Source organism: Syntrophales bacterium (genome assembly GCA_035363115.1).
Classification (GTDB): domain Bacteria; phylum Desulfobacterota; class Syntrophia; order Syntrophales; family PHBD01; genus PHBD01.
The window spans coordinates 1-57,671 of the sequence record DAOSEM010000003.1 but is presented as its reverse complement, the minus strand read 5'-3'; the positions used below and the strand labels follow the sequence as shown (position 1 = coordinate 57,671).

Genomic DNA, 57,671 nt, shown 5'->3' with positions numbered 1-57,671 from the left:
AGAAGATGTAGGGAAACATCAGGCGGGTCAGGAAGACCGCCAGGTCGTACTGCTCGGGGACCCGCGAGAATCCGGGCGCCATGACGGTGACGATCAGGGGAGCGAACAGAACACCCAGGACCGAGACGATGACCAGGATGATCGACAGGGCCGTGAAGGCCACGTCGGCCAACTCGAAGGCCTCCTCCCGGGACTTCTTCTTGAGGTACTCCGTGAATACGGGAACGAAGGAGACCGTCAGGGACCCCTCCGCCAGAAGGCGCCGGAGCATGTTGGGGATCCGGAAGGCAACGAAGAAGGCGTCCGTGGCGATCCCCGCGCCGAAAAAGGCGGCGATGACGACATCCCGGACAAAGCCGAAGACCCGGGACAGCATCGTCGCCAGCCCGACCACACCCGCCGCCCGGGCCACCCGGGCGTTTTCCGACCGGACCGGCTGATCGGCGCTCACGGTTCCCTTTCTCCAATGAGGCCCGCCAGCCGGCTTTCGAGTTCCCGCCGGTCCAGGCCGGAAATGGCGAACGTCTTCGTTTTCGATGTCGGTCCCGCCACGAGGGTGACCTGGGATCTTCGAATCCCCAGCGCATCCGCGAGAAAGCGAAGACAGGCCTCGTTGGCCTGCCCCTCCACCGGGGGGGCCGTGATCTTGAGCTTCAGCGCCCCGTCCTGGACGCCCGAGGCCTCCGTTCGAGAGGACCGCGGAAGCACCCGGACTTTGAGCGCCAGACCGGTTTTCGTTTCGGTGAGGGGTATCGTCATGACGTCATCCGGCGCGGAGCGGCCGGGATCAGAAACGCACGGCCGCCTGGATCAGGGTCCGGACCAGAAATTCCTGGAGGAAGAAAATGATCAGGAGGACCAGGATGGGCGAGAGATCGAGGCCGCCGGTGCGGAACGGAATCAGCCTCCTGAGGGGCGCCAGGACCGGCTCGGTGGCCCGGTAGAGAAAGCGGACGATCGGGTTGTAGGGATCCGGGTTCACCCAGGAGACCAGGGCCCGGGCGATGATGATCCACATGTAGAGGGTCAGGATCAGGTTGATGACCTTGGCAACGGCCACGATCAGGTTTTCTGCGACAAACATGATGCCTCCTGGGATCGTCCCCACCGCCGGGGCCATCCGCTCCCGTCCCGCCGGCCGGGAGTGACGGCGGAAATCGGTCCGCCGGGAAGAAAGACAGGGTTGCCCCTACAGGGATTCCACGAAATCCGAAACGGCCTGGTTGAAGGCCTCCGGATTCTCCATCATGACGAAATGGCCAGCCCCGGGAATCCGGGCCATTTTCGCCCCGGGAATGGCGTCCCGGAGGAACTCCGAAAGGGCCGGGGGCGTCATCTTGTCGTCCTCCCCGCAGACGATCAGGGTGGGGACCGCGATGGAGCCGGCCGTCTCCGTCAGGTCCAGGCGGTCGCAGGCCGTCAGGTCGCCGTGGAAAATCATGGCATCCACCCGCGACAGGCTCTCGACCATGATTTTATCGAACCGTTCCCGGTTGGCTTTGGCGAAGGAAAACTTGACGACCATCTCGTAGATCGGCGCCGGATTTGTCTTCAGGCCTTCCAGGATGGCCGGATTCACCGGCATGCGGGCACCGCCGCCGACGGGAACGATTCCCGCAAGAAGGGATCCGTACTTGACGGCAAACGTGAGGCTGGTGGCCGCGCCGAGGGAATGGCCGATCAGGACCGGCCGGGCGATGCCCAGGGCGGCGATCGTTTTCCGGACCCATTCCACGTTGGCGTCCACCGACTGCTCACCGGGCCCTTCGGACCGGCCGTGTCCCGGGAGCTCGAGAACCGCGATCGGAAAGCGGTCTTTCAGGGCCGAATACTGGTAAATCCAGTTCGTGTGATCACCCGCGGAACCATGGATGAACACGAGTGTTTTCCGGGTCGGATCCAGGAACTCCCCGTTCACCCAGGCGGACAGTTTCCGGCCGTCAACATCCACCGTTCGCATCATGATCCATCCCCTCCTGTCTGGCAGTGGGGCATGGTGTAGCATATCCCGCGGGACTTGCGCAAATGAAAGCTTGACGCAAGACGAAAGGATCCCCTATGATTCCCGACGTTTCAGCACACCCGAAAAGGAGGGCACGGTGCGATGGACCAAAAGACGAGGATCGGTTTCATCGGTGGTGGGAAAATGGGCAGCGCCATCGTCGGGGGGCTTCTCGCCCGGGGCGTTGCTGACGCCGGCCGGATCTGGGTCTCCGACATGGAGACGGACAGGCTTAAGGAACTGAGAGATCTCCATGGAGTTCATACTTCGACGGACAACCGGGCGGTCGCGAAAAACGCCGACATCCTGATCCTCGCCGTCAAGCCCCAGGTCATGGGGCCGGTCCTCAAGGAGCTTTCCAGGGCCGTCGGCCGGACCAGGCTGGTCATCTCCATCGCGGCGGGGATTCCCCTGTCGTTTCTCGAGGGAAACCTCGGAAAGGGAGTACGGGTCATCCGTACCATGCCCAACACGCCGGCCCTCATCGGCGAGGGCGCCACGGCCCTGGCCCGGGGGACCCATGCCACGGATCAGGACCTGGAAACGGCCCGCCGGATCTTCGATGCCGTGGGAAAGACCGTGATCGTTCCGGAGAGCCAGATGGACGCTGTGACGGGCCTCAGCGGCAGCGGACCCGCGTACGGGTTCATCATCCTGGAGGCCCTCTCCGACGGCGGGGTCCGGATGGGGCTTCCCCGGGACACGGCGCTGCTCCTGGCGGCGCAGACGATGCTGGGGGCGGCGAAGCTGTTTCTTTCCGGGGACAGGCATCCCGGCCAGCTCAAGGACATGGTAACCTCCCCGGGCGGGACGACCATCGCGGGGATCCAGGCGCTGGAGGAGGGAGGGCTGCGGGCGGCCCTGATCCGGGCCGTGGAGGCGGCGACCCTGCGCTCCCAGGAGCTGGGAAAAACAAAATAGGGGGCGGATTTCAAATCCACCCCCCGGATCGGCCCAGGCCTTTGCGAATTCCGCAAAGGCCTTCACGTATTCATCAGCGCCGCATCGAGAAAAATCCCCCGAAGGAGTCGTCTTCGTCATCGAGGTCGAAGACCGATTCCCCGTCCAGCGGAATGCTTTCACCGGACATTTCCGCTCCGCCATCCAGAGGGGCTTCGGCATCGCCCTTCTTCTCGCCCCGGCTCCCCGATCTTCTCCGGCGGCGCGGCCGACGTCGGGATTTCTTTTTCGGCGGCTCCTGTCCCGGTAATGTCCCGGCGGCTTCGGCGGCATCCGGCGTCTCGGCCGGCGTCGCAGTCGGAGCCGGTTCTGCCGCTGTTTCCTGGCGAGCCTGCCCTTCTACGGCTCCGGAAATTTTCCGGGGCTCCTTCACCGGGGCACCCTTCGCCTGTTTTTTCGACTGCCTGCGCTGCTTTTTCGCCGCCGGTGCCGGCGCCGCTTCCGGGGCCTCGGCTTCCTCGGCCATCTCCTCGGGCTCGTCCACCCTTCCCTTATCCGATTCCGGTTCCTCATCCCGCGCCGGCGCCGACGGCCTGCCGACGGAGTCCAGGTGGACCAGGTCCCATGCCATGTCGGGATTTCCGGAGATATGGATGTCCATATCGAACTGGGTTTCCAGTTTCAGGAGTTCGGATCGTTTCTGGTTCTGCAGGTAGTCCGCAACCTCACTGGGGAGGGTGACCTTCAGCATCACCGACAGCCCCTTCACGGCCTGCGTCTGGATCCTCCGGTAGGCCGCCAGAGCCGTGGATTCCAGCGATGGCCGGACACCCCGGCCCTTGCAGAACGGGCACATGGAAAAGCTGATTTCCTGGATGGTCGGCTGCTTCTTCTGCCTGGACAGCTCCAGCATGCCGAACTTGGAGATCCGGGAGAGCTGGATCCGGGACCGGTCGAGGCTCAGGGCCTTCTTGAAGGCCTTTTCCACCTCCGCCCGATGCTTGCTGTCGGCCATGTCGATGAAATCGATGACGATGAGCCCGCCGAGGTCCCGGAGGCGCAACTGCCGTGCGATCTCCTCCGCCGCGTCGAGGTTGGTCCGAAACGCCGTCTCCTCGACGTTGCGCTTGTTGGACCCCCGGCCCGAGTTCACGTCGATGGTGATCATCGCCTCCGTCGGGTTGATGACGATATGGCCGCCCGACCTGAGATCGACCCGCTCCTGGTAGATCACGCGGATCTGGTCCTCCAGGTTGTGCTGGTCGAAGATGGGAGTGTCCGCCTTGTGGAGCTTGACAAACTTGGCCATCCGCGGTGACACGACCTTGCAGTAGTTCCGCATTTTCTTGAAGGTTTCCTGGTCGTCGACCAGAATCTCCTCGATGTCGGATGTGTAGTAGTCCCGGAGGGCCAGGACGCCGAAATCGCTTTCCTGGTAGATGAGAGCCGGCGAGGGGGACTCCTTCTCCGCCTTCTGGATCTCCTTCCAGAGACGGAGCTGGTTCTGGTAGTCCCGGGTCAGCTCCTGCTTGGTCCGGGTCATGCCGGCGGTCCGGACGATGAGCCCCATGCCTTCCCCGACCCGGATCTGCTCCACCAGTTCCTTCAGGCGCTTCCGGTCTTCCTCGTCCTCGATCTTCCGGGAAACGCCGCTGCCGGCCTTGTTGGGCAGGAGCACGAGGTAACGGCCGGGAAGGGAAAGGTAGGTCGTGAGGAGCGCCCCCTTGCGCTCGCTCATCTCGCGGAGAACCTGGACGAGCACTTCCTGACCCGTCTTGAGGACAGGACGCCCTCCTTCTCCGGCGGTGAAGTAGTCGTCGCTCACGTCCCGAAGCGGCAGGAAGCCGTCCCGCTTGCCCCCGTAATTCACGAAGGCCGCCTGGAGCCCCCGCTCGACCTTCAGGACCGTTCCCTTGTAGATGTTGCCCGTGATGGGTTCCCGCACGGACATCTGGATATAGAATTCCAGCAGCTTGCCCGCGTCGACGATGGCCATGCGCTTCTGCTCGACGTGCACGGCATTGATAAGCATTCGTTTCATGACGGTTCCTTTCTCAGAGAAAGGCCGAGACATCCCCCTTGCCGACCCGGATCACCTCCGCTTCGTCCTGCAGCAGGCTGATCACGCTGGATTCCTCGGGTATCAGGCTCCCCCCGTCGATGACCAGATCGACGCAGTGTCCGAACTTCTTCTCGATCTCCCGGGGGTCGTTCATGTAGCTTCCGTCTTCCAGCTTGACGGATGTGCTGATGATGGGCGAACCCAGTTCGGCCAGGAGAGCGTTGCAGATGGCATTGTCCGGTACGCGGATGCCCGTGGTCTGACGCTTGGGGAGGATGATCTTGGGAACCAGCCTGGAAGCCTCCAGGATGAAGGTGTACGGCCCGGGGAGAAGCCTTCTCATGATCTTGTAGGCATAATCGGTGACCCGGGCGTACTGGCTGATGTCTTTCAGGTCGGCGCAGATGAAGCTCAGGGGCTTGCTTCTGTCCCGCCTCTTGATCTGATAGATTCGTTCGATTCCTTTTTTATTGTACAGATCGCATCCCAGACCGTAAACCGTATCCGTCGGGTACACGACAAGGCCTCCGGCCTTGAGCACATCGACGGCCCTCCGGATCTGTCTCGGCTGAGGGTGCGAATTGTGGATTGCCAACAGCATACATACCGCTTCTCGAGGGGACCGTGCCGGCCCCCTTCCCCGCAAAACTACATGAGGTTATCAAATGGTGCCCGTATTGGCAATGAATTCTTACACCGGTGCGGTTTCCCGCCGCCTGTGATTCTTGTTGAGGCGATCCTTGCTGAGTTTGTACTGCATGCTGTCCACGAGGGCATACCAGCTGGCCTCGATGACGTTCTCCGAAACGCCGATGGTGCTCCAGGCCTCCTTTTCATCGGCCGACTCGATCATGACTTTGACCATCGCCGCCGTTCCCTCACTCCCTTCGACAATGCGGACCTTGAAGTCCGTCAGGTGCATCCCCCCGATCTCGGGATAGAATTTCACCAGGGCTTTCCGGAGAGCGTGATCCAGGGCGTTGATGGGACCGTTCCCCTCGGCGGCCGTCAGCTCTTCCTCGTCGCCCACGGAGATCTTGATCGTCGCCAGGGCGGTGGAGGGATGATGGGCGGTCTTCACCACGGCCACGTTGAAACACTCCAGGACAAAGGGCTCGGAGAACTCGCCGGTGGCCTTGCGGATCAGGAGCGAAAGGGAGCCGTCGGCGGCGTCGAACTGGTACCCCCTGTCTTCCATCTGTTTGATCTGCTTCACGATCCTTTTGCTCACCGTGCCGTCTTTCCCCAGGTCGATGCCCAGTTCCCGGGCCTTGTATTCGATGTTGCTCCGGCCGGCCATGTCGGAGACGAGAACACGCTGGTGGTTCCCCACCAGCTCCGGCCGGATGTGCTCGTAGGCCTCCGCGTTCTTCAGGATGGCGTTGACATGGACGCCCCCCTTGTGGGCGAAGGCGCTCCGGCCCGTGAAAGGCATGGAGTTCTGGGGCGGCACATTGGCCACGTCACTCACATAGAGGGACAGGTTTGTCATCTGCCGGAGGGCCGATTCGGAGAGGCAGCGCCGGCGCATCTTGAGCTGGAGATTGCAGACGGAGGCGACCAGGTCGGCATTGCCGCAGCGCTCGCCGAAGCCGTTGACCGTCCCCTGGATCATCTTCGCCCCGGCCTCCACGGCGGCAAGCGTGTTGGCCACCCCGACGCCCCCGTCATTATGGGCATGGATGCCCAGCCTGGCCTTGGGAAGGGACTTTCCGACGAACCGGACGATCTCCGAAACCTCGTGGGGCAGGGTGCCTCCGTTGGTGTCGCACAGGACGATCACGTCGGCCCCCGCTGCGAACGCCGCCTGCAGGGTCTGCATGGCGTAATCGCCGTTGCGCTTGAAGCCGTCGAAGAAATGCTCCGCGTCGTAGATGACCTCGCGCCCCCGTGACTTGAGAAAGGCAACGGAGTCTCCGATCATCGCCAGGTTTTCCTCGAGTGTCGTCGCCAGAACCTCCGTGACATGGAGGTCCCAGGACTTGCCGAAGATGGTCGCCACCGGCGTGGCCGCGTCGAGGATGGCCTCCAGGTTTTCCGATTTCTCGGGGCGGATCCCCGGCCTCCGGGTGCTGCCGAAGGCGGCCAGCCGGGCGTTCTTCAGGGTCGCCTTCTTGGCCAGCTCGAAGAACCGAACGTCTTTCGGATTCGAGCCGGGCCATCCGCCCTCGATGTAGTGGAATCCCATTTCATCGAGGCGATGCGCGATCCGGAGCTTGTCCTCCGCCGTAAAGTTGATCATCTCCCCCTGGGCCCCGTCCCGGAGGGTCGTGTCGTATACCAGGATGTCGGTTTTCGTCATGTGCGGGCTCCTTACAAAAAAAATCCGTTACCAGGGCTGGCCTGATAACGGATGGTTGTTGCGCTCTTCGATGTTGGGCGGGTCTATCCCCCGATCAGGCCTCCTATGTGAGGAGTCCTAATTATGCCGCTGATAATGATGATGGAGGAAATCCGGCCGGTCATCTCTCTCGTGTTCTCTCTTCCTTGCTGAAACCAGATGAAGTCGCTGTATATTTGCTTTACCCGTCCTTGTCAACGGGAAATTCGCCTTCCAGGAGCCCTCGCAAAAGCTTCTCCGCCTGCTGGAGCCCCTCCCGGTAGGCCTCGTCGAAAGCGGTATCCCCACAGCGGCAGGACAGGAACAGGGGGGTGTACAGGATGGACCGGAAATCCTCGACGGGTCGGCCGTTCTCCCCCCAGGCGACGGCGAGCAGTTGCTCCGTCGCGGCATGCCACTCCCGGAATGCGTCCGCATAGGGAGAAAAGGGCTGCAGGCCTTCGATCGCCCGGATCAGATCCGCAAGATTTCGGAGAAACGCTTCCTTCATGATGCCTGTTCTCCGGACGCGTCCGGGGTGCCGGGGGTCTCCGGAGCGCTCCCGGACGGTTCCTTCTCATCACCGGCCCGGCGGCGGCAGTCCTCCCACACGTCCGGCGGGATCATCTTCACGACCAGCCAGAGCCCGGCGGGCACCAGGATCAGATCGTCCAGCCACCCCAGGACAGGGATAAAATCGGGGATCAAATCCACGGGACTCAAGGCATATCCGGCCACCGCAGCCGCCAGAGCCTTGGCATACCAGGGCACCCGGGGATCCGCCGCAGCCAGGCGGAGGACCCGCAGTTCGGCTCTCAATATGGCAATCCTGTTGCGCCAGACGCCGGGCACAGGCGATTTGGTTTTCTTTCGGTTCATACAGTATCTGGTCCAGAAAGATCCAAGATCGGGAGACAATTGTGTAGGAAAAGCGGACCATGTGTCAACCGCAAGGTTCCCCATCACACGGTGCGCATTGCCGACGGCTGCGACTCATCGGGGAGGTGCTTCCCATTCAGAGAGAGGATCCTTCGGCGGCTCGTCGAGGACGGAGATCAGCCCCCGGATCGTTTCGGTCTGGCCTTCCGTTCGTGCCAGGATGCCCTCGATCGTGTCGATCTCCTCCCGGATGTAGCGGGACGCCTGCTTCCGCATGTCCTCGATGGTCCGATTGATCCGCTCCTCCCAGGAATTCGAGAGGCGCGAGACGTTCACCTCCACCTGGTGGGGAATCTGCTTCAGGAAATGGCGCTCGAAGACGCCCCGGAACAGGGCCATGGGGATCAGGAACCACAGGAGGTCGAAGTGGAACTGGAAGGTGTGGCCCAGCTGGATGTCCGGCCGGGAGGGCTCATCCACGTCGATGTTCCACGCAGCGGAGGCCATCCGCACACCCAGGATCCGCTCGATGTTCCCCTCCAGGACGGCCCGGAACGATTTCAGGTACCGGTCCAAGGTCGACTGGGCTTTCATGAGCGTGCCGAAGAAGTGCCGGTGCTCCCGCTGGGAGAGCTCCTCCAGCTCTTCCGTCATGACTTCCCGGATCCACTCTTCGTAGCGGCGCGACAGCTTCCAGAGGTTTCCCTTCCAGGAGGCCATATCCATTGCGAGGCGGGCGGAAAGCTTCTCCTTGAGGGGGTTTTTAAACCGGTTCAGGTACTTGTCTATATTGACCCGGGTGTGGCGGCAGGTCTCCCGGGTCATGATCATCAGTTCCTCGTTGATCCGGGTGATGTTGGACTTTTCACCGAGAATCTGTTCCCGGAGGGCCAGGCGATCTTCATCCGCACGGAGAGAGGTTTGAAGGGCGATGTCCAGGTAGCTCCGGCAGTTTTTTGCCAGGGACTGAACCTTGTAGCTGAGAATTCGACCGAACTCGACATCCCGGTTCCGGGTCAGGGGATTGATGATTTCCATCTCCAGGCGATGCTGAAACAGCTCCGTGTCCACGCGATTGGAGAAGAGATAGATCGGGAATTCCCGACGAAGCTCCCGCTTCAGGGTCTCCTGAAAAAAACGCACCACCTCGTCCTGTTGCCCCTGGGAGAGAAGATCCGCCTTGGTCAGGAGAAGGATGATCCGGGGGGTGTACCGGTCCAGTTCACGAATGAGGTTGAGATCGTTTTCCGAGAGAGGCCGGTCGGCGCTGATGGCCAGGAGCGCAGCCCCCACCTCGGGGAGCCAGTTCTCCGAAGTCTCCATGTGGTACTTGAAGACGCTTCCCAGGCCCGGCGTGTCCACCAGACGGAGCCCGGCGTACCCCTCCAGCGTCGGCAGCTCGATGTCCACAACGGAGACGTTCTTCTCGTTGTTCGGATTCCCGGCCTCCGAGGTGAACTCCTCCAGCCGGCCGAGGGGAATTTCCGTGATGTTCCCGTCAAAATGGGATGCGAAGGCCCGCTCCTCGGGGCCGTAGACGATGCGCGTGATGACCGTCGTAACGGGGATCACCCCTACGGGCAGCAGCCGCCGCCCGATGAGGGTATTGAGAAACGTGCTCTTCCCGGCCTTGAACTGACCCAGGATGGCCACGTCGATGAGGGGACTCTTCACGGCCAGCCCCTCGCAGACTTCCAGGGAGCGCTTCAGGGAAACGAGGCCGAAACGGGAGACGGCGTCGCGGACGGGAACAAGGGTTTCCCGGAACCGGGACAGGGAGGCGGAACCAGGTGTATCAACGGAAGGCATAAAAAAAGCTCCTCCAGGCTTCAGGTCCTGCAGGAGCTTTTCCCCTGCCCGGACGTATCGTTCAAGCAGGAGTCATCAGCCCCGGGGGCGGTTTTTGGTGAACTCCATCACCGCGTTCATCTTTAAGCGAAGGCGTGCCGCCTTGTCAAGAGGGACCTGGGGGCAGACAGGTTCATCAACAAAGGGAACAAATTTGTAATTATTCCCTTTTCCGCGTGATTTGGATACCGCAGACGGGCGAATCCGTTGCACTGGACGCGGCCTTTCTGATATGGAAGAACCCTGCTTCAGGAAGACCAACGGGAGAGATCATGCCCCACAGAATCGAGATCGGCTTCAAGGAAGGATTGCGAGACGCCCTGGGCGAAAAGATCCGGCGGCGAATCATTGAACACCTGAACCTGGACGTGGACACCGTCCGGACGGTGGAGGTCTACACCGTTGACGGGGACCTGGCCCCGGAAGCGCTGGAGGCGGCCGCCTCCGGTCCCCTCTCCGACCCGGTGATCCAGCATTATGCGGTCGACCGGGGCCTGGCGGACCGCTTCGACTGGCTCATCGAGGTGGGCTTCCGGCCCGGCGTCACAGACAACGTCGGCAAGACGGCCCGGGAGGCCCTGGCCCTTCTCTTCGGCTCGAAGACGGAGGCTTTTCCCCGGGTTTACACCTCCCGGCAGTATCTCCTCAGCGGCCCGCTCAACCGAGTCGACGCCGAACGGATCGCCTCGAGCCTCCTGGCGAACGACCTCATCGAGCGCTACGATATCACGGGCCGTGCGTCCTGGGATCCCGCCGCCGGCATGGCGGCCCATGTCCCCCGGGTCGCCGGGATCGACGACCCCCGGGTGGAGGAGATCGACCTGGACGTGGACGACGCAACCCTTCTTAAGATCAGCGCCGAGAGGGTCCTCGCCCTGACCCTGGAGGAGATGAAGATTCTCCGGGACTACCTGAAGGATCCAGCCATCCTGGAGGCCCGGCGACAAGTGGGCCTCGGGCCGTCCATGACCGACGCGGAGCTGGAATGCCTCGCCCAGACGTGGTCGGAGCACTGCAAGCACAAGATCTTCAACGCCGAGATCCGCTACATCGACGAGCAGGGACGGGAGAAAACCATCGTGTCCCTCTTCGACACTTTCATCAAGGGCTCCACGAAGGAAATCCGGAAACGCATGGGGGAGAGGGACTGGTGCCTCTCGGTCTTCTCCGACAACGCCGGCGTGATCCGCTTCAACGACGACCACAGCCTCGTCTTCAAGGTGGAGACCCACAACTCCCCCTCCGCACTGGACCCGTACGGCGGCGCCCTGACGGGCATCGTCGGCGTCAACCGGGACCCCTTCGGCACGGGCCGGGGCGCCCGGCTGATATTCAACACCGACGTCTTCTGCTTCGCCCCTCCCGGGTACGACAAGCCCCTGCCGGCGCGGATCCTCCATCCACGGCGGATCTACGAGGGCGTCCGGGAAGGCGTGGAGCACGGTGGCAACAAGAGCGGCATCCCGACGGTGAACGGGTCCCTCGTCTTCGACGACCGGTTTCTCGGGAAGCCCCTGGTGTACTGCGGAACGGCGGGGATCATGCCGGCCGAGCTCGGCGGCGAACCCACCCACACGAAAGAGATCCTCCCCGGCGACTGGATCGTCATGACCGGCGGCCGCATCGGCAAGGACGGCATCCACGGAGCCACGTTCTCTTCCGAGGAACTGCACGAGGACTCCCCCGTGACCGCCGTGCAGATCGGCGATCCCATCACCCAGAAGAAGATGACCGACTTCCTGCTCATCGCCCGGGACCGGGGGCTGTACCGCTGCATCACCGACAACGGTGCCGGTGGCCTGTCGTCCTCCGTGGGCGAGACGGCGCGCCTGGCGGGCGGCTGCGAGCTGGACCTGAAAAAGGCTCCCCTGAAATACGCCGGCCTCAATCCCTGGGAGATCCTTATCTCCGAGTCCCAGGAGCGTATGACCCTCGCGGTGGATCCCGACAAAATCGACGAATTCCTGGCCCTGGCCGCGAAGATGGACACGGAGGCCTCGGTCCTCGGCCGCTATACCGACTCGGGGATGTTCCACATTCTCTACGGCGGGAAGACCGTGGCCTTCCTGGACATGAATTTCCTCCACGAGGGGCTTCCCCGGATGCGCCTCACGGCCCGCTGGATCCCGCCGGTTCACCCGGATCCGGAGATCCCGGAGCCGGCCGACTACGGAGACGCCCTGAAGAGGATGCTCTCGCGCCTCAACATCTGCAGCAAGGAATCGGTGGTCCGCCAGTACGACCATGAGGTCCAGGGAGGAAGCGTCCTGAAGCCCCTCGTGGGCGCCGCCAACGACGGTCCCGGCGACGCCGCGGTGGTGCGCCCCCTGCTCGACTCCTTCGAGGGCATTGTCGTGGCCCACGGCATCTGTCCCCGCTACAGCGACCTCGACACGTACGACATGGCGGCCTGCGCCGTCGACGAGGGCGTCCGCAACGCCGTCGCCGTAGGGGCGTCCCTGGAGCACCTCGCGGGGCTCGACAACTTCTGCTGGTGCGACCCGGTCCAGTCGGAAAAGACGCCCGACGGGGAATACAAGCTGGCCCAGCTCGTCCGGGCCAACCAGGCCCTCTACGACTGCACCCTCGTCTACGGCGTCCCCTGCATTTCCGGCAAGGACAGCATGAAGAACGATTACCTCATCGGAGACACGAAAATCTCCATTCCGCCGACGCTCCTCTTCTCCACCATCGGGAAGATCGGGGACGTGCGGAAGGTCGTCACCATGGACGCGAAGCGGCCCGGCGACCTCGTGTACGTCCTCGGGGAGACGTATCCCGAACTGGGCGGCTCCGAGTGGTACGCCCTCCACCATGCCGTCGGGAGCAGTGTCCCGAAGGTGAACGCCCCGCGGGCCCGGGTCCTCTATGAGGCCCTGCACCGGGCCATCCTGGACGGCCGCGTGGCTTCCTGTCACGACTGCGCCGACGGCGGACTCGGGGTGGCCCTGGCGGAGACGGCCTTCGCCGGCGGGCTCGGCATGGAGATCGATCTGGGACTCGTCCCCGCGCGGGACGTGGTCCGGGACGATCACCTCCTGTTCTCGGAGACACCGAGCCGCTTCGTCGCCACGGTCTCCCCGGAGAACCGGCAGGCCTTCGAGGCGACCCTCCCGGGATGCGCCTTCGGCTGCGTCGGCGTCGTCCGGAGCGACGGCATCCTGAAGGTGAAGGGGAGGTCGGGAGGAACACTCCTGGAAGAGAATATCGGCGCATTGAAGGCGGCCTGGCAGGGACCGCTCCATTTCTGATCCCGGACAGAATCGGGACGCGACAAGAGTCATCTTTCGGCAAGGGGATTCAAGGCATGGCGAAACCGGTGAGATCCATCGTCATCACGGGAAACGGCACGAACTGCGAACGGGAAATGGCCCACGCCTGCCGGCTGGCGGGCTCGGACGTGACGGACATCGTCCACATCAGCGAACTGCTCTGCGGAGAGAAGAGACTGGACGACTATGACTTCCTGAACCTGCCGGGAGGTTTCCTCGACGGCGACGACCTGGGTTCCGCCAAGGCCGGGGCCAACCGGATCCTCCACGCCCCGGTCCGGGGGACGAAGGAAAAGCTCTTCGACCAGTTCGACCGCTTCATCCGCGCCGGCAAGCTCATCCTCGGGGTCTGCAACGGCTTCCAGCTCCAGGTGAAACTGGGCATGCTCCCGGGATTCGACGGCGATCAGCGTACCCAGACGGCCACGCTCACCTTCAACGATTCCGGGCGCTTCGAGGACCGATGGGTATCCCTGAAGGTCAACCCGGATTCTCCCTGCGTCTTCACCAGGGGCCTGGACGGCCTCTATCTTCCCGTCCGCCACGGCGAGGGGAAGTTCATCCCCGCCGGGGACGATGTCTGCGAGAGGCTGGAGAAACAGGGGCAGATCGTCGTCCGCTACTGCACACCGGACTATCGGGAAGCGACGATGGACTACCCGCTCAATCCCAACGGCTCCGTCGGGGCCGTCGCCGGCATCTGCAGTGAGACGGGCCGCATCTTCGGCCTGATGCCCCACCCGGAGGCCTACCTCCACCGGACAAATCACCCCCGCTGGACCCGGGAGGATCTCCCGGAGGAGGGGATGGGCCTCGCCCTGTTCCGCAACGCCGTGGAGTTCATCCGGTGCGAGTCGTTCTAACGATCGCAACACAAAAAACAGCGCTCCGGGTCGTGAAGGCCCTGGACCGGGCAGGCAATCCAGCCTCCCGGTACGACGGCAGACCCGGGCCTGGAACAAGAATAAAACCCTTTCTTTCCTGAAACCATTCGGCTAATTTTAACCAACTCTCGTCTGAACATTGCGCCTCCGCGCACAGGCCGCCCGGCAACTGGAATCATAACCCTCTTTCTCATCGACGGCATGCTGAAAGGAGCCCTGCCATGAGCCTCATCGCCGCCGAGAATCTGGCGAAGGACTACCGGACCGGGGAGGTCACCGTCCACGCCCTTCGGGGGGTGTCCTTCCGGATCGAACCCGCCTCCTTCGTCTCTTTCGTGGGTCCCTCCGGGAGCGGGAAGACCACCATCCTGAACATCCTCGGCTGCCTGGACAAGCCCACCGGGGGAAGCCTCTCCGTCGCCGGAACGGACGTCACGGCCCTCGACATGAAGGATAGCGCACGTTTCCGGGGAAGTCACATCGGCTTCATCTTCCAGGACTTCAACCTCATCCCCGTGCTGACGGTTCACGAAAACGTCGAGTATCCCCTGATGATGGTCCAGAACGTGCCGGAAGAGGAGCGGCGGGAGCGGATCGGAACCCTGCTGGAGGCCGTGGGGATGGCAGACCAGCGGGACAAGTATCCCGATCAGCTTTCGGGAGGGCAGAAGCAGAGGGTGGCCATCGCCCGCGCGCTGGTGACGAATCCCCGGCTCGTCCTGGCCGACGAGCCAACGGCCAACCTGGACTCGGCGACGGCCTACGCCGTCATCGACCTCATGAAGCGCATGCGGGACGAGCGGCAGACGACGTTCATCTTCTCCACACACGACCAGAAGATCGTCGGCGAGGCGGAGATCCTCTTTCAGCTGGAAGACGGAGCCCTTCGGGACGTCCAGGAGAAGGGAGGGCAGAACCATGGCTAACCTCCTCAAGATGGCCGTCCGGAACCTCCTGCGGTACCGCCGCCGCACCCTGCTGACGGCGTCCCTCATCACCGTGGGCGTCGTTTTCGTTCTCGTTTTCATCTCGGTATCCGGATCCTTCAAGGGGATGATGATCGGCCAGATCACCGATTCCATGCTGGGTCACATCCAGATCCACCATCGGGGCTACGTGGCCTCCATCGACAACCTCCCCCTGAACCTCAACCTCAAGCCGCCGGCGGTCCGGAAGGTTACGGACGTGCTCGATGGAATGCCGGAGGTGGCGACCTATTCCCCACGCATCAAGTTCGGCGGCATGTTCAGCAACTTCTCCGAGACGACGAACATCCGCCTGAACGGAATCGTCCCGGAGCGGGAGTTCAAAACGGTGCCCCTTCTCCTCTCCCGGATCAGCGAGGGGAAAAAGACCCTTGAAAAGGGGGAGATCCTCCTTCCGGCCCTCCTGGCCCGGGGAATGAACGTCAAGGTGGGGGACCCCGTGGTCGTCGTGGCGACAAACCAGGACGGTTCCGTCAACGGCAGGCAGTTCATCGTCTCGGGAATCCTGGAGGGCGTGACCGGACCGGGGGGGCGGGACGGCTACATCCACCTGGACGACGCCGTGGAGACGCTCCGGATGCGCGAGCCGGAGATCAGCGAGATCGCCGTGCGGCTGAAGGATTTCGGGAGACTGTCGGACGTTCACGGCAGGCTTTCGGGTCTCCTGGCCGGGGAAAAGAACCGGCAGGGGAAGCCCCTGTTCGAAGTCCACACCTGGGAGGCCCTTTCGCCCTTTTTCAACGTAGCCCGGATGATCGACGTCATGACCTTCTTCATCAGGCTGATGCTCATCGCCATCGTCCTGATCAGCATCATGAACGTCATGATCATGGCCGTCTACGAGCGCGTCCGGGAGATCGGCACGATGGCCGCCATCGGCACCCTCCCCGGCCGGATCCTCTCCCTGTTCCTCCTGGAAGGATTCTGCCTGGGAATCCTGGGAGCCGTCGTCGGCTGCATCACCGGGAGCCTGCTCCTGTGGATCCTGAATCTGTCCCGGGTCACCTTCGACTTCGGCCAGCAGAAGGACCTGGTTCTGGCGGTATCCCTCCACCCGGGGGATCTTCTGTCCATATCCGTCATCGTCATCCTCGTCTCCGTGGCGGCGAGCCTCCAGCCGGCCTGGAAGGCCTCGCGCATGGAACCAATCGAGGCACTGCGCCACGTCTGACCGGAAAAGAAAGGAGAAACCTTATGCTGCAGAAGCTGATGCTCACATCTCTGGTCCTTCTGTTCGCCCTGCCGGCCTTTGCCCTGGACGGTTCGGTTCTCCTGAAGCAGGTGGACAGGAACCTGAATCCCGAGTCCTACGAAATGTACCGGAAGCTGATCAACGTGGAACCCGATGGGAAGAAGAAGGAATTCACGCTCTTTTCCGTCAAGAAGGGAGCCGACCGGGTGGCGGCCCTGTTCCTTGCCCCGGCCAGTGAAAAAGGCCGCAGCACCCTCCGGCTGGGGGAAAACATGTGGCTCTATATCCCCAACGTGGGAAAGCCGATCCGGATCACGAGCCTCCAGTCCGTCGTGGGAGGGGTGTTCAACAATGCCGACATCCTGAATCTCGATTACAGCACCGAGTATGACGTGAAATCGGTGATGGAAAAGGATGGAGGGTACCTGCTTAATTTGAAGGCAAAGACCAGGGAGGTCGCCTATGACCAGCTCCGCATGCAGGTCGACCGGAACCGCAGGGTCCCGGTCCGGATCGAGTGCCTCACCGAAGCAGGAATGCTGATCAAGACCCTCTACTTCAAAGACACGAAGGATTTCGGCGGCGGGCTCGTGCGGCCCTCCGTGATCGAGACGGACAGCCCCCTCTACAAGGGGTACCGGTCCATCATGATCTTCGCAAAAATCCGGAAGCGGACCTTCAAGGACGAGGTCTTCACCCTTACCTACATGCCGAACCTGGATTCGCTCCGGTAGCGACCCGGGGACCGGCGGGATCTTCATTGCCGCTGCGATCCCTCCATCCGGTGCGGAACCGCTTCCCGAGGAAACAATGATGGCTTTGCGTCATAGGGCGGGCGGGAGACGCCGGGGGCCGGGCCCGCGGGAGCAATGCCGGCGGCTGGCCCTGGCGGCCGCAATCCTCCTGGCAGCGCTGCTCGTGCCCCAGACGGCACCCAGGGCCGCGGAGGAAACGTACTCGTTCGACTTGTCGGAAATCGAGAAGAAGCCATGGCACATCGGCGGATACGCGGAAGTCCGCCCCGTCCGCTACCGCCTCAACCCGGACGGCGCATTCTACAAGCTCCGTTTCTACAACCGGGACGAGGGGGATGCGGTAAACGAGTTCAACGGCCGATTGCAACTGGAGGGCAGTTACGAAAAAGGCGCCGGCCGCCTGTACGTGAGAACCAACACGGACTACCGGCGGTCGTATTCGGGAGAAACGGAAAAAACGAGCATCTATGAAGGGTACGGCACCCTCCGGCCCGGTGCCTCCTTCAAGCTGGACGCCGGCAAGAAGAACCTCAAGTGGGGAAAGGGTTATGCCTGGAATCCCGCCGCCTTTCTGGACCGGCCGAAGGATCCCGACGATCCGGAACTGCCGCTGGAAGGGTACATCGTCTTGGCCGCCGACTGGATCCGGAGCTTCGACGGCCCGCTGAAAACCCTCTCTTTCACCCCCGTTCTGCTCCCCGTATATGATCACGTCAACGACAACTTCGGAACTCCGAACCGGATCAATGCCGCGGCAAAACTCTACCTCCTCCTTTACGACACGGACATCGACCTGATGGTCCTGGTTGACGGAAGCCGAACCGCCCGCGCCGGCATCGACTTTTCCCGCAACGTGACGACCAATTTCGAAATTCACGGCGAATTCGCCTGGATCCACAGCTACGAGAAGTCCTGGATCGACACATCAGGAACCACCCGTTCCGACACGTACGAAGCCCTGAGCGCCCTGATCGGCATCCGTTATCTTACCGCCTGGGACACGACGATCATCGCGGAGTACTTTCACAGCGGTACGGGTTACTCCACGGAAGAAATGAAAGGGTTCTACGCACTAGTCGCCCGGGGCTGGCAGGCGTACATTACCGGGGGCGGCGACGCGCTGCTCCGGCGGGCCCTGCTCGTGGCGGACGGCACATACGGCCGGCTCAATCCGATGAGGGATTACCTGTATCTCAGGGTCGTCCAGAAGGAACCTTTCAATATTCTTTATTTTTCCCCCGCAGTCACCGTCATGGCCAACCTGAACGACGGGGGATACACCGTTTCACCGGAAGTCGTGTACACCCGGTTTACAAACCTGGAACTCAGGCTCAAGGCCAATTTCCTCTTCGGGGGTCCCGACAGCGAGTTCGGGGAGAAGCAGAACCGCTGGCGCGTCGAGCTCCGGGCGGGTTATTCGTTTTAAGAAAAATCTGTTCCGACCGAACTTCATGGAGATCGCAGGATCCCGACTCAGGCCCTTTTCTTGCGACCGCAGAATCCCCATCCCGGGACGTTTGAAGCGTTCATCGCGACCTTCTATCTATCCGACAATACAATAGAAAATTGTGATTCAATGCGTCCATAAATTCATTGAAAAAAAAACATTCCGATGTTAAGGGTATCGGCATTCCAGGCGAGAGAGAGAGCGGGAAACAATGGACCTCGGTCACATGCTGGAGGATAGTGCCCGGCGTCACTCCGGGCGGATCGCCCTTATTCATGACGCGAACCGTCTCACGTACCGGGACCTGAACCGGGCCGTCAGCGCCCTCGCCGGGCGGCTCCGGGACCTGGGAATCGTCAAGGGCGACAAGGTCGCCGTCCTGCTCCCCAATATTCCCGAATTCGTCATCGCCTACCTGGCCGCCCAGAAACTAGGCGCCGTCGCGGTCACGCTCAACATCATGTCCACCGCCTTCGAGTTGCGGCATCTTCTGGGCAACAGCGATTCCAAAGCCTTCATCACGACTGCCTCTGCGGCCAGGCGATTCGAGGAGATCCGGGACGAGCTGCCTCTCTGCCGGCATCTTCTGGTCACCGACAGCGCTGATTCACCCTATGCCTGGCGGAAGCTATCGATCGAGGGAGGGGATGAATTTTCGATTCCTCCCATCGAAGACAGCGATCCCGCGGTCATGATCTACACCTCGGGGCTGACCGGCAGGCCCGTGGGAGCGGTTCTTACCCACGGCAACCTGCAGAGCCAGACGGGCCTTCTCAAATCGGAGGTTGCAGGTACGGAGGAAGACCGCTGCCTGGCGATCATTCCGTTCTTCCACTCCTTCGGCGCCGTCGCCAACATGCTCGCACCGCTCAGAACCGGGGCCAGCATTGTTCTCATGGACCGCTTTACCCTGGACGGCATCTTCTCCGCCATCGACCGGGAAAAGGTCACATACATCACCGGCGTGCCGCGGCTTTTCCTGGGAATGATCTTTCACGACAAGGCGGACCAGCATGACGTAAGCTCGCTTCGCTTCTGCATTACCGGCGGAGCCGCCATCCCGCCGGACGTCTTCGCCGCTTTCGAGTCCAAGTTCAAGGTCAAGCTGGTCGAAGGATACGGCCTCACGGAGGCCTCCCCGATCTGCACCCTCAGCCGCATCGACCGGCCCCACCGGCCCGGCTCCATCGGGACGGTCATCCCCGGCGTGGAGGCGAAGATCGTCGACAGGGACGGACGCGAGGTCCCCCGGGGGCAGGAGGGGGAGTTGATCATCCGGGGCGCCAACGTCATGAAGGGATACTACAAGGACGAGGCCCGCACCGCCGAGGTGATCCGGGACGGCTGGCTGCACACGAGCGACCTGGGAACCATGGATGAGGACGGCTACATCTTCCTGACGGGCCACGCGAAGCGGATGGTCATCACCAGCGGCTTCAACGTCTACCCCCGGGAGATCGAGTTGATCCTGGAGATGCACCCGGCCGTCAAGCAGGCAAGGATAACGGGAAAGCAGGACCTGATGCGCGGCGAGATCGTGAAGGCCAGCATCGTGCTGAAACCGGGTGCGACGGCCGGCGAGAAGGACATCCTCCGCCACTGCCGGACCTACCTGTCCAACTACAAGCACCCCCGGGAGATCGAATTCGTCGATGCCATCGACGAGGCGTGAACGATACGGGGATTCATCCCCGCCGGAATATTTCACATCCTTGAGAGAGGAGGAAGGAGTAACATGAGAGATGCGGTAATCGTAAGTGGCGCCAGGACCGCCGTGGGCGAGTTTGGCGGATCCCTCAAGGGGGTCTCCGTGGTGGAACTGGGCAAGGTGGTCATGAAAGAAGCCATCAAGCGGGCGGGTCTCCGGCCGGCCGTCAGCGACTTCATCAAGTCCTGCCGCCCCGACGCCTTCGGTAACTTCGACATGACGGACATCCAGAAAAAGGGATATGACTACGACAGTTCCCTCACCCCCGTTTATATCGACGAAGTCATCATAGGGAACGTCCTGAATGCAGGCGTGGGCCAGAACCCGGCCCGCCAGTCGGCCATCTTCGCCGGCCTGCCGGAAGAATCGAATGTCTTCACCGTCCAGAAGGTCTGCGCCTCGGGGATGAAGGCCATCGCCCTGGCGGCCCAGTCCGTCATGACGGGTGATGCCGACGTCGTCCTTGCCGGCGGCATGGAGAACATGAGCAACGTCCCCTACGCTCTTGCCGACGCCCGCTGGGGCTTCCGGATGAACATGCCTTTCGGCAAGATCACGGACCTGATGGTCCATGACGGCCTCTGGGAGATCTTCAATGGATACCACATGGGCTTCACGGCGGAGAACATCGCTGCGAAGTACGGCATCTCCAGGGCCGAGCAGGATCAGCTGGCCTACGAGAGCCACCGGCGCGCCCGGGCGGCCATCGCCAGCGGCGCCGTGGCCGACGAGATCGTCCCCATCATCATCCCCCAGAAAAAGGGCGACCCGAAGGTCTTCCAGGTGGACGAGCGGCCCATGGACACGACCCTGGAGAAGATGGGCAAACTGGCGCCGGTCTTCAAGAAAGACGGATCCGTCACGGCGGGGAACGCCTCGGGCATCAACGACGGAGCCGCGGCCGTGCTGGTCATGAGCGCCGAAAAGGCCAAGGAACTGGGCCTGAAGCCCCTGGTCAAGATCAAGGGTTGGGCCTCCGGTGGTGTCGATCCGGCATACATGGGCCTCGGTCCCATTCCGGCGGTGCGGAAGCTCTTCAAGAAGCTGAACCTGACCATGAAGGACATCGGCCTCATCGAGCTCAACGAGGCCTTTGCCGTCCAGGCCCTGGGCTGCGTCAAGGAACTGGGCGTGGACCTCAACATCACCAATTTGAACGGCAGCGGGATCTCCATCGGCCATCCCATCGGATGCACCGGCGCCCGCATCACCTACACGCTGGCCATGCAGATGAAGAAGCGGAACGTTCCGCTCGGACTGGCGTCGCTGTGTATCGGCGGCGGTCAGGGCATGGCCATCGTCCTCGAAAGCGTCTAACCATCCGTCATTTCACCGGCACTCCCCGGCCGTACACGGGGAGTGCCGGCCTTCTACCGACCAGGAAAAAGCGAATCCAGAAAGGAGGCAGTCCGATGGAGTTCAAGAACCTCATTTTCCAGGTGGAGGAAGGGGTCGCGACGATTACCTTCAATCGGCCCAAGGCACTCAACGCCATGAACTCCGAGACCATGTCGGAGCTCTACCAGGCAGCGACTATCTGCAAGAACGACGACGCAGTCAAGGCTCTGATCCTGACGGGTTCCGGGGACCGGGCCTTCGTCGCCGGCGCGGACATCTCGGAGATGCAGAACCTCAGGCCCCAGCAGGCCCTGGCCTTCATGGAGCTCGGGCACGAAACGCTCCGCCTGATCGAGACGCTGCCCAAGCCGTCCATCGCCGCCATCAACGGATTCGCCCTCGGCGGCGGAACGGAAATCTCCATGGCCTGCGACATGCGCTTCGCCTCCGACAAGGCGCGCTTCGGCCAGCCGGAGATCCTCATCGGCCTCATCCCGGGATGGGGGGGAACCCAGCGGCTGGCCAGGCTGATCGGCCTCGGCCGCGCAAAGGAACTGGTGATGGGGGGAGACCAGATCGACGCCCAGCGGGCCTACGAACTCGGCCTTGTGAACCGCATTTATCCCGCTGAGGAACTCCTGCCGGCGGCGAAGAAGTTCGCGGCGAAAATGGCCCGCCTGCCGGGCTTCGCCCTGAAGATGGCCAAACACGCCATGAATTTCGGATACGACCTTTCTCTGGACAACGCGAACCGACTGGAGATGGAGTGTTGTGCCCAGTGCTTCAGCACCGACGATCAAAAGGAAGGAATGGGGGCCTTCCTGGAGAAGCGGAAACCCAACTTCAAGGGCTGCTGACAGGCAAACGCGGGCGGCGGCCAGGCGCGGTCCAGGGGGGGCCGTGAGCAACCGCGCGCTGCGGAACCGTATTTTTTACAAACACTTTTCTGAAAGGGGGGCATCATGAATTTCGGTCTGACGGAAGAACAACAAATGGTGAAGGACCAGGTAACCCGGTTTGCCGAGACGGAAATCAAGCCGATCGCCGCGGAGCTGGACCACACCCACCGGCATCCCGAGGAAATCTGCCGCAAGCTCGGTGCAATGGGCATCATGGGCGTAGCCATTCCCGTCGAGTACGGCGGGGCCGGCATGGACACGGTAACGTATGTCCACGCCATGATCGCTATTTCCAAAGCATGCGCGAGCTGCGGGGTTATCGTCTCCGTGAACAACTCGCTCTATGGTTTCCCCGTGAACACATTCGGCACGGAAGAGCAGAAGGTAAAGTATCTGACCCCCGTCGCCAGCGGAAAAGTCGAGGGCTGCTACGCCCTGACGGAAGCGGGTGCCGGATCCGATGCCGGTGCGCTTGCCTGCAAGGCCGAGCTGAAAGGCGACAAGTATGTCCTCAATGGCACCAAGCGATTCATCACCAACGGCAACGTCGCCCAGTACTGTGTCCTGGCCTGCACAACGGATGCGTCCATGGGCTACAAAGCGGTCATCAATCTGATCGTCGATCTGAAGAACACGAAGGGGTTCTCCCTCGGCAAGATCGAAGAGAAGATGGGGATCCTGGCCTCCGGCACGGCCGAACTGGTTTTTGAGGATGCAGAGGTTCCGGCTGAAAACCTGCTGGGCAAGGTCGGCCAGGGATTCAAGCAGATGCTGATGGGTCTTGACTGCGGTCGTATCGGCATCGGCTCCCAGGCCTGCGGCATCGGGAAGGCCGCCCTGGAAGACGCCCTGAACTATGCCAAGGAGAGGGTACAGTTCGGCAAGCCCATCTCCACCTTCCAGGCCATCCAGTTCAAGCTGGCCGACATGGCAACGGAGCTCGACGCGGCGGAACTCCTGCTCCTCCGGGCCGCCTGGATGGAAGACAACCACCTGGACTACGAGAAAGAATCCGCCATGGCCAAGATGTACGCCTCCGACGTGGCCATGAAAGCCGCCATCGAGGGCGTCCAGATCTTCGGCGGTTACGGATACTGCAAGGAGTACCCGGCGGAACGGCACATGCGCGACGCGAAGATCTGCCAGATCTACGAGGGTACGAATGAAATTCAGCGGGTGGTCATCTCCCGCAAGCTCTTGAGCATGCGGTAACAATCCGCGATCCGGATCGGACCGAAGGGGGTGGGCGGAAACGTCCGCCCCTTTTTTCGTGCCCCGTCGTGCCTGTCACGGCCGCATAGAAAAGGGGCCACGGCCTTGCGGCCGGGCCCCTTCCGGATCGAGATCAGACGGAAAGCCCGCCTGGTCCACAGTGATTATTTCGTAATGCCCAGCGACTTCTCCGTCTCCAGGATGTCCAGGGTTGTCTTGATAACCGTGTCGGAGTTAAGGGAAATGCTGGAAATCCCGCATTCGACGAGGAATTTGGCAAACTCGGGATAGTCACTCGGGGCCTGCCCGCAGATGCCGATCTTTTTCCCCATCTTCCGGGACTTGGTGATGGCGATTCGCACGAGGTCCATCACCGCCTGGTTACGCTCGTCGAAGATGTGGCTGACGAGAGCGGAATCGCGGTCCAGCCCGAGGGTCAACTGGGTCAGGTCGTTGGAGCCGATGGAGAAGCCGTCGAAGATCTTCCCGAACTCCTCGATGAGGATCACGTTGCTGGGAATCTCCACCATCATGTAGAGCTCCAGTCCGTTTTCACCCTGGACCAGTCCCTTGTCGGCCATCACCTGGATGACCCGCTTGCCCTCTTCCACGGTACGGCAGAAGGGGATCATCAACTTGACGTTCGTGATGCCCATGTCGTTGCGCACCTTTTTCATGGCCTCGCACTCCAGGGCAAAGGCGTCGCGATAGCGCTCGTCGTAATACCGGGATGCCCCGCGGAAGCCGATCATGGGGTTCTCCTCCTCGTTTTCAAAGAAGGAGCCGCCGATCAGGTTCGCGTACTCGTTGCTCTTGAAGTCGCTCATCCGGACGATGACGTCGTTGGGCCAGAAGGCCGCGCCGATCTTGGCAACGCCCTGCGCCAGCTTGTCGACGAAAAAGTCCGGCATGTTCGGATAGCCGTGGGTGAGGCTCGTTATCTCCTTGCGGAGATCCGGGTCCGTGACGCGGTCGAATTGAATCAGCGCCATGGGGTGGATGCGGATGAACTGGTTGATGATGAACTCCAGCCGGGCCAGCCCGATTCCATCGTTGGGGATGGCGGCAAGGCTGAATGCATCATCGGGATTGCCGACATTCATCATGATCTGGGTCTTGGGACGCTGCATGTTCTGGATGTTGACCCTCTGGACGTCGAATTTCAGCAGGCCTTCATAGACCCGGCCGACTTCGCCCTCGGCGCAGGAGACCGTCGCTTCCTTCACTCCATGGAGAGCCGCCGTACCGGTACCACTGCCGACGATACAGGGAACGCCGAGCTCGCGGCTGACGATGGCGGCATGGCAGGTCCGGCCTCCCTTGTTCGTGACAATGGCCGCGGCGATCTTCATGATGGGCTCCCAGTCGGGGTCCGTCATGTCCGTGACCAGCACCTCGCCCTTCTTGAACGTTTTGATGTCGCTCACATTCTCGATGATATGCACGGGGCCGGCCCCGATCTTGGACCCGACGGCCGTCCCGGTTACCAGCGGGGTCTTCGTCTCCTGGAGGAGGAAGGTCTCCAGGACCGCATCGTCTTTCTGTGACTGGACCGTCTCCGGCCTGGCCTGGAGGATGAACAGTCCGCCCGAGACGCCGTCCTTTCCCCATTCAATGTCCATGGGCTTGAAGAAGCCGGCCTTCTGGGAGTAATGGTCCTCGATGATGGCGGTCCAGCGGGCCAGCGTCAGGATCTCGTCGTCATTGAGACAGAAGCGCCGCCGGTCCTCCACGGGAACGGGCACCGTCTTGGTGCCTTCATCGCCCTTCCCGGTGGCGTAGATCATCTTGATTTCCTTGGCCCCCAGCTTCTTCTGGAGAATGGGACGCGCCCCCAGTTTCAGGGTGGGCTTGAAGACGTAAAATTCATCAGGATTGACGGTCCCCTGGACAACCGTTTCACCGAGCCCGTAGGAGCCCGTGATGAGAATCGCATTCCGGAATCCCGACTCGGTATCGATGGAGAAGATAACTCCAGAGGCCGCCATGTCCGAGCGGACCATTTTCTGCACGCCGATGGAGAGGGCGATGGACATGTGGTCGAATCCCTTGTCGACTCGGTAGCTGATGGCGCGGTCGGTAAAGAGGGATGCAAAGCAGCGCTTGCAGGCATCGATCAACTGGGTCTCGCCGCGGACATTCAGGAAGGTCTCCTGCTGGCCGGCGAAGCTCGCATCGGGAAGGTCTTCCGCCGTGGCAGAGCTGCGGACGGCTACGTCGGTGTTCTCTCCGTACTCATCGCAGAGTGTCTTATAGGCCTGGAGAATGGCGTCTTTCAAGTCGGCAGGCAGTTCCGCTGAATAGATCAGGTTGCGAAGTTTCTTGCCTCTCTCGGCAAGGTTCTGCATATCGTGGGTATCCAGATCGGCCAGGACTTCTCCCATTTTGTCTATAATTCCGGCTGACTGGAGGAGGTAGCGGTATGCGTGGGCGGTTATGGCATATCCGTCGGGGATACTTACGCCCTTGGAGATGAGTTCCCGGCGCATCTCGCCGAGGGAGGCGTTCTTCCCGCCTACCTGAGGAATATCGTCCAGTTCCAGTTCGTCGAACCACATGACCAATTTGTTCTCTTTCATGCAAAACCTCCTCTTGGTATTGTGAGACCTCGGCGGCGAAGGGCGATAGGAAGGCTGCCCCGTGCACCGACAAGCGTTGTGCTGGGAATTCTTCTGAAGAATGGCCGGGCCTGATAGGTCACTGTCTCGGTTCCTGCGAATTGCGCAATTTCCCTACCAATTTTAACGGACGGAGTCAAACAGAAAGATGAGAAAAGAGATTGAGAAAGTATCTATACAACATGTTGGATCGATAGGGATTCTATCCAGGAGAGGACATGAGTCGCCTGAAGATACGGAACCCGATTCCACCACAAAAAAAAGGCCGGCGATACGCCGGCCTTCTCTTTTCCAATGGACTTCTCCGGATCAGTCGTCGTCATCGTCAAACACGATGGACTCGGATCCTGCCGGAACCTCCGAGGCGATGGACCGGGAAATACCTCTCGTCAGCAGGGCCATGATAAGGAAGAGGAGAACGACGGAAACGATGATGATGATGACGATGGTCGTCGTCCAGGCTTTCGTCTCCGACTGAATCTTCTTGGCTGCTTCCGTTGCAAAGACATTGAACTTCCCGACATCGACGCCCATGCCGATCCACCCGAACCCGGCGGGCTTCGGATAGGACGAGGCAAAGTACTTGATTGGGGCATAGGCCACGAATTTTTCGTGACCGGCAAACTTGTACTGCTTCATGCCCGCATTCCCGGCCGCCGCGTCCTTGGCGATGGCCGGAAGATTGGGATCCATGAAGGCCAGTTGGTTCAGATCCAGAACTTCTTCGCCCTTCTTCGTCAGGGCGGCCTGATTTTCCGCCGTCAGCGGGACCACCGGTGTTCCGTCCGCATTCAGGCCGGCGATGTGGAAATCATTGGGATGCGAAATGATGAGTCCCCGGTTGTCCACCATGAAGGCGTAATTGCCCGTTGCGGCGTCCGCTTCAAGAACATATCCCGACTGAGTGGGAATGATGTTGTCCGTGAACTTCATCAGGTGACGCATGTCCAGCGCGAGTTCCACGACTCCGCTTGCACCCGACTTGTCAAAAACGGGCGTTGCAAAACGGATAACTCCCTCAAAGCGCTTGCCCTTGGCAAAATCCTGCTTGTTTACATACCAGCCGGCGGGGTGCGACACATGCACCTCACCGCGGGCCAGGGCCTTCGCCTTGGTGAAATAATCTTCGGATTTGTAGGTGGTTCCGGCCGGGTTTGACACATTGCCGAGGTTCGCCCTCGGTACAACCTTGCCCCCGGAGATCCGGATCGTCTCGTTGCCCGAATTGTCGATAAACGCCATCTCTGTGTACAGAGGCTCGAAGACCCGGACAATCTGCCCGTCCTTCTTCACCCAGAGGGCTCCCACGTTCTTCGCCATGAAGTCCCTGTAGGCTCCTTCCGTCGGCGGGATGATCGTGGCGACCAGAACGTCCTTCTCCCGTTCCTTCAGAAAACTGGCAACCTCCTCTGCAACGCTGATGGCCCGCGTCTTGATCTCCTCCTGCGCCTTCTGGTCAAGGACCGTCACCGCTCCTTGCCTCGCCATGTCCCCCACCTTGAAGATCCCGTTGGCAATGAGAATTGCCATGAGGGACAGAGGGATCACGACCAGCAGGAAGAAGATCTTACCGACAGAGAAGAACTGCTTGTCATTGTTCTTTTCTGACATCATCCTCTCCTGAGAAATGGATTTTTTGCAGAAGCAGCATTAATTCTTTACTTCATGATGAGCGCTGCAAAGGGGTTTGCGTACAGAATCACCAGTCCGATAACCAGAGCATAAATGACGCAGGACTCGGCCATGGCCATACCAACCAGCATGGTGGTCATGATCTTTCCCTGGACGCCGGGGTTCCGACCGACGGCCATACAAGCGCCGTTCGCCGCATTGCCAATGCCCGCACCGGCGCCGATGGCACCGAGACCGACACCGATACCCGCCGCCAGCATAGCCGCCGCGGCAAAGAGAACCTTCGTGTAGTTATCGCCCGATGGAATCGCTTCTGCGGCCCAGACAGCCGGAGATGACACAACAAGAGCTACCACCGTTGCGAAGAGTGTTAACAGTTTCTTCCCGAATTTCCCGAACATCTTGGTTTCTCCTTTCTTCCTTTGGTGAGTAATTTTGTACCTCTGCCCTTAACATGATCTTCCGCCAGGGGGAAGAGGTTTTTCGATCCGCCGTGTTGCAAGCAACGGGCGTACCACATCCCGCAGACATTCGACCTTCAGTTTGCAAGCATCCGGAATGACGTCCAGAAAAAATATTATCGGTTGGACCGTTTCCACCACTTCGGCGGGCCAACGGTTGAACGAACCGTTCAAAAGGGATCCCCGATGAAACGAAACGTTGAACGCCCGGTGACGCGTGTCCGGAGAACGGGGAGAGCGCCCGGAACCCGTTGACAGCACCGCGTCCGATTCGCTACGATGGCCGCCTCCCGGGAAAGCCGCCGTCCGGCGGGAAACAGCATCCCCGGCAGATGGAGAACGCCCGTGAGGGACTATGACATCATCGTGATCGGCGGCGGACACGCAGGCTGCGAAGCCGCCCTGGCGGCCGCCCGGATGGGATGCGACACCCTGCTGTTCAACATCAACCTGGATTCGGTGGCGCTGATGTCCTGCAATCCCGCCATCGGCGGGCTCGCAAAAGGCCAGCTTGTAAAGGAAATCGATGCCCTCGGGGGCGAGATGGGGCGCATCGCCGACCGGACAGCGGTGCACTTCCGGCTCCTGAACGCCTCCAAGGGGCCGGCCGTGCGATCCTCCCGGTTCCAGTGCGACAAGCAACTCTACCGCCTGGCCATGAAGGCGGTGGTGGAGCGGGAGAAACGGGTTCATCTCCTCCAGTCGCTGGTGACCGGCCTGTGCGTGGAAGAAAACCGCGTGACCGGCGTCATCGACCAGGCCGGCGTGACCTATGGCGGCCGCGCCGTCGTCATTGCCACGGGGACCTTCCTGAACGGCCTCATTCACATCGGCACCTCCCGGATCCCCGCCGGCAGGGCCGGGGAGATCGCCTCGCTGGATCTGGCGGAGTGCCTGAAGTCCCATGGCTTTGAAACGGGCCGGATGAAGACGGGAACGCCTCCCCGCCTCCGGGCCTCCTCCATCGACTTTTCCCGGCTGACCAGGCAGGACAGCGATCCGGAGCCGGAGGCCTTCTCCTATACGACGGAAGCGCTCAGGAAAGAGCGCCTGCCCTCCTATTTCACGGCCACGACAGAGGAAACACGCCGGATCATCGGCAATAACATCCGCCTGTCCCCCCTTTATTCGGGGACCATCCGGGGAATCAGCGCCCGCTACTGTCCGTCCCTCGAGGACAAGATCGTCCGCTTCGGGAGTCGGCAGAGCCATCCCGTGGTCCTCGAATTCGAAGGTCTCGACACGGAAGAGGTGTATGCCAAGGGGCTCGGCAATTCGATGCCGCCCCATCTCCAGGAGCGGATCGTCCGCAGCGTTCCCGGGCTGGAGGCGGCGGAGATCATGCGCTATGCCTATGCCATCGAATACGACTTCATCCAGCCCACACAGCTCCTGCCGACCCTGGAGACCAAGAGGCTCCGGGGGCTCTACCTGGCGGGCCAGATCAACGGGACCTCCGGGTATGAGGAGGCCGCCGCCCAGGGTCTGTGGGCCGGGATCAACGCCGCCTGCGCCGTCCAGGGACGGGAACCCTTCATCCTCCGCCGCTCCGAGGCTTACATGGGCGTGCTGATGGACGACCTGGTCACGAGGGGGGTGGACGAGCCCTACCGGATGTTCACCTCCCGGGCGGAATACCGGCTGCTCCTGCGGGAGGACAACGCCGCCATCCGCCTCATGGGCAAGGGACACGAACTCGGCCTGGTGCCGTCCGACGTTTACCGCGATCTTCAGGAAAAGGTCCGCCGGATCGAGTCCGGGATCAAGCGCCTGACTTCGACCAGAATCTACCCCGTGGAAGAAACCGCGAGCAAGCTTCAGGCACTCGGATCATCTCCCCTGCGCAATCCGGTCTCCCTCTTCGACCTCCTCAAGCGTGAAGAGATCCGGTACGACGACCTGGCCGCTTTCGACGGCTGGGAAGCCATTGCGGATCGAACGGTGAAGAGGCAGATCGAGATCGAGGCGAAGTACGAAGGCTACATCCGGCGCCAGCGTGAGGCCGTGGAAAAGATGAAGGCCCAGGAGGAGAAGTCCATCCCGCCGTCCATCGACTACGACCATGTCCCGGGCCTGTCCAATGAGCTCCGGGCAAAACTGAAAGCCATCACCCCGGCGACGATCGCCCAGGCGGGACGAATCCCCGGGATGACCCAGTCAGCCCTGGCCTCCATCCTGATCATCATGAAGAAGATGAAGGGGCCCCCCGCAGACCGCCGTGACGACCCGTCGCCCCGATCCTGACGGGACGGCCGTTGCCTCCCCCTGGTGAATACGCGCCGGAAGGGCCCGGCCCGACCTCTGTGCCGCGTGCAGCCCCGAGCGTGTCCTGTCGCGCCTCGTCATCGAGGACAAGAACAGCGGGCTCTGGATTATCAAGGAGATCACTCCCGCTTCCATTCCGCTGAAAGAGCGCCAGGCAAAGATCCTGTACCGCCTGGAACGGGACGGGCTCCCCGTCCACCCCTATTCCAGGGATAAGCACGACTCGCGGGTTTCCCGCAAGCATGGGCGCTGCCGGATACTCCGCCCGTTCGTGAACGGCGTTCCCCCGGAACATCCCGGTTACACACTGGAGGCATGGCGGGGAAGGTCCATGGAGATGGTGCGGCTGGAGGTAGACTACCTGGGCATGCTCCTGGCGGAAGAGCCGATCCTCCGGGAGGTATGGGAACTCCCGCGCTGAACCGGAGGCAGGACGGCCGTCCGGCTACAGAGAGCGAACCAGCGTGAAGATCCCCAGGAGACCAAGCATGGCAAATACAACGGAGCGATACGAGCGCTCGCCGAGTCTGCCGTAGAGGGTGTGTCCCAGCCAGGTGCCCGCCAGGATGGGAATGATGGAGTACACGAAAAGCTGGAGCACCTGCCCCGTCATCAACCCTTCCCTCGCCTGGAAGAAGATGACGACAATCCCCGAAAACAGAAAGAATCCCTGCAGGGTCGCCTTGAGGTCATCCTTGCTCCAGGGCTGGAGCGTGACATAAACGATGACAGGCGGTCCCGAGGCACTGATGGCCCCCCCGAACAGCCCCCCCAGAAAACCGAACCCGTAGGGCCACACCCCTCCGAGTTCCCGGGTACGCGGTGAGGCCAGGAAAAATCCCCAGAGGCTGTAAAGCAGAAGGACAAGCCCGACAAACCGCTGGATCCAGAGGGCATGCAGGTGGACAAGAAGCATGACGCCGAGGGGAATGCCGGGAAGGCTGCCAAGGAGGAGGGGCAGGAACTTCCGCCAGTCGAAGTGGCGCCAGAGGGGAATGACAAGTCCGACTGTCAGGAGCGCGCCGAAAAGACTGGTCACCGGCACCGCCGTCCGCACGTCCAGCCAGAGCATGACAAGCGGCAGCGACAGAAGGATTGAGCCGAAGCCGGTGAATCCTTGAACCAGTCCGGCGAAAAAGGCGATCAGGAGAATCCAGAAGACGGTCTCAGGCGGCATGATCCGGTTCCGCGTGGTGTTGCATGCGCCCGGTCACTTCAGCCGCGGCGACCAGGACGGCGAGGCCCCCCCCCCGTCCTGGAGTGTCCGGACATTTGTCCCGTTGACATTCATCACCAGGATTCTCCCTCCTCCCGAGCGGGAGCTGAAGACGATGTAGCGGCCGTCGGGCGACCAGGAGGGCGATTCGTTGTCGCCCCGGTCGAAGGTGAGCTGCAGGAGGTTGGACCCGTCCTCGTCGATGGTGAAGATCTGGAACCGGCCGCCGGCCATACCCTCGAAGGCGATGCGCTTTCCTTTGGGGGACCAGGACGGGGATGTGTTGTACCTTCCCTCGTAGGTGAGCCGGCGGACGTTGCTGCCGTCGGCATTCATCAGGTAGATCTGGGGGGAGCCGGCCCGGTTGGATACAAAGGCAATCCGCCCGCCGTCGGGAGACCAGGCGGGGGAGATGTCGATGGACGAACTGAAGGTGATCCGGCGGGACATATAGGTGGCCGTGTCGAGGATGTAAATCTCCTCGTTTCCGTCTTTGCTCAGGGTAACCAGCAGCCGGCGGCTGTCGGGGGACCAGGAGCCGGACAGGTTGATCCCCCGGTAGTCGAGAATCTTCCTGATTCTGCGGGTCACCACGTCAAGGATGTAAAGGTCCGGGTTGCTTTCCTTGTAAGACGTGAAGGCCAGCTTGCTGCCGTCGGGAGACCATCGCGGGGAATGGATGATGCTCTGATGGCTCGTCAGACGCTGCCGCTCGGTACCGTCGAAAAGGACCGAGTAGAGATCCGCCTTCCCCTTCGACTTCATGACGAAGGCGATTCTCGTATCGAACACACCCCCTTCCCCGGTGAGGGCGACCAGAATATCCGACGCGAGAAGCCTGAGCAGCACCTCGGGCTTGTCCTTGTTTCCCGTGTAGCCCTTGGCCACGATGACCTGCCCTTTTACGACATCAAAAAGACGGGCCTCGATGTCGAGGTCCGCTCCTGTGACCTTGAAGGACCCCTTGACCAGGAACTCGGTGCCGATGGCAGACCAGTCGTCATACCGGAATGTACCGGGGAGAAGACCCGCCTTCCGGGGATCCTCCAGAAAGGCCTTCCGGGAGATAACGTTGAAGAAACCCGTCACATCCAGGTAACGCCCCAGCCGGTCCGCCAGATCCTGCGACAATCGGTCCGATCCGGGACCGGCCGTCCCGGGCCTGAAATCGGCCACGGCGATCGGGTACTTATGGAAAGCGGGGGAATCGATGTCCAGGTAGACCAGCGCCTGGACCGGAGCGGGAGCAAGGAGCAGGAGGAAGAGTAGGAACGCCGATATCGTAATTTTTGCGCGGGGATGGACCGGTTCGTTCATGGGTCACCTTTTCAGCTCGGACGAATGAAATCGGATCCCGATCTCGACTACCCGGTCGGGAATCCACTCCGGCAGGGGGGGGAACGGGGATGCCTTTTGCACCGCCTTCATGGTTGAATCATCGAAATACCGGTTTCCGGAGCGCTTTTCAAAGTCCAGTTCGGCAATCTCCCCGCTGCGGAGAATGCGGACCAGGACCACCGCCTCCAGGGCCTTCCCTTTCGTCAGATCGGCCGGGAGCGCCCACTGGCTGCGGATCCGGTTCCAGAGAACGGCATAGTAGATCCCCATGCGGTTGTTCAGGTCGGCCTCGGACATCTGCCCGGAAGTTGAGAAGCGGGTCGACATGGCCGGGCGGGACGCCTCCGCACGCTCCGATTGCTCGACTTTTTTGCGAAGCTCTTCGATCCTGCGGTCCAGGGCCGCCTTCTGCTTCGCCGGCTCTGTCTTCTTCCTGGGAAGGATGACCGGTTCCTTCTGCAGGATTTTCGGTTGGGCGGGCGGAACCGTGCGCAGGACCTCCCGGGTGAGATCGGGCCCGGAGGACTTGGGCGTGATGTCCGCCATGCTGACCAGGGAAACGGAGTGGACCGGGCCGAAGGTGAGCCGCGTGGGGGAAGACAGGGGACCGAGGGCAATCATGAGAACAAAGACGAGAGAGTGCAGGAATCCGGACAGGAGGATCATGCGGTTCAGGCTGCTCCCCCCATGCTGCCGGAAGAGCCCTGTGGCTGTCATCGCTCCTCCTCCGGGGGTTCCGTGATCATGCCGAGTTTGTCGACGCCGCCCTTTCGCACCGCCGCCATGACCTGGACCACGAATCCATAGGGCACCGTCTTGTCCGCCCTCAGATAGAGGTCCCGGTCGATCCGGTTGGCAAAGATGGCCTCGAGCTTGTCACTGAGCTCCGGCAGGGGCACCCGGGTCCGGTTGATCACGATCTCCTGGTTGCTCCGGATGGTCAGGACGAGTTTTTCCTCCGTCACATCGACGCTCTTCGCCTTCACCTGGGGAAGGTTCACATCAATGCCCATCTGGAGCATCGGGGCCGTCACCATGAAGATGATGAGAAGCACCAGGACTACGTCCACCAGCGGCGTCACGTTGATCTCCGCCATGGGCTTGTGGTCCGATGCGGTCCTGCGGAAACGGTTCATCACGGATTCAGGATCTCCCGGAATGACGGTCCACCAGGTTCAGGAACTCCGAGGCGAAGTGCTCCATGTCCTGGGTCATGCCTCGAACGCGGTTCACGTAATAATTGTAGAAAATGACCGCCGGGATGGCCGCCGCCAGACCGGCCGCCGTAGCGATGAGGGCCTCCGAGATGCCCGGTGCGACGACGGCGAGTGTCGCCGATCCGCGGGCTCCGATTCCCTTGAAAGTGTCCATGATCCCCCAGACGGTGCCGAACAGTCCGATGAAGGGGCTGGCACTCCCGGTCGTGGCCAGGAATCCGATGGCACTCTCCAGCTTTGCGCCCTCCATGCCCAGGGCCTGCCCCAGGGCACGCTCCACGTGATCGACCCCGCGCCGTTCGATCGATACGGGAGAGGCTTCGGAACCCGACGAATCGGAACCCATCTTGCCAACCCGGCCCAACTCCTCGTATCCCGACAGAAAGACCCCCGCCAGGGTGGAATCGGTGTGCTTCTTCGCCAGGGGGTAAACCTCCGAGAGGCGGCGGCTGTTGCTGTAACTCTCCAGAAAAGCCTCATTATCCCTTTTAACTTTTCTGAACTGGCGGTACTTCATGAAAATGATGGCCCACGAAACAACGGAGAACAAAAGGAGAAGGACGAGGACAAATTGCACCATCAGTCCCGCGCCCAGGATCATTCCGAGAAGGGTACCATGAAATGTGCTTCCCGCGGCGGCGGCGGCAGGGGACATTGCTCACTCCTGAGAGGGTATTTGAAACTGGATGGACCGTAATGGAATTTCGCCCCCTTGTCAAGGGCAGTAGTCTCGGAAATCCATGTGGTTCAAAGGATTTCCGGAGGGAAGGCCACGACCTCGTCGATGGTCGCGGCATCACAGAAAACCATGGCCAGCCGGTCGACCCCGAGGGCGATTCCCGACGCCTCGGGCATCCTTTCCAGCGCCCGGAGAAACCGCTCCGGCTGGGGGGGAGCGGTTCCGACCCGGCGCTCCACCTCCGCCCGGGCCTCGTCGAAACGGCGCCGCTGCTCCACGGGATCCGTCAGCTCGGCAAATCCGTTGGCCAGTTCCATCCCCGCCATGTAGAGCTCAAAACGCTCCGCCACGGACGGATCGTCCCGGTCCGCTCTCGCCAGGGATGCATGCGCCATCGGGTAAGAGTGGAGAAACAGGGGGGTTTCACGGCCCAGGAGAGGCTCCACCTCGAAGGCCAGAACCTCTTCGAAGCGCTCCTGCCGGAGGGCCTCTTCGGGAGAAATCGAGGCATGAGCGGCAAAGGCATCCCGGACGGAAAGCCTCGGCCAGGGAGCCGAAAGCCTGAATGGTTTCCCCCGGCAGGAAAGAACGTCGCCCATCCCGAGGTCCTCCGCCACGGAGCGGACAAGGGCCTCGCACTCGTCCATCAGCTCCCGGGAATCGATGCCCCGCCGGTACCACTCCAGCATGGTGAATTCGGGCAGATGGCGGTCCCCCCTCTCGCCAGCGCGAAAGCATCGGCAGATCTGGAAGATCCGGGGATACCCGGCGGCCAGGAGCCGCTTCATGCAAAGTTCGGGAGAGGGGTGAAGGAACCAGTCCCCGCTCGGGACGGGTTCGATGTGGGTCTCCGGCGCGGGGGCCGGGATCCGGGCGGGAGTTTCCACTTCCAGATAGTCCCGTTCCAGAAAGAAACGGCGGAGAGCCTCGATCATCCGCGCCCGGATATCAAGGGCCCTCCGCCGTCCGGCCAGGAGCCAGGATTCTTCTTGCTCCACGGGAGATCAGTCTTTCACCCGGGTGAGGTACTCCCCCGAGCGCGTGTCGATGCGGATCTTTTCCCCTTCCTCGATGAAGGAGGGGACCAGGACCACGTAACCCGTCTCGACGGTGACGGGCTTCGCGTTTCCCGACACCGTGTCGCCCTTGATCCAGGGGTCCGCCTTGGTCACCACCAGGTCCACCGAGTTGGGCAGCGTCACCCCCAGGGGCCGGTCCTCGAAGAAAAGGACTTCCGCCTCCACGTTTTCCAGGAGGAAGTTCTTCGCCTCACCCACCTGGTCCTCCGTGACGAATACCTGCTCGAAGGTGGTCGTGTCCATGAAGCAGTACTTGCCCTCCTCCATGTAGAGGTACTGCATCGTCTTTACCTGGAGATCCGCCGGATCGAACATGTCCACCGACCGGAACGTCCGCTCGAACTGGCTTCCGGTGATCATGTTCTTGAGTTTGCACCGGTAGAGAGCCTGTCCCTTCCCGGGCTTCACGAAATTAAATTCAGTGATGACATAGGGATCGCCGTCGATCTTGATCCGGAGCCCCTTCCGCAGGTCGCTGGCCGTATACATTGCTGTCTCTCCTTGTGGAAATCCAAGGGGTTATTCACCGCTCGGGATTGGGATTCATAATGCATTTGACAGACCTTGTCAAAAGAAAACAAACCCTTGGGGGATTACGGCTCCGGGCGGAGGCCGGCCGTCGGCCGATGGAGGAGAACCTTGCCCCCCTCGCCGGGGAGGTCCTGCACGTATCGGGGCAGGCAGAGACCCGACAGGTCCCTCCAGAGCCGGTCCATGATCTCCATGCCTGCCGCCGTGGAGGTCCGGAAGTGGCCCGTTCCCTTCACTGCATCGCAGTGGAAGAGGTAATAGGGGCGAACGGAGATGCGCTGGAGACCCTCGAAAAGATCCCGGAGGACCTCGCAGCGGTCGTTGACTCCCTTGAGGAGAACCGACTGGCTGGAGACGGGGATGCCGCAGGTGAGGATCCTGTCGCATGCGGCTGCCGATTCTTCTGTGATTTCAAGTGGGTGGTTGAACTGGGTATTGAGCCAGAGAGGGCGGTGGCGCTGGAGGATCCGGCAGAGGTCCCCGGTGATCCGCATGGGCAGGACGACGGGCACACGACTGCCCAGGCGAAGGACCTCCACGTGCGGGATCGCCCGCAGCGAGCCCAGGAGCCAGTCCAGCTCTCCATCGTCACTGGTCAGGGGATCTCCTCCCGAGAGGATGACCTCCCGGATCGCCGGAGTCCGGGCGATCCACTCCAGAGCACGGCGCAGGCGGGACAACCGGCTCCCGGATGCAGGGCGGCCCCAGAGCCGCTTTCGGTTGCAGTGGCGGCAGTGCAGGGCGCAGCGCTCCGCCGCCAGGAGGAGGCAGCGGTTCCCGTAGCGGCGGATGAGCCCCGGCACGGGCATGTGTTTTTCCTCGTCCAGGGGATCCGGATCTTCCCCGGACCGGTCTTCCAGTTCCCGGGGGTCCGGAAAGGCCTGCCGGGCCAGGGGATCCCCGGCGTCGCCGAGACGCAGGAGAGACATATAATAAGGAGGGATCCGGCAGGGATAAAGTCGCAGCAGACGTTCCCATGCAGGTCCCGCCACGGTCTCCCTGCCCAGGATCCGGGCCAGCCCGTCCCGTTGAAGGGCCGACCGGGCCAGCTGCCAGCGCCAGTCCGACCAGTCCGAGACAGGAACATCCTCCCGGAATAATGCTGATTCCAAAGGTTTACTCCCCGTCGCCGGAGGTCGGGAACAGGGCGCCCCGGCGGGTGAATTTGCTTGACGAATCGGAAAAATCCATATAGTCCAACACCCCTCTATACGTCAACTGATCACGGGAACCCATGGAAGAAAGCGAACTTCTGAAGATACGACGGGAGAAGGTGGCCGAACTGGCCGCCCGGGGAATCGATCCGTACCCCAACGGGATCCGGGTGGGCGACACCGCCGCGGCGCTTACCGAACGATTCGGAGCCCTGGACAAGGATGCCTTTCAGGGAATCGAGGAAACATTCAGCCTGGGGGGCCGGATCATGGCCATCCGGGACTTCGGCAAGGGTGCCTTCGTGTCCCTCCAGGACCGGACCGGCAGGATCCAGGGGTTCATCCGCCGGGACGCCGTCGGGCCCGAGGCCTTCGACCTCTTCAAGTCGCTCGACGTCGGCGATATCGTCTCTCTCTCCGGCAGGATCATGAAGAGCCGGACGGGAGAACTGACCATCGAGGCGAGGGAGCTGCGGCTCCTTGCCAAGGCCGTGCGGCCCCTTCCGGAGAAATGGCACGGCCTGACGGACATCGAGACCCGCTACCGGCAGCGCCACCTGGACCTGATTGCCAATCCGGAATCGCGCGAGGTTTTCATCAAGAGGAGCCGGATCATCCGCCTGGTCCGCCGCTTCATGGACGACCACGATTTCCTGGAGGTAGAAACGCCCATGATGCAGCCCCGGGCCGGAGGAGCCGCCGCCCGCCCCTTCAAGACCTTCCACAACGCCCTGGGAATGGACCTGTTTCTCCGCATCGCCCCGGAGCTCTATCTCAAGCGGCTGGTTACGGGGGGACTGGAACGGGTTTACGAAATCAACCGGAACTTCCGCAACGAAGGCGTTTCCACCTTCCACAATCCCGAGTTCACCATGATGGAATTCTACCAGGCCTACGCCACCTTCGAAGACCTGATGGACTTCACGGAGGAGCTGTTTGTCTTCATCGCCGGGAACCTCTTCGGCGGAACCCGCTTCCCGTATCAGGGAACGGACGTGGACATGACCCCTCCCTGGCGCCGGGTGCGCGTCCGGGACGCCGTCATGGAGAGCCTCGGCGTGGATCGGGAAACCCTGGAGGATCCCTCCCGGATTGCTTCCTTCGCCCGGTCGCTTGGAATCGAGATCAAAGACGGCGATCCCGCCGGCAAGATTCTCATGGCCGTCTTCGAGGAAAAGGTGGAGGCAGGCCTGGTTCAGCCGACTTTCGTGACCCATTACCCCGTGGAGGTCTCTCCTTTGTCCCGCCGGAACAACGACGAGCCGTCGCTGGTGGACCGGTTTGAGCTGTACATCTGCGGGAAGGAGATCGCCAATGCCTTCTCCGAGCTCAACGATCCCGCCGACCAGCGGGAGCGGTTTCTCCAGCAGTTGCGGGAGCGGGAGGCCGGCGACGAAGAGGCCCACGAAATGGACGAAGACTATGTCCGGGTCCTGGAATACGGCATGCCCCCGACGGCGGGGGAGGGAATCGGGATCGACCGGCTCGTCATGCTCTTCACGGATTCGGCCTCCATCCGGGACGTGATCCTGTATCCCCAGATGCGCCAGAAAGACGCCTGATCCGTCGGGCACCCTTCTCTCCGGACCATCCATCATGCCATACGAATCGTATATCAGCCTCCGTTACCTAAGGGCCAAGCGCAAGCAGGTTTTTGTCTCGGTCATTACGCTGATTTCCATCACCGGGATCTTCCTGGGGGTGGCGGCCCTCATCGTGGTCCTGGCGGTCATGAACGGCTTCGAGACGGACCTGCGCAACAAGATCCTGGGCATCAATTCCCACGCCGTCATCATGCAGTATACAGGCCCGATGCAGAATTACCGGACCGTCCAGGAGGCCGTCAATTCCACTCCCGGCGTGGTGGCCTCGACGCCCTTCATCTACAGCCAGGCCATGCTGAAGAACGGGGACGGCATAAGCGGCGTGGTCCTCCGGGGGCTCTCCCCGGAAGACGCCTTCCGCGTCATCAGCCTCGGGAAGATGAAGGAGGGAAGCGTCGAGGCCCTCCTCCCGGACCGCCGGAATGCGGCCGCGATTCCCAGGGACCGGGCGGACCTGCCCGGCATCCTCGTCGGCAAGGAGCTGGCCAAGCACCTGGGGCTCTATCTCTACGAAACCGTCAGCGTCATCTCGCCCATGGGCACATCCACCCCCATGGGGATGGTCCCGCGGATGAAACGGTTCCTCGTGGTGGGCATTTTCGAATCCGGTTTTTACGAATACGACTCCACCCTGGCCTATCTCTCCCTCAAGGACTGCCAGGCCTTTCTGGGGATGGATGACCGCGTTACGGGGGTCGAGGTCAAGGTGAAGGACATTTACCGAGCGGCGGAGATCGCCAAGAACATCGAGAAAAAACTCGGTTTTCCATACTGGGCACGCAACTGGATGGAAATGAACAAGAACCTCTTCGCGGCGCTCCGGCTGGAGAAGAAGGTGATGTTCATCATCCTGAGCCTGATCGTTCTCGTGGCGACCTTCAACATCATCACGACGCTCATCATGGTCGTCATGGAAAAGAATAAGGATATCGCCATCCTGAAATCGATGGGGGCCACCTCACGGAGCATCATGAAGATCTTCATCCTCCAGGGGGTGACCATCGGCTTCATCGGCACGATTCTGGGGTGCGCCGGAGGGCTTCTCCTGGCATGGAACATCGAACCCGTGTCCTCCTTCATCGAGCGCTTATTCGGATTCAAGATACTGCCCGGCGAAGTCTACTATCTCAGCGAGCTTCCGTCCCGGGTCAATTATTCGGATGTGGGTATTATCGTAGTCGGGACGCTCCTGATCTCGTTCCTGTCCACCCTGTACCCCTCGTGGCGGGCATCCCGGCTGGATCCGGCAGAGGCCCTCCGTTACGACTGAGACGCGGGCGGACGTCCGCACATAGAAAACGGCTGCAATCTCCATGATCGAAGTCAGGAACCTGGAAAAGACATTCATCAAAAACGGGCAGAGGATCGAGGTCCTCAAGGAGATGGATCTGGTCATCCCCGGAGGGGAGTCCCTGGCCATCCTGGGGGTCTCCGGGGCGGGGAAGAGCACCCTGATGCACATCCTGGGAACCCTCGACCATCCGACGGCGGGCAAGGTCCTCTTCGACGGGGCGGACGTCTTCTCCTGGAACGAAAAGGAACTGGCGTCCTTCCGCAACCGGAGGATCGGCTTCGTGTTCCAGTTCCACAACCTGCTGCCGGAGTTCACAAGCCTCGAAAACACGATGATGCCTGCCCTCATCTCCGGCCTATCCCAAAAGGAGGCCCGGAAGCGGGCTGAATCAATCTTGATGGATGTGGGACTTGGTGATAGGATGGCGCACAAGCCGGGAGAGCTTTCGGGCGGCGAACAGCAGCGGGTGGCCGTGGCCCGAGCGGTCATCATGGAACCGGAGGTCATCCTGGCTGACGAACCCACCGGAAACCTCGACACGGAAACGGGACGGAAGGTCGAGGATCTGCTGATGAATCTGAATCGTCAACGAAACATAACCCTGGTCGTGGTGACCCATAACCGGTCCCTGGCGAAACGGATGTCCCGAAGCGTTGGCCTGAAGGACGGAAAGGTGCTCCAGCATGACGAAAACTCGATCTGACTTCGTCCGATGCATTCTCGGATTCTTCATCGCTGTCTCCCTCTTTTGCAATCCGCACCCTGTCGCCGCGCAGGAAACCAAAACCATCGCGCTGCTTCCCTTTGAGGTCTTCAGCGGAACACAGCGGGACCTCCTCCAGGAATCCATCTTCAGCGCCCTGTACGCCGATCTGGCCAGAACCAGGGGCATCCGGCCCGTGGACAGGGATACGATTCTCAAACGGGTGGCAGGCATGCCGCTGAACGAGGAAACGGCCCTGGCGGCCGCAAAAGATACGGGGGCACTGTACGCCATCCTGGGCAGCGTGTCCGAGTTCGGCGAGCTCATCAGCGTGGATGCGAAAATCATCGATGTGCAGAAAGGGCAGGCCTTTCCGGGTGTTTTCGCCCAGGGGCGGGGATTGGAGGGTATTCCCGCCATGGTCTCCCGGCTCAGGGGAGATCTCCTGCTCCGGATTGGAGAAGTACAGCGGATCGCCCGGGTAGACTTCAAGGGCAACCAGAAAATCGAAAGCAGCGCCATCGCCCAGGTCATGAAAAGCGCCAAGGGCAACGTCTACTCCGAGGCCGATCTGTCCGGAGACATCAAGGCGATTTACGGGATGGGGTATTTCGATGACGTGAAGGTCGAGGTCTCCTCGACTCCGGAAGGAACGGTCATCACGTTCCACATTGTGGAAAAGGCACTCATTTCGCAGATCCAGTTCACGGGGAACAAGGCCATCGATAAAGATGAACTCCTCTCGAACATGAGCGTAAAGACGAGGCAGGTCCTCAACGCGGAAAAGCTGGCCGCCGATATCGCCAAGATCAAAACCCTCTATGAGGGGAAAGGCTACTACAACGCCGAGATCACGTATAAAGTTGAAAAAGCGGGAGAAAAAGACACCCGCATTGTTGTGACCGTCCAGGAAAACAAGAAGATCTACGTGGAGAAGATTTCCTTCGAGGGGAACCGGACCTTCACGGACAAAGAACTCAAGAAACAGATGAAGACTACCGAGTGGGGCATCCTCCACGTCTTTACCGATTCGGGTCTTCTCAAGAAGGACGAACTCCGGCAGGACGTCGCCCGGATCAGTGCCTTCTACCTGAACAGCGGATTCATCCAGGCCCAGGTGGCGGACCCGGTTATCACCCATGACGCCAAGGGCATCTACATCAAGATCCCCATCAACGAGGGAAAGCGCTTTCGCGTGGGAACCGTCGCAATCGCGGGCGACCCCCTCGACGTCACCCGCCAGAAGCTGATGGATAGGCTGGAGATCAAAAAGAAAGAGTTCTACGACCGATCGGCCATCATCAGGGATATCGACACGCTGACCAAGGCCGCCAACGACGAGGGGTTCGCCTATGCTGACGTGCAACCCCAGACGGACATCCGGGAGAAAGATCTGTCCGTGGACGTGACCTACAGGATCCACAAGGGGATCCTGGTCTACTTCAACCGCATCACCTTCACGGGAAACACGAAGACCCGGGACAAGGTCATGCGCCGGCTCCTGTCCATCGTCGAGGGGGACCTCTACAACAGCACGAACCTGAAGAACAGCTATACCGCCCTGGAGCGGACCCGCTACTTCGAGGAAATCAATTTCCAGACAGAAAAAGGGCCCGCGGAGAATCTGACGGACGTCCGCATCCACGTGAAGGAGAAGGCAACGGGAATGTTCAGCATCGGAGCCGGCTACAGCGGCCAGGACCACCTGGCTTTCGTGGCGGAGATCTCCCAGCAGAACTTCCTCGGCCGGGGACAGACCCTGAAGTTAAAAACCAGCTTTTCCAGCACCAAGACCTGGTTCGAGCTGCAGTTCATCGAGCCCTGGCTCTTCGACCTGCCCCTCTTCAGCAACTGGAACGCCTGGCATTCTGAGAAGGAGTGGGATTACTACAACGTGAATTCAACGGGCGGGGGATTCACCCTGGGATATCCCCTCTGGGAATTCTTCAGCGGCAGTTTCGGCTTCACGTATTCGATCGATACCATAAAGGATATCAACGTGTACGCGCCCCAGTACATCCAGGCTTACGCGGGAGAATACCGGACAGGCATCGTCAGTGTCGGCCTCAACCGGGACACGTCGGATGACAACTTTTTCCCGACCCGGGGTTCCCGCAACGGTGTTTCCGTCGGCTACGCAAGCAAACTCCTGGGAGGAACGACAAGTTACGTCAAGGCCGTGGTACAGTCGCAGTGGTTTTTCGGCCTTCCCCTGGACACGGTCTTCAGCGTCCGGGGACGGGCCGGTTACCTGGCTCCGAGCGAAGGGGAGAGCATTCCCCTGTTCGAGCGGTTCACCCTGGGCGGGATGAACTCCCTGAGAGGTCTCAAGGACGTGGGACCAAAGGATGCGACGGGCTATTACGTCATCGGGGGAACAACGTTCCTCTGTTTCAATGTCGAGTACCTTTTCCCTCTCGTGAAGGAAGCCGGCATCAAGGGGGTCGTCTTCTACGACACCGGCAACGCCTGGGATACGTATTCCTTCGGGAGCGACTTCCGGCATACGACGGGAGCGGGAATCCGCTGGTATTCGCCGCTGGGTCCCCTGCGCCTTGAGTGGGGCTATGTGCTTGACGCCAAGGAAGGCGAATCCGCGTCGCGATGGGAGTTTGCCATCGGCATGTTCATGTAGCGAATAAAAAAGCTGAAAGAGAGGTATCACGAATGAAGAAAGCGGTGTTTGGTGTCATTGCGGGATTGCTTCTGCTGGCTCTGTCGTCCGGGGCGGCCTGGTCTGCGGAAAAGGTCGGCTTTGTCAACATCCAGGAGGCCATGCTGACCTCCAATGCGGGCAAACAGATGGGCGACGAGATGCGCAGGCTCATCGCCAAGGACAAGGCCGTCATCGAAGAAAAAGAAAAGGAGCTCAAGAAGCTTCGGGAGGATCTGGAAAAGCAGCGGACCGTCCTGACGGAATCGGCCCTGCGGGAGAAGGAGATGACCCTGCAGAAGAAATACCGGGACTACCAGGTCGTTGCCAAGGATTTCGAGGATGATCTCCGGGCCAAGGAACAGGATATCTTTAAAAAGCTGTTCCCGGAAGTCCTCAAGATCGTCCGGTCCATCGCCGAAAAAGAAAAATATACAATGGTTCTGGATCCATACGTTCTCCAGCTCCCGTACTTCAACGCGAAGGAAGACATCACGAAGCGCGTCGTGGAAGAGTTCAACAGGACCTTCAAGGACAAGAAGAAGTAAGGGAACCGGCGTCGACCGGAACACAGCGTGAATTGGACCGTTCAGGAGATCGCCGCCCGATTGGGCGGCGTTGTTCACGGGGATGCGGATGCCCTGATCGCGGGCGTGCGGGGTATCGAAGAAGCCGGAGACGGCGACCTGGCATTCATCGCCAACCGCAGGTACCGATCTCGACTGAAAACCACCCGGGCGACCGCCGTTCTTGTTGCACCGGGAACGGAAGAACCCGGCCGGACCCTGATCGTGGTCGCCGACCCCTACGTCGCCTTCGGCCAGGCGCTTGCCCTTTTCCATCCACGGGAACCGGAACGACCGGGCATCCACGAGCGGGCATTCGTCGACCGGGACGCCAGGGTTTCCCCGCAGTCCAGCATCCATGCCGGGGCAACGGTAAGCCGCGGTGCCGAGATCGCGGCGGGAGCCGTGCTCTACCCGGGGGCATATGTAGGTGTCGACGCGTCGATCGGCGAGGAATCGGTTCTGCACCCCAATGTGACGGTGTATGATCGGTGCCGGATCGGGAAGCGGGTCATCCTTCACGCGGGCGTCGTCGTGGGGGGCGACGGATTCGGCTTTGCGCGGCCCGGCTGGGAAAACATAAAGATTCCCCAGGTCGGAATCGTCCAGATCGACGACGATGTCGAAATCGGCGCCAATACGACCATCGACCGGGGAACCATGGGCCGCACCTGGATCCGGAAAGGCGCCAAGATCGACAACCTGGTCCAGATCGCCCACAACGTGGTCATCGGAGAATATGCCATCGTCGTCTCCCAGGCGGGCGTTTCCGGCAGCACAACCGTGGGCCGGGGCGTCATGATCGGCGGGCAGGCCGGCCTGGTGGGACACATCCAGGTCGGAGACCACGCCATGGTGGCTGCCCGCGCCGGGATTCACAAGAACGTCCCCGCCGCGACCATTGTGGCCGGAGCACCCCATATGCCCCACCGTGAATGGCTGCGGCTGGAGGCGACGATCCCGAAACTCCCGGCCATGAGGCAGCAGCTTCTCGACCTGGCCAAAAGGCTGGAAGCACTGGAAAAGAAACTGGAAGGACGGAATTCATGAGCATTCATCCCACGGCCGTGATCGCCCCCGACGCCCGGATTGCCGAGGATGTCGAAATCGGCCCCTACACCATCGTCGGACCCAGCGTCACCATCGGACGGAACACGGTCATCGGCCCCCATGTCGTGATCGAGAGCCACACGGATATCGGGGAGGGCAACCGGATCTTCCAGTTCGCCTCCATCGGCGGGATTCCCCAGGACCTGAAATACAGGGGGGAAGAGACCCGGGTGGTCATAGGAAATCACAACATCATCAAGGAATTCGTGACCATCAACCGCTCCACCGTGTCCGACATCGGCGTCACCATCATGGGGGATCGCAACCTGATCATGGCGTACTGCCACATCGCCCACAACTGCAAGCTGGGCAATCACGTCATCATGGCCAATGCGACGAACCTGGCGGGACATATTCATGTGGAGGACTGGGCCATCATCGGCGGGATGTCGGGGGTCCACCAGTTCATTCGCATCGGCGCCCACGCCTTCGTCGGAGGAGCCTCCGCCGTAGCCCAGGACGTGCCGCCGTTCATCACCGTCTCGGGCAACCGGGCCCGTCCCTATGGGCTGAACCTGGTGGGCCTCAAACGGCGGGGCTTTTCCGAGCCGTCGATCAAGGCACTTCGGGAATCCTATCGGCTGGTTTACCGATCCTCCCTGCGGCTGGTCGAAGCCATCGAGCGGATCCGGGCGGAGGTGGAGGACCTTCCGGAGGTGCGCCAGTTTGTTTCCTTTCTGGAAAACTCCCAGCGGGGCATCTGCAGATAGATTGCCGAACGGGAAGGAACATCGTTTCTCACTCGAAGGTGAGACGGACCTTCACGGGGATGGAAGCGCTCGACGCGGGCAGATGGATCCAATTCAGAGAGGCTTTCCTTCCGATCCGTTCCCCGGCAACCGCTGAAACCGGAGAGACGGCAGCGCCGATGGAACACTCCTCGAAAATTCTGATCCTGACGGGCGAGGCATCGGGAGATCTCTACGGAGCCCAGCTCGCCTCGGCCATGAGGGAGATCGATCCCACCCTCGCCTTTTACGGAGTGGGGGGCATGCATATGCAGGCGTCGTCGGTCACTCTCCTGGCCGACGTCTCCGAGCTGGGAGTGGTCGGGCTCACGGAGGTTCTCGGAAAACTCGGCCGGATCAGGACCCTGTTCTCCCGCCTTAGCCGGTTTCTCGAGACGGACCGTCCCGCCCTGGTGATCCTCATCGACTACCCGGGATTCAATCTTCGCTTCGCCCGGGTAGCGAAAAAAGCCGGAATCCCCGTCCTTTACTACATCAGCCCGAAGATCTGGGCCTGGGGAGCCGGCAGAATCCGGTCGATCCGGGAAACGGTAAGCAGAATGGCCGTCATCTTTCCTTTTGAAATGCCGCTGTACGAAAAGGCCGGGATCGATGCGGCCTATGTCGGGCATCCGCTCCTCGACACGGTCAGGGCGGATGGGTCCGTTTCGGAGATCCGGCGGCGGCTGGGACTGGCCCCGGAACGGAGAACCATTGCCCTGCTGCCGGGAAGCCGGCAGGGAGAAATCGACCGCCTGCTGGATCCCATGCTCCGGGCGGCGGATATTCTCAGGATGAAGCTGCCGGACCTGCAGTTCGTACTCCCCCTGGCGGACACGCTCCCGGAAGAGCTCCTCCGGAGCCTTACGGAAGCAAGCGCCGTCCCCGTTCACCTGATCCGCCGGGACACCTATGGAGTCATCGCCGCCTCCGACGCAGCCATTGTCGCCTCCGGCACGGCAACCCTGGAGACGGCGCTGTTGGGCATTCCCATGGTGATCGTATACAAAGTTTCCCCGCTGACCTACCCGTTCGCCCGCCTGGTCATCCGGATCGACCACATCGGGCTGCCCAACATCGTCGCCGGGCGGACAATCGTCCCCGAACTGATTCAGGGCGCGGCATCGCCCGAGCGGATTGCGGAGGAGGTCCTGCCTCTTCTGACGGACCATCGCCGGCGGGAAACGATGACGGACGCCTTCCGCGAGGTCCGGGAAAAACTCGGAACCGGAGGCGCCGCCAGGAATACAGCCCTCATCGCCTGTACCATGGCCCGGGGGGAAAAAGGAGCCCCATCGTGATCGTCTTCAAGCGTCTCTTCCGCCTTGCCAAACCTCACACGGCCAAGCTGATCCTGGCCATGTTCTTCATGCTCATCGTGGGAGGACTGACGTCCGTCCTGGCCTTCCTGGTCAAACCCGCCCTGGACGACATCTTCGTCGAGCGGAACGCCCGGATGCTCCAGTGGATCCCCCTGGCCGTCATCGGGATCTACCTGGTGAAGGGAGCGTGCACCTATGCCCAGGCGATCATCATGAACTGGATCGGACAGCGGATCGTCACGGATCTCCGGAACCGGCTATACAAACAGATTCAGCAGCAATCGCTGTCGTTTTTCACGAAGAACCCCACGGGCGTCCTGATGTCGCGGATCACCTTCGACGTCAACTACATCCAGGGGGCCGTGTCGGAGGCCATCACGAGCCTCCTGAAGGACAGCTTCACCATCCTCTGCCTCGTCTTCGTCGTCTTCTGGAGGGACTGGAAGCTGGCCATCATCGCCATGGTCGTCTTCCCCCTGACGGTCTATCCGATCTCCCGGTTCGGCCGGAAGATCCGCAGCGCCGTGACGGGAGCCCAGATCACCATGGGAAGCCTCACGAGCCTCCTCCAGGAAACCATCACGGGGGCGCGGATCGTGAAGGCCTTCTCCATGGAGGACTACGAAAACAAGCGGTTCGAAAAGGAAAGCGAAAACCTGTTGAAGCTGTTCATGAAGGCCGTTACCGTCAACGCCCTCTCCAGCCCCCTGATGGAGTTCCTGGGCGGCATCGGCATCGCCATCATCGTCTTTTACGGCGGCTGGCAGGTGATTCACGGCTCTTCCACACCGGGGACCTTCTTTTCCTTTCTGACCGCCCTGATCATGCTTTACGAGCCCATCAAGCGCCTCACAGCAACGAACAACCAGATCCAGCAGGGCATCTCCGCCGCCGAGCGGGTCTTCGCCATCATCGACGCCGTCCCGGAGATCCGCAACGCCCCCGATGCAACGGAACTTCCAAGGATCACGCAAGGAATCGACATCCAGAATGTGACATTCCGGTATGAAGAGGACCCGGTTCTCCGGAACATCGATCTCTCGATCCGGGCCGGCGAGGCCATCGCCCTGGTGGGCATGAGCGGCGGGGGGAAAACCACCCTCGTCAACCTGATCCCCCGCTTCTATGACGTCACGGAGGGAAGAATTCTCATCGACGGGCACGACATCCGGGAAGCGACCATCGACTCCCTGCGGGGGCAGATCGGCATCGTCACCCAGCAGACGATCCTCTTCAATGACACAGTCCGCAACAACATCGCCTACGGAAACCAGCAGGCCTCGCAGGAGGACATCGTCCGGGCCGCCCGGGCTGCCAATGCCCACGACTTCATCATGCGGCTCCCCGAGGGGTACGACACCCTGATCGGTGAACAGGGGATGAAGCTCTCCGGCGGAGAGCGCCAGCGGATCTCCATCGCACGGGCGATCCTGAAGGACGCCCCCATCCTGATCCTCGACGAGGCGACCTCGTCCCTCGACACCGAGGCGGAAATCGAGGTTCAGGAGGCCCTCGAGAACCTGATGAAGGGCAGGACGACGCTGGTCATCGCTCACCGGCTGTCGACGATCCGAAACGCCGACCGCATCATCGTCCTCGTCAACGGTGAGATCGTCGAAGAAGGAAACCACGAAACCCTCCTGGAGAAGCAGGGCGAATACCGGCGGCTCTACAACATGCAATTCCGGGAAGGCTGACGATTCCGCGAGATGCAGACCGAACCGACCAGGAACCTTCACGATCGGATCCAGTCCCTCTGGTATGGGGAAGACGCCTCTCCGAGCCTCCTTATGGGTCCGGTCCTGGGTGTCGCCTCCGGGGGATACGGATTCGGGATACGGATTCGGAACGCCCTGTATGACCGGGGAATCCTGGGGATACGCCATTTGCCCGTTCCGGTGGTCAGCGTGGGGAACCTGACCGTCGGCGGAACCGGGAAGACCCCCCTGGTGATTCACCTGGCGGAGTTCCTGAAAGAGCATGGAAGCAAACCGGCGATCCTGAGCCGCGGATACGGAGGCCGGCCCAGGGGACCTGTCGAGATCGTCTCCGACGGAAGGCATGTGCTCTCCGAGCCGGCCGTCTGCGGCGACGAGCCGTTCATGATGGCCCGCCGGCTCCGCGGTGTGCCGGTATTGACGGGGCCGGAGCGGTACCGGACGGGGCGCGAGGCCGTGGACCGCTTCGGGGCGGATGTCCTGCTTCTCGATGACGGTTTCCAGCACCGGCGCCTCCATCGGGACGTGGACATTCTCGTCGTCCATGCCCGCAGACCCTTCGGGAACGGCCACCTGCTGCCCCGGGGACCCCTGCGCGAGCCCCTGGAATCCCTGCGGCGGGCACGCTGGATGATCCGGACGGGCCCCGCGACGGACGACGATGGAGAAGAAAATCCACAGGCCTTTCCCGGTTGCGGGCGGCCGACCCTCCGGGCCCTGCACCGGCCGTCCCGCCTGGTGCGCGCCGCAGGCGGGGAGACACTGCCGCTCGATTCCCTGTCGGGAAAAACATTCTCGGCCTTTGCCGGGATCGGCTCCCCGCAGGCCTTCCGGCATACGCTGGAGACGCTGGGGTGCAAAGTGGCGCCGTTCCTGGCCTATCCGGACCACCACCGGTTCAGCCGGGAAGATCTGGAGGAGATCCGCCGGTCCGCCGCCATGGCAGATGGAATCGTCACGACCGAAAAAGACGCCGCCCGGCTGGCCGGAATGGAAGACTCTCTTCCCGGGCTCCTGGTACTCGAAGTGGACCTGCATATGGAGCCGGACGACGGCATTCTCGGCCGGGACATCCTGGAGATCCTGGAATCGCGGCGTTGCATGAAAGAACAGGAACGGACATGAGCGCGGAATCCCGGGCGGATAACCTGTTGCACTTTTTCCAGCAGATCCCGCTGGGGATCCGGAAGGCCTTCTTCGTCCGGCTGGCCCTCCTCGCCTATGCAGCCGACTCCCGGCATCGCCTGATCGCCCTGCACAATCTCCGCATGGCCTTCCCGGAAAAACCGGATGACGAACTGGGCCGGATTGCCCGGGGAGTCTATCGCAACATGGGGATCGTGGCGGCGGAATTCTTCGACCTTCCGAAGATCGGCCGTGAAAACCTGGCGGATTGGGTGGAACTGGAGGGAGTGGAACATGCCTTCCGGGCTCTCGAAAAGAACAGGGGGCTTCTTCTCTTCGGCGCCCACTTCGGGAACTGGGAGCTGGAGGCCGTCACCGCCGCTCTGGTCATCAAGCCCATGATGGTGATCTACCGGCTCATGGACAGCCCGACCCTGGAAATCCTGGTGTCGAAGGTCCGCTCCTGCACGGGCAACATCCTCCAGGACAAGGACCGGGCCATGCGGCCCATGTTGCGGATCCTGAAGCAGAACGGCATCATCGGTCTTCTCCTGGACCAGAACGTGGCCTGGCAGGAAGGAGTCTTCGTCGACTTTTTCGGCCGCACCGCCTGTACGTCCGACGGCCTTGCCCTGCTGGCCCTCCACACGGAGGCTCCCGTCCTTCCGGGATACATGGCCCGCCTCGAAAACGGGAAATACCGGTTCGTTCTCGGCGAAGAGGTCCCCCTGGCCCGGACGGGAAACCGAAAGGAGGACGTGCTCGAAAACACCCAGCGCTTCACGAGCATCATCGAAGACACGGTCCGGAAGTACCCGGACCAGTGGTTCTGGGTCCACCAGCGCTGGAAGACGAAACCCTGGCAGGCGCCGAGGCGGACATGACAGACCAGACCGTTTTCCAGTCTCCGCTTCCGGTCGTTCACCGCCGGCCTTTTCCGGCCCGGGAGATCCGGCGCCTCCTGGTTCGCGGGACCAACTGGATCGGCGACGCCATCCTCACCCTCCCGGCCATGGCGGCCATCCGTGCAGGCATGCCGGAAGCGCACATCACCGTCCTGGCGAAACCCTGGGTGGGAGAGGTCTACCGGATCTGCCCCCATGCCGATGAGGTTCTCACCTTCCGGGAACCGGGGATCCACGCCGGGGTGTCCGGTCGGTTGCGCCTCGCCCGGGACCTGAGCGGCATGGCATTTGACGGGGCCATCCTCCTGCAGAATGCCATCGAAGCGGCCATCGTGACCCTGCTGGCTGGAATTCCCGTGCGGGCCGGTTACAACACGGACGCCCGGGGGCTGCTCCTGACTTCTTCCGTGCGGCGGTCCCGGGAGATCCTCCGGGTGCACCAGAGCCGGTACTACCTGGAAATGGTCCGGGCCCTGGGCCTTCCGCCACCGGACCCGCCGCCTCCCCTCCTGGTGCCGCCTGCGGAGTACCGGGACCTTGCGGAGAAGGTCCTCGTGGAGCGGGGGTGCGATCCCGAAGCCCCCCTGGCAGGCATCGCGCCCGGGGCGGCCTATGGGCCGGCCAAGCGCTGGTTTCCGGATCGCTTCGCCGCCGTGGCCGATCGTCTGGCGGCGGAATTCGGAGCACGGGTCCTCGTCTTCGGCAGTTCCGGGGACCGGGAGAGCGCCGGGGCGGTCCAGGCGGCCGCGAAGGCGCGGTTTGTCAACCTCGCGGGGGGTACCTCCCTCCGGGAGGCCCTGGCCCTCATTTCCCGATGCCGCGTCTTCGTCTCCAACGACTCGGGCCTGATGCATGTGGCCGCGGCCATGGGCGTCCCGACGGTCGCCGTCTTCGGCTCCACGAACCCCGTGACGACGGGCCCCATGGGCCCCCGGTTCTCCATTGTCCGCAAGCCCATGGACTGCAGCCCCTGCCTGAAGGAGACCTGCCCGCAGGATTTCCGCTGCATGGAGGCCATCTCCGCCGAAGACGTCTGGAACGAGGCACGATCGCTTTTCGAGGGAGGCCGGCGATGAGGGGACAGCGGGCGGTCTTTCTCGACCGGGACGGAACGATCAACGAAGAGGTGGGGTACCTGGACCGCATCGAGAAACTCCGGATCCTTCCCGGAGCAGCCGAGGCAATCGGAATGCTCAACCGGGCGGGGATGAAGGTCGTCGTCGTGACAAACCAGTCGGGCATCGCCCGGGGATTCTTCGACGAGGCCTTCGTGGAGGAAACCCACCGGCATCTTCTGGATCTTCTTCGCGGACAGAGAGCCCTTATCGACGCCTTTTACTTCTGTCCGCACCACCCGACGGAGGGCCTGGGGGCCTACCGCATGGACTGTGCCTGCCGGAAACCCAGGCCGGGACTGCTTCTTCGGGCCGCTGCCGAGATGGGAATCGCCCTGGAGGACTCCTTCATGGTCGGGGACATGCCCAAGGACGTGGAAGCGGGAACCCGGGCGGGCGCAAGGGGAATCCTGGTCCGGACGGGTTATGGGCGGGACGTGACGGCACCGCCGGAAGCGGCCTACATAGGAGAGGATCTGATGGATGCCGCCCGCTGGATCCTCGGCGAGGTCGGCCGGCCATGAACATCCTTCTGGTCAAGCTCAGCTCCATCGGAGACGTGGTCCACACGCTTCCCTCGCTTGCGGCCCTGAGAAAGCGGTACCCCGAGGCCCACATCACCTGGGTTGTGGAGGAAGAATCTCTTGACATCATTCAGGGAAATCCCCAGATAGACAGGATCCTCGTCTCGGGAAGAAAGCGCTGGGCCCGCCGTCTCGGGAGCGTCCGCAACGTCGGCGAAACCCTCGGGGAAATCCACCGGTTCCTTCGGGACCTGAGGGACCGGCCCTATGATGTGATCATCGATTTCATGGGGCTCTTCAAGAGCGCCATCCTCGTGTTCGCGAGCCGCGGGAAGCGAAAGCTCGGCTACGACAGCATGCAGGAGATGAGCGGCCTGTTCTACAGTGAAAAAATCCCTGAGGACATGGGCAAGCACGCCGTGGACCGCTACCTGGACTTCGCCCGGCACCTGGGAGCGGATACGGCGGAACCGGAATTTTTTCTGGATATCCCGGTGGACAGCGCGAACCGGGCCGACGCTCTGCTGAAGGAAAGCGGCGTGGATCCGGAACGCCCGTTTGTAGTCCTGAGCCCGATGTCCTACGCCGGAGAGACCCGGTTGTGGGAGGATGACCGGTTTGCAGATCTGGGGGATCGAGTCCGGGTGGAGCTGGACCGGCCGGTGGTGATCACGGGGCACGAAACCGGGGGACGGATCGGCCGCATTGCGGCAGCGATGGAAACAAGGGCACTGAACCTGGAGAACAGGACAACCCTGAAGGAACTGGCTCACCTGTATCGCCGGGCCGCCGTCGTGGTGACGCCCGATTCGGGTCCCATGCACATTGCCGCGGCGGTGGGGACGCCCGTGGTGGCCCTCTTCGGAGCCTCCGAACCGGCCCGGACGGGGCCCTATGGGAGGATCCACACGGTGATCCGGTCGGAGCTGCCCTGCAGTCCCTGCTTCCAGAAGACCTGCAACACCCGCCGCTGCATGAAGGAGATCTCCGTGGACATGGTCCTGGAAGCCGTCCGGAAATATGCCGGCCCGGGGGAAGTTCGATGAGAACAAGGCGATGCCGGCATGCCCGGTTCCAATACCTCCTGGCCATCCTGTTGCTGATGGGCATCGTCTGCGGAGCGGACGGCGCATCCGCCGACCCGTCCGGCCGGGAGACCGGCGGGATCTCCTCCTCCGTTCCGGCGGCAACGGGACGGATCCGGATCGAGGGGGTGCGCGTCCGCCCCGGCCAGTGGGTCAGTGTCGGAGAAACGGGGTTTCACCCGGATCAGACGCTCGTTCCGGGCAGCCCTCCCGCGAAATCGAAGCCGGCGGCCCCGGAAACGGAACCACAACGGAATGCGGAACCATCGTCGGGCATGATAACGCCTCCGCTTCCGGAAACCAGCCTGAATCGCATCGATTATCCCGTCCGGCTTTCCGAGGCGGGCATGCTGGGAGGATTCGGTTTCGGGAAGATTCCGGAGGGAAGCTACGAGCCGATCCTCATGGCGGCCCACTTCGGCCTCGACATCAACCGTTTCCTCGGCATCCCCGGAACACACCGGGGGCGGTTCACGGTTTTCGCCGAGCCGCGCTTTACACCGGTCCACGAGCCCGCCGGGGATTACGAGCTGGGACTGGGTATCGGGATCCAATACGTCTATCCCCTCCTGAGAAACCTGTTTTTCTACGCGGCGGTTTCCAGCGGCCCACACTTCATATCCGTTCGCACGGAGCAGCAGGCAAGGGGTTTTGTAATGGACAGCGAGGCGGGAGGCGGTTTCTATGTCCCCTTCAGCAGGAACTCGGCGCTGAACATCGGCTATCGGATCCGGCACCTTTCCAACGGGGGCACAAGGACTCCGAACACCGGCATCAACAACCATTTCCTGGTCATCGGGTACACGGTTTTCCTGGGTGCACCGGAAGAGAAAGAGAGGAATGAATGACCATCAGCAAGGAACTATTGGAAATACTGGCCTGCCCCCGATGCAAGGGGGACATCCGGCTCAACGAGACCGGAGATGGGCTGATCTGCGATGCATGCAGACTGCTTTACGAGATCCGCAACGGGATCCCCATCATGCTGATCGACGAGGCAAAGCCTCTTCCATGATGATTGTCCGCAGGCGGGAAATCAGCGGGTAAGCCGGGAAATGGCGAACAGGGCGATGAGAATCATGACGCCGATCGCCCCGCCGACCAGAACTCCCACCTGACCCATCTCGCTCAACCCCCCGTACCAGACCGCAAACCGTTCGGAGTACTGAGCAAAGAACGCATTCACAGTATCAGCATAACCTGTTATTTTCTCAAGCATAAACGCTCCCAGAACGGTTCTTTCGTCGCGGAGCCTTCCCGGAGAAGGATGCGGAAATATGTGTGGCCCCGGTAAGAAAAACGCTGGGAATCTCTTAGCACATCCATCCGCGTGAGACAAACAGGAGTCGTGCCAGGAGCCATCCGTCCCGTTCCCCCCCCGGCAGCCCCCCGCGTGTTCCATTCCTTACAGGATCCTCTTTGCGATCCCGCACCGGTTTTTTGAATCGGGATCCGCTCAGGGCCGCAGCAGTTCCAGATCCCGGAAGCGGCCATCCCGAAGGGAAATGCTACCCGGCCGGAAGGAAACGGGTTCCCGAAAAATGGGGCCATCGAAAACAAAGGTGTGGAACTCGCCGTTCTCCCCGGCAGGATCGACACCCGGCGGAAGGTCGGAGAGAAACTCACGGTCAAGGAGACGGCCGGCGAAAGATCCGTCCAGGGCATCCGTGTCCACGCAGGTAACAATGGCCCGCCAGCCATCCTCGACAAACCGTTCCGCCAGGACTTTCGTATCCTTTCCCCAGAGGGGAAACAGGGGGACCATCCCGGAGCCGGTGAGCCTTGATTCCCGGTAACGGCGAACATCTTCCAGGAAAAGGTCACCGAAGGCGATCCCGGAGAGGCCGCGCCGGCGGTATTTTTCAAGAACGGCCGCCATCGCCCGGTCATAGGAGTCGTTCCCGGCTTTCTCCTCCAGAAACACCGCTTCCAGGGGAAGTCCGATCAGCCGGGCCTGATCCTCCACCAGGAGCCGTGGAATCCCGTGCATCACCACCCGGTCCGTTTCCGCGACGAAGGTCGTCAGCAGTGCCTCTGTCCTGAACCGGCCGCCCACCGCCAGTTCCCGGAGCGCCAGCGCGCAATCCTTCCCGCCGCTCCAGGAAAGGATCACCTTGTCCGTCATCCCATTCCCTCCCTTGCGAATGACCGATTTCTATCCTCAGCGTCACTCCACCGGGATATCCCGTGTCCGGCATGCATTTCAGGTTACCATGATCATCCGTTGGCCGCAAAAGGTTCCCGGTGATTGCACTCCAAGCGGGGAAGCGAGGTTCCGGCGGCACCGGAGCATCCGGGGCATGCATCCCGTCGGCCGCAGGTACGGCTCAATCCGGGGAAGCATCCGTCGCGGATTCATTCATCACTGGGCAATGTCCAGCGCCCCATGATAGAGAAATTCCTGAACCGGGAGACATTCTGATGTTGCAGTGTTTTTCACGGAATCATCGGCTCCTGCCGGGGCTCCTCATCTTCATGGCCGCCTTGCTGCTGACGGGCTGCAGCCAGGAATCCCTGATTTTCTATCCGGAAACTCTGCCGAAAGACTTCCGGTTCTCCTTTTCAGAGCCATTTCGCGAAGTCCGACTGCAAGCCGGGGGAATCGAGCTGCACGCCCTGCATTTCAGGACTCCCGCACCCCGGGGCGTGGTCCTCTACTTTCACGGCAATGCGGGCAGCCTTCGCACCTGGGGGGAGATCGCCCCCGAATTCACCCGTCGGGGATACGACCTCGTGATACCCGACTACCGGGGTTTCGGCAAGAGCGAGGGTCGCCTCGACGGAGAACAAGATCTCCTGGAGGATACCCTCCGGATATACGACCACGTGCGAAACGAATACCCCGAACAGGCCATCGTCCTGTACGGCCGATCCATCGGCACCGGCCCGGCCGCTTGGGTGGCAACGCAGCGGAAACCGCGGACGCTCATCCTCGAGTCGCCCTATACCAGCCTGGTAGACTTGGGAGCCTATCATTACCCCTTCCTTCCCCGGCTTATGATCCGCTCCTTTCTAAAATATACGCTCCCGACAGAGAAGTGGATCCGGTCCATTTCCTGCCCGGTGTTTCTGTTTCACGGAACGGCCGACGATATCATTCCATTTCCCATGAGCGAGCGCCTGGTCGCCCTCGCCGCAGGCAGGCACATCCTGATCGCCGTTCCCGGCGGCGGGCACAACGATCTGGACCGTTACCCGCAATATCATCGGGAACTGGACCGGATATTAAAGGGGGTTTCAGCGCGGTCGGAACGGTAATAATTCTTTGCCCCGGAGACTCGAAAGCCCCGAGGGCTGGGACCCATCGGGGCTTTTTTCGAGGAAC

At 61.7% G+C, this 57,671-nt stretch carries 52 protein-coding genes and 1 riboswitch (1 of these 53 running past the window's edge); of the genes, 29 read left to right on the top strand and 23 right to left on the bottom strand.

Annotation, left to right across the window (positions count from 1 at the left end):
- The 4 genes from murJ to PLO63_08140 form a co-directional block, all read right to left on the bottom strand.
- Positions 1-451, bottom strand: the 5' portion of a protein-coding gene (gene murJ, locus PLO63_08155; GenBank protein ID HOI74104.1) for a murein biosynthesis integral membrane protein MurJ. It extends 1,157 nt beyond the left edge of the window; only the first 451 of its 1,608 coding nucleotides appear in the window; its start codon is at positions 449-451; its stop codon lies off the left edge, out of view.
- The gene (locus PLO63_08150) at positions 448-759 is read right to left on the bottom strand and encodes a DUF167 domain-containing protein (protein ID HOI74103.1); all 312 of its coding nucleotides are present in this window, start codon (positions 757-759) and stop codon (positions 448-450) included. The genes murJ and PLO63_08150 overlap by 4 nt, the downstream gene beginning before the upstream one ends.
- A 28-nt stretch (positions 760-787) precedes the next feature.
- The gene (locus tag PLO63_08145) at positions 788-1,084 is read right to left on the bottom strand and encodes a YggT family protein (protein ID HOI74102.1); all 297 of its coding nucleotides are present in this window, start codon (positions 1,082-1,084) and stop codon (positions 788-790) included.
- A gap of 105 nt (positions 1,085-1,189) precedes the next feature.
- The gene (locus tag PLO63_08140) at positions 1,190-1,963 is read right to left on the bottom strand and encodes an alpha/beta hydrolase (GenBank protein HOI74101.1); all 774 of its coding nucleotides are present in this window, start codon (positions 1,961-1,963) and stop codon (positions 1,190-1,192) included.
- Between the two features lie 141 nt (positions 1,964-2,104).
- Between PLO63_08140 and proC the strand changes: the two genes are divergently transcribed.
- The gene (gene proC, locus PLO63_08135) at positions 2,105-2,923 is read left to right on the top strand and encodes a pyrroline-5-carboxylate reductase (protein ID HOI74100.1); all 819 of its coding nucleotides are present in this window, start codon (positions 2,105-2,107) and stop codon (positions 2,921-2,923) included.
- Positions 2,924-2,996: 73 nt separating this feature from the next.
- Here the strand turns inward: proC and PLO63_08130 are convergent, their stop codons facing one another.
- From PLO63_08130 to PLO63_08105, 6 genes are all read right to left on the bottom strand, one after another.
- Positions 2,997-4,943: an Rne/Rng family ribonuclease gene (locus tag PLO63_08130; GenBank protein ID HOI74099.1), complete on the bottom strand. Its 1,947-nt coding sequence runs from the start codon at positions 4,941-4,943 to the stop codon at positions 2,997-2,999.
- A gap of 13 nt (positions 4,944-4,956) precedes the next feature.
- On the bottom strand, positions 4,957-5,565 hold the full coding sequence (locus tag PLO63_08125; protein ID HOI74098.1) for an L-threonylcarbamoyladenylate synthase: 609 nt from the start codon (positions 5,563-5,565) through the stop codon (positions 4,957-4,959).
- Between the two features lie 90 nt (positions 5,566-5,655).
- Positions 5,656-7,266: a citramalate synthase gene (gene cimA, locus PLO63_08120; protein ID HOI74097.1), complete on the bottom strand. Its 1,611-nt coding sequence runs from the start codon at positions 7,264-7,266 to the stop codon at positions 5,656-5,658.
- Between the two features lie 220 nt (positions 7,267-7,486).
- Positions 7,487-7,795 (bottom strand): hypothetical protein, encoded by a 309-nt coding sequence (locus tag PLO63_08115; protein ID HOI74096.1) that lies wholly within the window; start codon positions 7,793-7,795, stop codon positions 7,487-7,489.
- Complete coding sequence (locus tag PLO63_08110) at positions 7,792-8,103, bottom strand: DUF1232 domain-containing protein (GenBank protein HOI74095.1); 312 nt, start codon at positions 8,101-8,103, stop codon at positions 7,792-7,794. Before PLO63_08110 ends, PLO63_08115 begins: the two co-directional genes overlap by 4 nt.
- A gap of 174 nt (positions 8,104-8,277) precedes the next feature.
- A complete protein-coding gene (locus PLO63_08105) occupies positions 8,278-9,972 on the bottom strand; it encodes a dynamin family protein (GenBank protein HOI74094.1) in 1,695 nt (564 codons plus the stop codon).
- 59 nt (positions 9,973-10,031) lie between these two features.
- A riboswitch (Fluoride riboswitch) is annotated at positions 10,032-10,093 on the bottom strand.
- 190 nt (positions 10,094-10,283) lie between these two features.
- Between PLO63_08105 and PLO63_08100 the strand changes: the two genes are divergently transcribed.
- From PLO63_08100 to PLO63_08055, 10 genes are all read left to right on the top strand, one after another.
- Positions 10,284-13,262 (top strand): AIR synthase-related protein, encoded by a 2,979-nt coding sequence (locus tag PLO63_08100; protein HOI74093.1) that lies wholly within the window; start codon positions 10,284-10,286, stop codon positions 13,260-13,262.
- 56 nt (positions 13,263-13,318) lie between these two features.
- On the top strand, positions 13,319-14,146 hold the full coding sequence (locus PLO63_08095) for a phosphoribosylformylglycinamidine synthase subunit PurQ (protein HOI74092.1): 828 nt from the start codon (positions 13,319-13,321) through the stop codon (positions 14,144-14,146).
- A gap of 242 nt (positions 14,147-14,388) precedes the next feature.
- Positions 14,389-15,093, top strand: coding sequence for an ABC transporter ATP-binding protein (locus PLO63_08090; GenBank protein HOI74091.1), 705 nt, complete (start codon positions 14,389-14,391; stop codon positions 15,091-15,093).
- Complete coding sequence (locus PLO63_08085) at positions 15,086-16,324, top strand: FtsX-like permease family protein (protein ID HOI74090.1); 1,239 nt, start codon at positions 15,086-15,088, stop codon at positions 16,322-16,324. Before PLO63_08090 ends, PLO63_08085 begins: the two co-directional genes overlap by 8 nt.
- A 23-nt stretch (positions 16,325-16,347) precedes the next feature.
- Positions 16,348-17,079 carry an outer membrane lipoprotein-sorting protein gene (locus tag PLO63_08080; GenBank protein HOI74089.1) on the top strand — a complete coding sequence of 244 codons (732 nt, stop codon included), beginning with the start codon at positions 16,348-16,350 and terminating at the stop codon, positions 17,077-17,079.
- 79 nt (positions 17,080-17,158) lie between these two features.
- Positions 17,159-18,526 carry a hypothetical protein gene (locus PLO63_08075; protein HOI74088.1) on the top strand — a complete coding sequence of 456 codons (1,368 nt, stop codon included), beginning with the start codon at positions 17,159-17,161 and terminating at the stop codon, positions 18,524-18,526.
- 247 nt (positions 18,527-18,773) lie between these two features.
- Positions 18,774-20,219, top strand: a complete 1,446-nt coding sequence (locus tag PLO63_08070; GenBank protein ID HOI74087.1) for an AMP-binding protein — start codon at positions 18,774-18,776, stop codon at positions 20,217-20,219.
- Positions 20,220-20,282: 63 nt separating this feature from the next.
- Positions 20,283-21,572 (top strand): acetyl-CoA C-acetyltransferase, encoded by a 1,290-nt coding sequence (locus tag PLO63_08065; protein HOI74086.1) that lies wholly within the window; start codon positions 20,283-20,285, stop codon positions 21,570-21,572.
- A gap of 95 nt (positions 21,573-21,667) precedes the next feature.
- Positions 21,668-22,450: an enoyl-CoA hydratase-related protein gene (locus tag PLO63_08060; GenBank protein ID HOI74085.1), complete on the top strand. Its 783-nt coding sequence runs from the start codon at positions 21,668-21,670 to the stop codon at positions 22,448-22,450.
- Between the two features lie 105 nt (positions 22,451-22,555).
- On the top strand, positions 22,556-23,704 hold the full coding sequence (locus tag PLO63_08055) for an acyl-CoA dehydrogenase family protein (protein HOI74084.1): 1,149 nt from the start codon (positions 22,556-22,558) through the stop codon (positions 23,702-23,704).
- Between the two features lie 164 nt (positions 23,705-23,868).
- On the opposite strand, the gene ppsA is transcribed toward PLO63_08055, so the two are convergent.
- From ppsA to PLO63_08040, 3 genes are all read right to left on the bottom strand, one after another.
- Positions 23,869-26,283, bottom strand: coding sequence for a phosphoenolpyruvate synthase (ppsA, locus tag PLO63_08050; GenBank protein ID HOI74083.1), 2,415 nt, complete (start codon positions 26,281-26,283; stop codon positions 23,869-23,871).
- Positions 26,284-26,631: 348 nt separating this feature from the next.
- On the bottom strand, positions 26,632-27,933 hold the full coding sequence (locus PLO63_08045; GenBank protein ID HOI74082.1) for a cache domain-containing protein: 1,302 nt from the start codon (positions 27,931-27,933) through the stop codon (positions 26,632-26,634).
- Positions 27,934-27,980: 47 nt separating this feature from the next.
- Entirely contained in the window at positions 27,981-28,355 is a 375-nt protein-coding gene (locus PLO63_08040) for an ATP synthase F0 subunit C (GenBank protein ID HOI74081.1), read from the bottom strand.
- 405 nt (positions 28,356-28,760) lie between these two features.
- Between PLO63_08040 and mnmG the strand changes: the two genes are divergently transcribed.
- Complete coding sequence (gene mnmG, locus PLO63_08035) at positions 28,761-30,659, top strand: tRNA uridine-5-carboxymethylaminomethyl(34) synthesis enzyme MnmG (GenBank protein ID HOI74080.1); 1,899 nt, start codon at positions 28,761-28,763, stop codon at positions 30,657-30,659.
- A 466-nt stretch (positions 30,660-31,125) separates the two neighbouring features.
- Here mnmG and PLO63_08030 read toward each other — a convergent pair whose 3' ends face one another.
- The 8 genes from PLO63_08030 to PLO63_07995 all read right to left on the bottom strand — a co-directional run bounded on the left by PLO63_08030 (position 31,126) and on the right by PLO63_07995 (position 37,852).
- Complete coding sequence (locus PLO63_08030) at positions 31,126-31,857, bottom strand: sulfite exporter TauE/SafE family protein (protein HOI74079.1); 732 nt, start codon at positions 31,855-31,857, stop codon at positions 31,126-31,128.
- Positions 31,858-31,890: 33 nt separating this feature from the next.
- The gene (tolB, locus tag PLO63_08025) at positions 31,891-33,213 is read right to left on the bottom strand and encodes a Tol-Pal system beta propeller repeat protein TolB (GenBank protein HOI74078.1); all 1,323 of its coding nucleotides are present in this window, start codon (positions 33,211-33,213) and stop codon (positions 31,891-31,893) included.
- A 3-nt stretch (positions 33,214-33,216) separates the two neighbouring features.
- Positions 33,217-33,951, bottom strand: a complete 735-nt coding sequence (locus PLO63_08020) for an energy transducer TonB (GenBank protein ID HOI74077.1) — start codon at positions 33,949-33,951, stop codon at positions 33,217-33,219.
- On the bottom strand, positions 33,948-34,370 hold the full coding sequence (locus PLO63_08015) for a biopolymer transporter ExbD (protein HOI74076.1): 423 nt from the start codon (positions 34,368-34,370) through the stop codon (positions 33,948-33,950). Before PLO63_08015 ends, PLO63_08020 begins: the two co-directional genes overlap by 4 nt.
- A gap of 7 nt (positions 34,371-34,377) precedes the next feature.
- On the bottom strand, positions 34,378-35,106 hold the full coding sequence (gene tolQ / locus PLO63_08010; protein ID HOI74075.1) for a protein TolQ: 729 nt from the start codon (positions 35,104-35,106) through the stop codon (positions 34,378-34,380).
- 92 nt (positions 35,107-35,198) lie between these two features.
- Complete coding sequence (gene epmA / locus PLO63_08005; GenBank protein ID HOI74074.1) at positions 35,199-36,128, bottom strand: EF-P lysine aminoacylase EpmA; 930 nt, start codon at positions 36,126-36,128, stop codon at positions 35,199-35,201.
- A gap of 6 nt (positions 36,129-36,134) precedes the next feature.
- Positions 36,135-36,698 carry an elongation factor P gene (efp, locus tag PLO63_08000; GenBank protein ID HOI74073.1) on the bottom strand — a complete coding sequence of 188 codons (564 nt, stop codon included), beginning with the start codon at positions 36,696-36,698 and terminating at the stop codon, positions 36,135-36,137.
- A 104-nt stretch (positions 36,699-36,802) separates the two neighbouring features.
- The gene (locus PLO63_07995) at positions 36,803-37,852 is read right to left on the bottom strand and encodes a KamA family radical SAM protein (protein ID HOI74072.1); all 1,050 of its coding nucleotides are present in this window, start codon (positions 37,850-37,852) and stop codon (positions 36,803-36,805) included.
- A 122-nt stretch (positions 37,853-37,974) separates the two neighbouring features.
- On the opposite strand from PLO63_07995, the gene lysS reads away from it, so the two are divergent.
- From lysS to PLO63_07915, 16 genes are all read left to right on the top strand, one after another.
- Positions 37,975-39,456 (top strand): lysine--tRNA ligase, encoded by a 1,482-nt coding sequence (gene lysS, locus PLO63_07990; GenBank protein HOI74071.1) that lies wholly within the window; start codon positions 37,975-37,977, stop codon positions 39,454-39,456.
- A 34-nt stretch (positions 39,457-39,490) separates the two neighbouring features.
- Entirely contained in the window at positions 39,491-40,768 is a 1,278-nt protein-coding gene (locus PLO63_07985) for a lipoprotein-releasing ABC transporter permease subunit (GenBank protein ID HOI74070.1), read from the top strand.
- Between the two features lie 43 nt (positions 40,769-40,811).
- A complete protein-coding gene (locus PLO63_07980; GenBank protein ID HOI74069.1) occupies positions 40,812-41,495 on the top strand; it encodes an ABC transporter ATP-binding protein in 684 nt (227 codons plus the stop codon).
- Entirely contained in the window at positions 41,476-44,130 is a 2,655-nt protein-coding gene (bamA, locus tag PLO63_07975) for an outer membrane protein assembly factor BamA (GenBank protein ID HOI74068.1), read from the top strand. The genes PLO63_07980 and bamA overlap by 20 nt, the downstream gene beginning before the upstream one ends.
- A 32-nt stretch (positions 44,131-44,162) precedes the next feature.
- The gene (locus PLO63_07970; GenBank protein HOI74067.1) at positions 44,163-44,696 is read left to right on the top strand and encodes an OmpH family outer membrane protein; all 534 of its coding nucleotides are present in this window, start codon (positions 44,163-44,165) and stop codon (positions 44,694-44,696) included.
- 27 nt (positions 44,697-44,723) lie between these two features.
- A complete protein-coding gene (gene lpxD / locus PLO63_07965; GenBank protein ID HOI74066.1) occupies positions 44,724-45,764 on the top strand; it encodes a UDP-3-O-(3-hydroxymyristoyl)glucosamine N-acyltransferase in 1,041 nt (346 codons plus the stop codon).
- Positions 45,761-46,534 (top strand): acyl-ACP--UDP-N-acetylglucosamine O-acyltransferase, encoded by a 774-nt coding sequence (gene lpxA / locus PLO63_07960; protein HOI74065.1) that lies wholly within the window; start codon positions 45,761-45,763, stop codon positions 46,532-46,534. Before lpxD ends, lpxA begins: the two co-directional genes overlap by 4 nt.
- Positions 46,535-46,692: 158 nt before the next feature.
- Positions 46,693-47,853 carry a lipid-A-disaccharide synthase gene (lpxB, locus tag PLO63_07955; GenBank protein HOI74064.1) on the top strand — a complete coding sequence of 387 codons (1,161 nt, stop codon included), beginning with the start codon at positions 46,693-46,695 and terminating at the stop codon, positions 47,851-47,853.
- Positions 47,850-49,571, top strand: a complete 1,722-nt coding sequence (gene msbA / locus PLO63_07950) for a lipid A export permease/ATP-binding protein MsbA (protein ID HOI74063.1) — start codon at positions 47,850-47,852, stop codon at positions 49,569-49,571. Before lpxB ends, msbA begins: the two co-directional genes overlap by 4 nt.
- A 12-nt stretch (positions 49,572-49,583) precedes the next feature.
- A complete protein-coding gene (gene lpxK / locus PLO63_07945) occupies positions 49,584-50,717 on the top strand; it encodes a tetraacyldisaccharide 4'-kinase (GenBank protein HOI74062.1) in 1,134 nt (377 codons plus the stop codon).
- Positions 50,714-51,601 carry a lysophospholipid acyltransferase family protein gene (locus tag PLO63_07940; GenBank protein ID HOI74061.1) on the top strand — a complete coding sequence of 296 codons (888 nt, stop codon included), beginning with the start codon at positions 50,714-50,716 and terminating at the stop codon, positions 51,599-51,601. The genes lpxK and PLO63_07940 overlap by 4 nt, the downstream gene beginning before the upstream one ends.
- Positions 51,598-52,698, top strand: coding sequence for a lipopolysaccharide heptosyltransferase II (waaF, locus tag PLO63_07935; GenBank protein ID HOI74060.1), 1,101 nt, complete (start codon positions 51,598-51,600; stop codon positions 52,696-52,698). The genes PLO63_07940 and waaF (PLO63_07935) overlap by 4 nt, the downstream gene beginning before the upstream one ends.
- Positions 52,695-53,261 carry an HAD family hydrolase gene (locus PLO63_07930; GenBank protein HOI74059.1) on the top strand — a complete coding sequence of 189 codons (567 nt, stop codon included), beginning with the start codon at positions 52,695-52,697 and terminating at the stop codon, positions 53,259-53,261. The genes waaF (PLO63_07935) and PLO63_07930 overlap by 4 nt, the downstream gene beginning before the upstream one ends.
- The gene (gene waaF, locus PLO63_07925; protein ID HOI74058.1) at positions 53,258-54,307 is read left to right on the top strand and encodes a lipopolysaccharide heptosyltransferase II; all 1,050 of its coding nucleotides are present in this window, start codon (positions 53,258-53,260) and stop codon (positions 54,305-54,307) included. Before PLO63_07930 ends, waaF (PLO63_07925) begins: the two co-directional genes overlap by 4 nt.
- Positions 54,304-55,194, top strand: a complete 891-nt coding sequence (locus PLO63_07920; protein HOI74057.1) for an acyloxyacyl hydrolase — start codon at positions 54,304-54,306, stop codon at positions 55,192-55,194. The genes waaF (PLO63_07925) and PLO63_07920 overlap by 4 nt, the downstream gene beginning before the upstream one ends.
- Positions 55,191-55,361 carry a Trm112 family protein gene (locus PLO63_07915; protein ID HOI74056.1) on the top strand — a complete coding sequence of 57 codons (171 nt, stop codon included), beginning with the start codon at positions 55,191-55,193 and terminating at the stop codon, positions 55,359-55,361. The genes PLO63_07920 and PLO63_07915 overlap by 4 nt, the downstream gene beginning before the upstream one ends.
- A 21-nt stretch (positions 55,362-55,382) precedes the next feature.
- Here the strand turns inward: PLO63_07915 and PLO63_07910 are convergent, their stop codons facing one another.
- Entirely contained in the window at positions 55,383-55,565 is a 183-nt protein-coding gene (locus PLO63_07910; protein HOI74055.1) for a hypothetical protein, read from the bottom strand.
- A gap of 237 nt (positions 55,566-55,802) precedes the next feature.
- A complete protein-coding gene (locus PLO63_07905; GenBank protein ID HOI74054.1) occupies positions 55,803-56,471 on the bottom strand; it encodes an adenine nucleotide alpha hydrolase in 669 nt (222 codons plus the stop codon).
- A 296-nt stretch (positions 56,472-56,767) separates the two neighbouring features.
- On the opposite strand from PLO63_07905, the gene PLO63_07900 reads away from it, so the two are divergent.
- Positions 56,768-57,604, top strand: coding sequence for an alpha/beta fold hydrolase (locus tag PLO63_07900; GenBank protein ID HOI74053.1), 837 nt, complete (start codon positions 56,768-56,770; stop codon positions 57,602-57,604).
- Positions 57,605-57,671: the final 67 nt, after the last annotated feature.

Bases quoted from the DNA above. Each gene is read 5' to 3' on its own strand.
- PLO63_08150 (HOI74103.1), bottom strand. From the start codon at position 759: ATGACGATACCCCTCACCGAAACGAAAACCGGTCTGGCGCTCAAAGTC.
- PLO63_08145 (HOI74102.1), bottom strand. From the start codon at position 1,084: ATGTTTGTCGCAGAAAACCTGATCGTGGCCGTTGCCAAGGTCATCAAC.
- PLO63_08140 (HOI74101.1), bottom strand. From the start codon at position 1,963: ATGATGCGAACGGTGGATGTTGACGGCCGGAAACTGTCCGCCTGGGTG.
- proC (HOI74100.1), top strand. From the start codon at position 2,105: ATGGACCAAAAGACGAGGATCGGTTTCATCGGTGGTGGGAAAATGGGC.
- PLO63_08130 (HOI74099.1), bottom strand. From the start codon at position 4,943: ATGAAACGAATGCTTATCAATGCCGTGCACGTCGAGCAGAAGCGCATG.
- PLO63_08125 (HOI74098.1), bottom strand. From the start codon at position 5,565: ATGCTGTTGGCAATCCACAATTCGCACCCTCAGCCGAGACAGATCCGG.
- cimA (HOI74097.1), bottom strand. From the start codon at position 7,266: ATGACGAAAACCGACATCCTGGTATACGACACGACCCTCCGGGACGGG.
- PLO63_08115 (HOI74096.1), bottom strand. From the start codon at position 7,795: ATGAAGGAAGCGTTTCTCCGAAATCTTGCGGATCTGATCCGGGCGATC.
- PLO63_08105 (HOI74094.1), bottom strand. From the start codon at position 9,972: ATGCCTTCCGTTGATACACCTGGTTCCGCCTCCCTGTCCCGGTTCCGG.
- PLO63_08100 (HOI74093.1), top strand. From the start codon at position 10,284: ATGCCCCACAGAATCGAGATCGGCTTCAAGGAAGGATTGCGAGACGCC.
- PLO63_08095 (HOI74092.1), top strand. From the start codon at position 13,319: ATGGCGAAACCGGTGAGATCCATCGTCATCACGGGAAACGGCACGAAC.
- PLO63_08090 (HOI74091.1), top strand. From the start codon at position 14,389: ATGAGCCTCATCGCCGCCGAGAATCTGGCGAAGGACTACCGGACCGGG.
- PLO63_08085 (HOI74090.1), top strand. From the start codon at position 15,086: ATGGCTAACCTCCTCAAGATGGCCGTCCGGAACCTCCTGCGGTACCGC.
- PLO63_08080 (HOI74089.1), top strand. From the start codon at position 16,348: ATGCTGCAGAAGCTGATGCTCACATCTCTGGTCCTTCTGTTCGCCCTG.
- PLO63_08075 (HOI74088.1), top strand. From the start codon at position 17,159: ATGGCTTTGCGTCATAGGGCGGGCGGGAGACGCCGGGGGCCGGGCCCG.
- PLO63_08070 (HOI74087.1), top strand. From the start codon at position 18,774: ATGCTGGAGGATAGTGCCCGGCGTCACTCCGGGCGGATCGCCCTTATT.
- PLO63_08065 (HOI74086.1), top strand. From the start codon at position 20,283: ATGAGAGATGCGGTAATCGTAAGTGGCGCCAGGACCGCCGTGGGCGAG.
- PLO63_08060 (HOI74085.1), top strand. From the start codon at position 21,668: ATGGAGTTCAAGAACCTCATTTTCCAGGTGGAGGAAGGGGTCGCGACG.
- PLO63_08055 (HOI74084.1), top strand. From the start codon at position 22,556: ATGAATTTCGGTCTGACGGAAGAACAACAAATGGTGAAGGACCAGGTA.
- ppsA (HOI74083.1), bottom strand. From the start codon at position 26,283: ATGAAAGAGAACAAATTGGTCATGTGGTTCGACGAACTGGAACTGGAC.
- PLO63_08045 (HOI74082.1), bottom strand. From the start codon at position 27,933: ATGTCAGAAAAGAACAATGACAAGCAGTTCTTCTCTGTCGGTAAGATC.
- PLO63_08040 (HOI74081.1), bottom strand. From the start codon at position 28,355: ATGTTCGGGAAATTCGGGAAGAAACTGTTAACACTCTTCGCAACGGTG.
- PLO63_08030 (HOI74079.1), bottom strand. From the start codon at position 31,857: ATGCCGCCTGAGACCGTCTTCTGGATTCTCCTGATCGCCTTTTTCGCC.
- tolB (HOI74078.1), bottom strand. From the start codon at position 33,213: ATGAACGAACCGGTCCATCCCCGCGCAAAAATTACGATATCGGCGTTC.
- PLO63_08020 (HOI74077.1), bottom strand. From the start codon at position 33,951: ATGACAGCCACAGGGCTCTTCCGGCAGCATGGGGGGAGCAGCCTGAAC.
- PLO63_08015 (HOI74076.1), bottom strand. From the start codon at position 34,370: ATGAACCGTTTCCGCAGGACCGCATCGGACCACAAGCCCATGGCGGAG.
- tolQ (HOI74075.1), bottom strand. From the start codon at position 35,106: ATGTCCCCTGCCGCCGCCGCCGCGGGAAGCACATTTCATGGTACCCTT.
- efp (HOI74073.1), bottom strand. From the start codon at position 36,698: ATGTATACGGCCAGCGACCTGCGGAAGGGGCTCCGGATCAAGATCGAC.
- lysS (HOI74071.1), top strand. From the start codon at position 37,975: ATGGAAGAAAGCGAACTTCTGAAGATACGACGGGAGAAGGTGGCCGAA.
- PLO63_07985 (HOI74070.1), top strand. From the start codon at position 39,491: ATGCCATACGAATCGTATATCAGCCTCCGTTACCTAAGGGCCAAGCGC.
- PLO63_07980 (HOI74069.1), top strand. From the start codon at position 40,812: ATGATCGAAGTCAGGAACCTGGAAAAGACATTCATCAAAAACGGGCAG.
- bamA (HOI74068.1), top strand. From the start codon at position 41,476: ATGACGAAAACTCGATCTGACTTCGTCCGATGCATTCTCGGATTCTTC.
- PLO63_07970 (HOI74067.1), top strand. From the start codon at position 44,163: ATGAAGAAAGCGGTGTTTGGTGTCATTGCGGGATTGCTTCTGCTGGCT.
- lpxA (HOI74065.1), top strand. From the start codon at position 45,761: ATGAGCATTCATCCCACGGCCGTGATCGCCCCCGACGCCCGGATTGCC.
- lpxB (HOI74064.1), top strand. From the start codon at position 46,693: ATGGAACACTCCTCGAAAATTCTGATCCTGACGGGCGAGGCATCGGGA.
- lpxK (HOI74062.1), top strand. From the start codon at position 49,584: ATGCAGACCGAACCGACCAGGAACCTTCACGATCGGATCCAGTCCCTC.
- PLO63_07940 (HOI74061.1), top strand. From the start codon at position 50,714: ATGAGCGCGGAATCCCGGGCGGATAACCTGTTGCACTTTTTCCAGCAG.
- waaF (HOI74060.1), top strand. From the start codon at position 51,598: ATGACAGACCAGACCGTTTTCCAGTCTCCGCTTCCGGTCGTTCACCGC.
- PLO63_07930 (HOI74059.1), top strand. From the start codon at position 52,695: ATGAGGGGACAGCGGGCGGTCTTTCTCGACCGGGACGGAACGATCAAC.
- waaF (HOI74058.1), top strand. From the start codon at position 53,258: ATGAACATCCTTCTGGTCAAGCTCAGCTCCATCGGAGACGTGGTCCAC.
- PLO63_07920 (HOI74057.1), top strand. From the start codon at position 54,304: ATGAGAACAAGGCGATGCCGGCATGCCCGGTTCCAATACCTCCTGGCC.
- PLO63_07915 (HOI74056.1), top strand. From the start codon at position 55,191: ATGACCATCAGCAAGGAACTATTGGAAATACTGGCCTGCCCCCGATGC.
- PLO63_07910 (HOI74055.1), bottom strand. From the start codon at position 55,565: ATGCTTGAGAAAATAACAGGTTATGCTGATACTGTGAATGCGTTCTTT.
- PLO63_07905 (HOI74054.1), bottom strand. From the start codon at position 56,471: ATGACGGACAAGGTGATCCTTTCCTGGAGCGGCGGGAAGGATTGCGCG.
- PLO63_07900 (HOI74053.1), top strand. From the start codon at position 56,768: ATGTTGCAGTGTTTTTCACGGAATCATCGGCTCCTGCCGGGGCTCCTC.